The organism is Paenibacillus anaericanus, assembly GCF_003994475.1.
Taxonomy (GTDB): domain Bacteria; phylum Bacillota; class Bacilli; order Paenibacillales; family Paenibacillaceae; genus Fontibacillus; species Fontibacillus anaericanus.
This window is the reverse complement of record NZ_RZNY01000015.1, coordinates 1-57,671: the sequence shown is the minus strand read 5'-3', so window position 1 is coordinate 57,671 and position 57,671 is coordinate 1. Positions and strand designations below refer to the sequence as shown.

The window sequence follows — 57,671 nt, the reverse complement described above, 5'->3', positions numbered from 1 at the left end:
CTATTGAGAGGGATCCATTGTCCACATTATGACGAGGATAATCGTTCAGAGGATTTTATGCGTATGGTTCAAGGGAGCGGGTTACCTGGAATCGCAGTTGAGAATAATTGTGCAATGATATTTAAGGATAATGAATATAAAGTAATTTCTACAAAAGACACGGCAAAGGCTTATACAATTATTGATTCTGATCAAGGAGTTATCGTATCAGAACTGACACAACATTCAAAGTTCAAGCCACTTAGTGATTTGTATTAACGGAACTGCATCTATCTTGTTCATTATCACATAGAGTGACAAGTTGTTCCTCGGGCCATACCGAGGCATTTCAAACTCAGGAGGATATGAATATGAAAGAAACAAAGGTCTATAAGGAACTGAATAATTGTTCTATTAGTGCAGATATATATGATCAGGGTAGCGGTACTCCCGTAATCATATATATTCATGCAGGAGCTTTGATTTTTGGATCAAGAACGTGGTTGCCTGCTGAACAAATTGATTTTTATACTAACGCAGGATTTAGTGTGATCAGCATAGATTATCGATTGGCTCCCGAAACGAAGTTGGATGTAATCATCGAAGATATAAGAGATGCAATAGATTGGGTTAGGACCAAAGCCAAGCAATGGTATGATTTTGACACGAATAACATGGCTCTAGTGGGTAGCTCTGTCGGTGGGTTCCTTAGCATGTTAATGGGAACTATGGACATCAAACCTCAAGCTATCGTTTCTTTGTATGGATACGGAGATATCCTAGGGGAATGGCTTGCTCAACCTAGTGAGTATTACTGTAAGAAACCAATTTTGAATAGAAATAATGCGTCTGAATATGTAGGAAATACAGATACCTCGGAGGGTGCGTGGGAGAGATTTAATTTCTATCTCTATTGTCGGCAACATGGTGTCTGGGTCAATGAGGTAACTGGCCTGGATCGAGTTAATGATCGAGAAGAGTTAATGATATACAATCCTATCGATCGCCTCACTAGCGAATATCCACCTACCTTATTACTCCATGGAGATCAAGATACGGATGTTCCCTATGAACAATCATTAATCATGTATGAGAAACTCAAAGAACATGGGGTTACAACAAAGTTAATAACTATAGAAGGCGCTGATCATGTTTTTGATCAGAATTTTGAAGATCCTTCCGTTCAAAATGCGTTTGCTAAAATTATTGATTTCCTTAGAATTCATTTAAGTAAGTGAAGAAGAAACTTAGATAATTTGGAGGTGAGAAGCGGGATAATCTGCACAATAAATTGTGGCCTTATTTTCTGTTGAGATTAGGAAATGTAGGGAGTGATAAAAGGTGGTAAACCAAAATGCACTCGAATTAAAGTCATTAAGTAAAAGTTTCGGGAACTTTAAAGCTGTCGACAACTTGTCTATGAGCGTGAAACAAGGTGAAATATTCAGTTTGCTAGGGCCTAATGGAGCAGGAAAGACAACAGCAATTAATATGATCACCGGAGTATTGGAAATGGATGATGGTACTATCGAAATGAACGGTGTTTCTTATCAAAAGGGAGGTTCCACTAGAGGTGGCATGATTGGTGTATGTACGCAAGAATTACAGCTCTGGCCTTTTATGACTTGTGAGGAACAACTACATTTCATGGGAAATCTCTACAAACTGGATACAAAGGTAATAAAGAAACGCTCCTTATCTTTGTTAGAAATGGTCGGCTTATCGGACAAAAGAAAGGTATGGGCTAAAAAGTTGTCAGGGGGCATGCAGAGACGTTTGCATTTGATTATGTCCGTTATTCATGATCCCGATATTGTCATACTAGATGAACCTGAAGCAGGACTCGATCCACAGAGTAGAATACTTGTCAGGGACTTTATTAAGTTCATGTCCAAATCCAAAACGATACTATTAACCACACATAATATGGATGAGGCAGAGAGATTGTCCTCTAGGGTAGCTATTATGGACAAAGGTAAAGTACTGGTTTGTGATACGCCAACGATGCTCCGCCAGCGAATTGCACCTGAGGAAACCATGGAAATATTGTATGAGCAACCTGTAGTGGTAACCGAGCAGTGGAAGTCCGTCCCATATAAGGTCCAGGTCAATGATAAAACCATACGTGTCACGGGTAATCGATTAGCGGCTGAGGCACCAAATATTCTTAGTAAGATGAGTTCTCTATGCGGTGATCCGGTTACAGTTAGCTTAAGGCAGAGTACGCTTGAGGATGTCTTCATAAAGCTGACTGGAAGGAGCCTGCGAGAATGAGATTGTTAGCTGTGTTTAAGAAAAGCTTAATTGAGCAAATTCGTGATTATAAAGCACTTGTTTTAACGCTGCTTTCCCCTGTCATTTTTATCGTCATCTTTGGATTAGCTTTTGGCCAAGGATTCTATACCTATACTTTAGGAATATCAAATGATGATGTAGGAGTTATGGGTGAGAAATTAATCTATGAATTTCAGAATAGCAAATATCCTAACGGTAATTTGATGTTCTCTGTTGTCATGGTTGATTATGATACAGAACAGGTTTTAAATGGAATAAAGAAGCAAAAATATGATGCTCATCTCTACATCCCATCTGACTTTAGCGAATCGTTACATAACAGCGGACAAGGTGGAGAAACTTCCTCAGTTCGAGTACCCATAACAGGAAATCCCTCTTACATATCGTATAACTTAATTAGTAGCTTTGTGGAGAACCACATTCATAACTTTGTATGGACAAAGGGTATGGTGGACAACCCAATTGAGATTGTGTATGAAGAAACAGAATCAACGAAAATTAAATCGGAATTCGAGAATATGGCACCAGGCTTAATGGTATTCTCCGTTTTCTTTCTACTTATTCTAAGCTCGATGGTTGTGACCAAGGAAGTGGAGAACCGGACGATTCAAAGAATTGTTTTGTCAAAAATTAAGCCATTTGAAATATATGCAGGAGTCAGCCTATCTCAACTGCTTCTAGCGGTCGTAATGCTACCCATGGTATTTGCAACTAGCCTAATGCTAGGGTTCACAACAACGGGTTCATTTGGTCTGGCATATCTTGTTGGGTTAATCGCTACCTTCTCTGCGATCGGGATAGGTATGATTATTTCGGCTTTTTGTAAAACATCTTTGGAAGCATTCATTATTGGAAATGTTGTTGTAACTCCAATGATGTTCTTGGCAGGTATTTTCTTCAAGGTTCCACCTGTTAAACTCTTTACTATTATGGGCAAAGAGATCGAATTACTGACGCTAATGCCGACACTTGATGCTGTAAATGCCATGAACAAGATACTGATTAATGATGCGGATTTCTTCGGTATCCTTCCTGAGCTCATCGTGCTGACTTTATTATCAGCAGGTTACTTTATGTTGGGAGTATACTTGTTTAGTAGGCGGTATATGAGAAAAGCATGAGTAAGAATAGAGGTGAACCGTTGGGGAGTAAATACAAACCAATAATGAAGTTGCTTACATGGATGATCTTCATAGGTTATAGTACATGTTTAATATACTGGATGTTCAGGGGATTTGGTCGATCTAGTCATGCTGAACTTAGATTTAATTATATCCCTTTTACAACCATCTGGAGTTATATCATGAATCTAAATCAACAGAATATAACGACCACAATTGTTAACTTAGTTGGAAACATCGGAGTGTTTGTTCCTTTTGGAGTTCTAATGCCATCAATATTTAAGCACTTGAGAAAATACCTGCTATTCTCGATCTATTTTATAAGTTCAATCCTGATCTTAGAGTTCATGCAGACCTTTCTTAAAGTAGGATCAGGGGATATAGATGATGTTATTCTAAACTTTGTAGGTGGAAGTATAGGTTATTTGTTATGGCTCAAAACCAAAATCAATGCTTAGAAACAGGGGGAGTCAAAGTGCATAATCAAATAAAATTAGAAGTGGCAACGGAAGTTGATGCGGAGCAGATTAGAGATTTGATGGTGAATGTTGAAGAAGATGAGGCATCAAAATGGTACACAGACGGTGAAAGGCCGTATATACCAGGTTTCGATTCGATAGCGATGCAACAATATCATGCTAGGAGTGGACACTATTACAAGATCCTTTTACAAAATACACTTGTTGGAGTAGTTCTTATCTCAACTACGGGAAGAGAACATGCGAGAATCGACCGTTTGTATATTGATCCACAGTTTCAAGGTAAACAAATTGGCTCGATCGTTCTACAACATATTGAAAATTTATTCCCACAGATTAGAACTTGGACGTTAGATACCAGTCAGAAGAGCCCTAGAAATCATTATTTTTATGAGAAGAATGGTTATAAGTTAATATCTGAAGATCAAGATGAACGATATTATCGTAAAGAAGTTGTTGATCAACAATTGGAAACGCGGGACTTTGCTACCCGAAAGGGGTTTAATAAACAAAATTTTCGAGAGTGCAGTATGCAAGATTCCGATTTCTATGATGTGAATTTAGCAAATTCAAGTTATTCGAATTCAAATATGAGTTGTCAAAAGTTCCGAAACATCAATTTATCAGGATCGCATATTACTAATGCAAATATGAGTCATTCGATATTTGGAGACTCCAATATGAGAAAAGTTGAAATTTGCCATGTCTCACTTGCAGGCGCTTATATCCATGATTCCAATCTGCATAATCTTTCTGTGAATAATTGTAATATAGAAGGCATGAAGATCGATGGCGTACTCGTTAGTGACTTAATTAAAGCGTACAAGAGCAGATAAGAATCATTAACACAAGCATAGTTTATTATTATATTATAAGAAGAGCTACCCTTAGTGCATGTTGCTGGGGCATACATAATTTATTACATAGGATTGGGGAGAGCAAATGAATAAGTCCATGTTAGTAGTCATTTGCTTTTCACTAATCATTACAGTTTCTCGTTACATAGTGCAGACGAAAATCTGTTGCAAAGTATAGGGCAGTATGCTAGGATAAAACCAAGGTTCGGAAACGTTACCGAAAAGGATTCCGACAATTGAATTGGAAGCGCAATCACTGCCTTCAATCAAGGGGATCCTTGAAATGTATTTCGAAACTGTAGTAGCAAATAAATAACTAGAAAAGCGGGGGATAAAGATGAAAGTTAAAAAGGTTTTGGGACTTGCTCTTGCGTTGACTTTGGTTGGTGGACTAGTAGCGGGATGTGGCACTAAAGAAAATAATAGCGCAAACAATGGAAATAAGGGTGAAGAAAAAACTAATACTACAACAACATCTAAAGCCGAAGAAATTTATTTCTTGAACTTCAAGCCTGAAATTGCTCCAGTATATGAGAAGATTGCTAAGGATTATGAAGCTGAAACAGGTGTTAAAGTTAAAGTGGTGACTGCTGCCGCTGGGACGTACGAGACTCAATTGAAAGCGGAAGTTGCTAAGAAAGATGCTCCTACGATTTTCCAAATTAACGGACCTGTTGGTTATGAAGCTTGGAAAGATTATGCATTGGATTTGAAGGATTCGAAGTTGTACAGCTACTTATCTGATAAAAGCTTGGCAGTAACAAGTGGAGATGGCGTTTACGGTATCCCTTATGTAGTTGAAGGTTACGGTATCATCTACAATGAAGCAATTATGAAGAAATACTTCGCTTTGGCTGACAAAGCAGTTTCAATCTCTGCAACATCTGAAATTAACAACTATGATACGTTAAAAGCAGTTGTTGAAGATATGACGGCTAAGAAAGACCAACTGGGAATTAAAGGCGTATTTTCTTCTACTTCTCTAGGTGCTGGTGAACAATGGAGATGGCAAACTCACTTGGCTAACTTGCCGTTGTTCTATGAATTTAAAGACAACACAAGTTTTGACAATACCGTTCTGGCTGGCTTAGATACTAAGGAAGTTGAATTTAAATATGCAAGTAACTTCAAGAACATTTTTGACTTATACATCAACAATTCCGTAACAAAAGGTGCATTGTTGGGTAGTAAATCTGTAACGGATTCTATGGCTGAGTTTGCACTAGGTCAATCGGCTATGGTTCAAAACGGTAACTGGGCTTGGGGACAAATTAATGAGGTGGATGGTAACGTAGTAACTGCTGATGATATTAAATACCTCCCAATCTACACAGGTATGCCTGGTGAAGAGAAACAAGGTTTGGCAATTGGTACAGAAAACTATTTCGTAGTAAACAGTAAAGTATCTGCTGAGAAACAACAAGCATCTATTGCTTTCTTAGAGTGGTTGTATTCCAGTGAAAAAGGTAAAAACTATGTAACTAACGAATTAGGATTTATCTCACCATTTAATACATTTACGGAAGCTGAAAGACCAGCTGATCCATTGGCTAAAGAAGTAATGGCATGGATGTCCAAGGACGTTACATCCGTAGCGTGGACCTTTGCGGCATTCCCAAGTGAAGATTTCAAGAACACTTTTGGTGATGCATTGTTAGAATATGCTCAAGGGAACAAACCTTGGGAAGAAGTTGTAACTATCTTTAAAGATTCATGGAAGTCTGAAAAGGCAAAATAATAGTTAGAATAATCAGGTAACATTAGGATATGCCACTTAGCACCTACGGGCGCTAAGTGGCATAATACATCAATGGATAAAGTATAGATAATAAGACTCAGAACTTTTTATTACTGATAGGAGAAGAGAATATGCAAAAATCGATGAAGAAATATTTTGCTCTCTTTGCATTGCCAACTATACTAGCCTTTACGGTGGCATTTTTAATTCCATTTATTCTAGGTGTATATTTGTCTTTTACAGAATTCACAACAGTGAATGATGCAAAATGGGTAGGCATAAGTAATTATATTAAAGCATTCTCTAATCAGGACTTTCTAAACGCTCTTTGGTTTACGATATCATTCACTATAGTAGCCGTTATTACAATCAATCTCTTTGCATTCATTATTGCGATGTTATTAACTAGAGGAAAAAAAGGAACTAATCTATTTAGAACTGTATTCTTTATGCCTAACTTAATCGGTGGTATTGTATTAGGTTATATATGGCAATTGATTATAAATGGTATCTTATTTAAATTTGATGTAACTTTAACATTTGCTGCTAAATACGGATTCTGGGGATTAGTCGTTCTAATGAACTGGCAATTAATCGGTTATATGATGATTATCTATGTTGCTGGTATTCAGAATATCCCTAAAGACGTAATCGAAGTAGCAAAAATTGATGGGGCTTCTCGATTCCAAGTGTTACGTAATGTAACCTTACCGCTAATTATGCCAGCTATTACAATTTGTTTATTCTTATCTTTATCGAATTCATTCAAATTGTTTGATCAAAACTTGGCTTTGACAGCCGGTGCGCCATCTAAACAAACAGCTATGTTAGCTTTGGATATATTCAACACCTTCTACGGTAAAACGGGTTATGAAGGTGTAGGTCAGGCTAAGGCCGTCATATTCTTTGTTTTAGTGGCACTAATCGCATTAATACAACTTGTTATCACTAGAAGAAAGGAAGTTGAGAATTGATGAATAAGGCAAAAACAAGAGTAAGTGATTATATTCTATACATCATTTTGTCAGTTTTGACTGTTCTATTTTTGTCGCCAATCTTTATCGTTCTCATGAACTCCTTTAAAGGTAAGTTCTTCATTAGTGATGCTCCTTTTGCACTTCCTAATAGTGATACTTTTGCTGGCTTAAGTAACTATACCAGTGGTATCACTAAGATTGGTTTCGTATCTGCGTTCGGTATGTCACTGTTTATTACAGTGTGTTCCGTTGCCGCTATTGTTTTATTTACATCAATGACAGCATGGTATATTACAAGAGTTAAGACAAAGTTTAATAGCCTATTGTTCTATGTATTTGTATTCTCGATGATCGTTCCATTCCAAATGGTTATGTTCACAATGACAAAGGTTGCCAACGTCTTAAGTATTGATAATCCAATAGGAATTATATTAATATATCTGGGATTTGGTTCCGGCTTGTCGGTATTCTTATTTAGTGGGTTCGTCAAATCAATACCGCTTGAGATTGAAGAGGCCGTTATGATTGATGGATGTAATCCTGCTCAGTCGTTCTTTAAAGTAGTACTGCCAATTCTTAAGCCCATCGCGATAACAGTAGCTATTCTAAATGTTATGTGGGTATGGAATGACTACTTACTACCACTCCTAGTTATTGGTACGGAATACAGAACTATTCCAATTGCAATTCAGTACCTAAAGGGTGGATATGGATCAATCGATATGGGAGCCATGATGGCAATGTTAGTCTTAGCTATTATACCTATTGTAGTATTCTATCTAACCTGTCAAAAGTATATTATTGAGGGTGTTGTTGCAGGGGCTGTTAAGGGATAAGCTTTATCTCTTGGGTGTAGCTTACAATATGTACATCGGTACTTATTATTCTTTGGATTAGAGTAGGGTTCTTTCTTGGGGATATCGACACCAAGAAGATCCTACTTTTGTTGCACTTGTATGTAATTTACATTTTGATATAGAATAAGTTTATCTCATCACAGCTGTTGGAATTATAGGAGAACCTATTGATTTATTGGTTTCACGCAACTTTAATTGATATATTGATGGATGAATGAAACTACACTGTAAGGGAAGAACAAACACTATGGAACGAATGACAATTATTGATATTGCCAAAATGTGTGGAGTTGGGGTAACAACAGTATCTAGAGCTATGAATAATCATCCGGATATTAGTGAAGAAACCAAAGCGATGATTATGAAGGTGATTAAAGAAAATCATTATGTTCCAAATAACAGCGCGAGGAATTTGAAGCGTTCTGCTTCGAAAACAATTGCCGTTTTGATTAAGGGAATTACCAATCCTTTTTTCAATCATATGATTAAGGTATTTGAACAAGAAATTCAGAGGAAGAAATATTCTTTCTTTTTGCAACGGGTAGATGAAAATCAAGATGAAATCGAAGTGGCTATTGAACTAGAGAAAGAAAAGCGGTTGAAGGGTATTGTGTTTTTGGGAGGATATTTTTCACACTCCCAAGAAAAGCTAAATCAATTAACTGTACCTTTTGTACTTAGTACAATTGGGATGACCGAAGAGTTTGATCTGAATAATTATTCTTCAGTATCAGTGGATGACTTTAAAGAAAGCTATAGAATGGTAGACTATTTATGTAATCAGGGCCATACAAAAATTGCAATCATTACAGCAGCTATGGATGATGTGAGTATTGGTAAGTTAAGATACGAAGGATATAAACAAGCTCTTAAAGATAATGGGATAGATTATAATGCACAATTGGTATGGTGTATGAAAGAAAATATCGAAAGTTATACCATGGAAAATGGATATACAGTTACCAAAGAAATGTTAGAAACCAAAGAAGAGTTTACAGCCATTTATGCTATTTCTGATAATCTAGCAGTTGGTGCATGTCGAGCCATAATAGAAGCTGGTAAGAGAGTTCCAGAGGATTACTCAGTTGCGGGTTTTGATGGACTGGATATATCATTTTATTATAATCCTTCACTTACGACCATGAAACAACCAGTAGTAGAAATGGCGGAAGAGACTATTAAAATTCTTTTTGATCTAATCAATAAAAAAATAACACATTCGCACAAAATCTTCCCGGCAGAGCTGATCGTTAGAGAATCTACAAGGTCCTTACTATAAGGTGTTTTTATTTAAAATAACAGTAAACCATGGTATTGTTTAAAGACACCATGACGAAGCAGATAAGCTTTGTCGTGGTGTTTTTTTGTTGAGGTCCTTTTCAACGATGAACAGAGGCTTTTGGATTATATCAGAATACGAAAAAGGAGACTAACCATGGATGATTTGATAAACTTGAAGTTACCTAAGCATACAGAGGAGATTCTTGAACATGCAACTAAGCAAGGCTTTACGGCATCATGTGATAGTTTGACGGGGAGTTTGCTCAGAGTATTGGTAATGAATAAACCAAATGCAAGTATTCTTGAACTTGGCACAGGCGCAGGCTACTCAACATCTTGGATATTAGAAGGTATGGATCAAGGGAGTAGATTAGTCTCAGTTGAATTCGACGCAGAGAGTGCAGCGGTGGCTAGAGATGTATTAGGACATGATAAGCGAATTGAATTCATTGTTGAAGATGGAGGTAAGTACATCGAGGATCACCTCAATGATAAATTCGATATCATTTTTGCGGACACGTGGCCCGGGAAGTTTTATTTAGTTGAAGAGACCTTGAACATGATCAATCCCCATGGAATTTACATCATAGATGATCTAAACCCTCAATCCAATTGGCCTGAAGGTCATGGTGACAAAGTACAGGAACTAATCGAGTATTTAGAAAAGAAGACAGAATTTCATATGGCCAAGTTGGATTGGTCAACAGGGATCATCATAATGACAAGAAGATGATAATTGGGGAGGAAGTATAGAAATGGAAAGAAACTATGTAACACTCCCGTCGTTCTGGGGAATAGAAGTTAAACATCGACATATTTCCAATAACTCGAAATCGTTAGTTGTCCTATTCCCCGGCAAGAACTACCCATGTGAACTCCCCCTATTGTACTATTCGAGTCAAAGTGCCATTGAGAATAATCACGATGTATTATTACTTGAATATGGCTACCAAAGTGCAAGGACAGATCTAGAGTATGAAGATATACCTATCCTTATTGATGAGTGTAAGAAAGCAATTCAACAAGTAAAAGAACCGTATTCTACATTAGTCTTTGTAAGCAAAAGTCTAGGTACAGTTATTTCTGGAAAAGTGGCAGATGAGTTAATTGATGGGGGACCAATAAAGCAACTGTTCTTAACGCCCTTAAATGAAACCGTGCCTTATATTCAGAATTCCAATTGTCTTGTAATTTACGGAACGAATGATCCACAATTCAGTCAAGAGAGCAGAGAATCTATAGAAGGCTTTAATGATGTTCAGGTTCACTCTTTTCTAAATGGTACACATTCTTTAGAGGTGGGTTCCGTTAATGAGTCATTAAACGTATTGAAGGAAATTGTCGAGCTGTATGGCGATTTCTTCAAGGATATTGGTTAGTATGGGAGGATTTCATGGGATATATAAGTGATCTAAGAAAAGTAGTTGGTTCACGCCCATTAATAATGGCTGGAGCATGTGTACTTATTTTCAATGAATACGGACATCTATTATTACAGAAACGAACGGATAGTTTGGATTGGGGAACCATTGGAGGAGCGCTGGAACTTGGGGAATCTTTGGAGGAGGCGGCAAGCCGAGAGCTATACGAAGAGGCAGGTTTAAGGGCGAATAACTTTAAATTTATAACGCTTCTTTCAGGGCAGGACATGTACTATAAATACCCGCATGGGGATGAAATATATAATGTAATGGCCATTTTTGAAGCTTTAGATGTTGAAGGAATACCCACAGTTAATGATGATGAAGGGCTTGAACTCAGGTTTTTCTCACTCGATGAACCTATACCAGGTCTAAATCCGTTTAATGAACTAGTGTTAAGAAAATCTGGATATTTAACAAAATGGTAATGAGGGAGATATAAGATTCTATAAGCTGAAATAAAGGTTTTCCATAAACCATGAAACCATTCATAAGGAGGCAAATAAAATGAATCAAGAAGTGACCGATTTTATTGAAGCTATAAAGGAACCTTGGCAGGTTGAACTATCTTCTCGTCTTCGCGAGGTTGTACATCAAGCCATCCCGGATCCTCAAGAAAGAATTCAGTATAAGAAGCCTCATTTTTTGAAAAACGGAAAATATGCTGCAGTTATCTCCACATCGAAAGATGTAGTCAGCTTTACCATCTTTAATGCCTCCGAGTTAGAGCTTTCTGAAGGCAAATTCGATGGTCCTCCGGAACGAAAAACACTGAAGCTGCGTAAAGGGGATTCGTTTGACACAGCCCAGTTGGTATCATGGGTCAGCCAAGCATCCAGCGCACTATAAAATTATTAATTTCATATACCTCCGCAACCTCATGGGGATAAGGTGACTTCCCTGTGACTTGGTTGTGGATTTTTTTTGTGCGAAATGAACTTTTATAATCGCTGCGATCTCTTATCTATGAAAAGGGGAGAGAACATGAAAGTAAGCCGTCTTGTCAAACAAGCCCAAAAAGGCAACAAGGAAGCTTTATTACAGCTAATCATAGCTGATCAGGACGCTTATTATCGTCTTGCCCATACATACATGGGAAATGAGCATGACGCGATGGATGCAATGGAAGACATGATTGTTACACTTTATGAAAAGATTGATCAATTGCAAAAAGGCGAAGCATTCTACAGCTGGAGCAAAACCATTCTAGTGAATCGGTGTAAAACATTACTCCGCAAAAAGGATCGATTTCTTCCACTGGAGAACGAGCGAGAATCCTCACTTGCTACATTAACTGACGATAATCCATATCGCTACTCAGAGTCTGAGATGAACATGGATGTACTACTATCTCATCTGAATGCACAGCAGCGGGAAGCGATCGAACTTCGTTATGTTCATGATCTTGCGTACCAGACGATTGCTGACATGACCGGTGCACCGCTTGGCACAATCAAATCTAGAATCTCACAAGGATTACAAAAACTCAAAGTCTTAATCGGAGGTGATGGTTATGCAAACGATCGAGGAGAAATTACAGGAACACAAACAAAGCTTGAATGTGGTACAGGCTCCGTCAGATCTTGAGGGCAGACTTCGCAAAGCACTTGAAGATGTTCCCGCTAAGAAAAAGAATATAAATAGAGCTATGACGTGGGTTGCATCAACAGCTGCAGTACTCCTTCTAATTATCGGAACGTATCAATATCCTGCCTTTGCTTATTACGGAAGTAAGCTGCTTGATAAAACCGATTTGTATTCTCTCAGTTTTTCTGAAGTGGCAGATCAAGGATATGGACAAACGGTAAACAAGAGCAAAACACTTGATGACGGTACGGTTATTACCATTAACGGGGTTATAGCGGACGATAACGCTTTGTTGATGTATTACACCATTGATCGACCTGAAGGCTCCGTATTTACTGACAGTGGTTCATTTCGTTATCAAACGGACAAAATTCAAGGTTTCCTGACTGATTCTTATTCGAAAGGTGGAGGTGGTAACAACAGCAAAGACGAGACCCATATCGAAAGAATAGATAAATTCGATCCAGTTAGTCCATTCTCCAGAACTTTAACCGTTACATTCATTGAGTGGCTGGATAACGGGGAGCGGGCATCATATCCCATCTCTTTCAATTTTGAGGCTAATAAAGCGATGAATAGTATTATTAAAGAGGAAATTTCTAAATCCGTTCCTGTCGATGAGGGGACTGTCCATTATGACTCCATTACTGCTTCGCCAACTTCAACCATCGTGAAGGGGCATTATGAAATGGATGAAGAGGGATACCCAAGATTTTCAGGTAATACAAAGCTTTATGTGAATGGAACAGAAATGAAATCATGGAGAATGCAGTCGGATAATACTAAAAAGGGAATTCTGGGATTTGAACTTGAATTTGATGTGCTTCCGACAGACAAGATAAAGACCATTGAGCTTGTACTCGAAGATTTTCCCGGATATCAGAAAGTAGAAGAACCCATCTCCCTAGCCTCACCATCAGATCAATCCATCAAAATTGGCAATGAGAAGGTATGGATTCGGAGCGTAACAAAAACCGATACAGGCTATGATATCGTTATAGCCAGAAAACAATTCACATTTTTGGAAACGGGAAATTTATCCGTTCAAGCTGGTGATATCGTAGTTCCCGTATCATCAATTTCCTCATCACGGCCGTGGGATCTGAAAAATGGTAACATCCTCTGGGAGCAGACGTATTCTTTTAATACAATGGAGGAACCGGAACACCTGTTGCTGGACGGATTTGACTATATTAAAACCTATGACAAGACAATATCTATTCCTATAGATCAAAAAAAATAAAATCATACGATTGTTACAACGCTCAATATATTTAAACCAGATTTTATGTAAATCGAGCAAGCCACTTAAAAATCGCCGCTCACTTCCAACAACGGAAGAAGAGCGGCGATTTTTAATCATGCTATTTTCAAACTCTATTCTAATCCTGTAAGACGACCTTCCCTTGATGAAGACTCTGTTTCACATTGATTACACGCTGATTCTCTGATCCTCGCCATTGTAGCTTCAAATTCCGCTGCTCTAAGATGAATTTACCGTCGATAAGTACATCACAATAGGCAAGTAACTCTGACTTAGAGGTGTCGGCTAGAATCTCTTCGAACGTGTATCCTGACCAGATCCATATATCCTTGCCGACACATTCTTGCTGTATCCGTCTAACGAGCCCCAACAAACCATCAACATGTTCAAAAGGCTCTCCGCCTAGGAGGGATAAACCGGAAATTTTGATGCCTTCGACATTCAAATCAGAAATAACCTGATCTTCAAATTGTGGTGTATAAGGGGTACCGTAATCAAAATTCCAGGTAGCTGCATTGAAGCACCCTTTACAGTGATGACGGCATCCGGAGGTGAATAGGGAATTTCGTAACCCTTTCCCATTAAGTACATCGTATTTTTTATAATCGGCTATATTCATAACATCACATATGCTTTACACGAGAGAGAACTTCTTTTTGTTTCCCCGCATTAAATGGCCGCTGACTTGGCTCCGACAGATACCCACAGCAACGTCTGATTACCGATGAAGTCTTTGGATTGCTATTATCACAGTTAGGGCACTTAAATCCAGTGTTTGTAGCTTCAAATTCACCCTCAAATCCACATTCTAAGCATTTATCAGTTGGCGTATTGGTTCCAAAGTAAGGTAATCTTTCATATGCATAATCCCATACAGCTTCCAGTGCCTCAGGATTTTTCACTAAAGAATCAAATTCGCAGTAGGTAATAAACCCGCCGTTCGCATGCTGAGGATAATCCTTTTCCAGCTCAATCTTCTCAAATGGAGTCACTTTCTTGTTGACATCGAGGTGGAAAGAGTTCGTGTAATACCCCTTATCCGTAATACCTGCAATGACCCCGAATTGTTCTTCATCCAGCTTACAGAAGCGGTAGCACAAGGATTCCGCAGGAGTAGAGTAGAGACTAAAACCATATCCCGTTTCATTTTTCCATGCCGTAGCCTTAGCACTTAAATACTTCACAATATCTAACCCTTTTTGGCGAAGTTTCTCATCATCAAAAATATGCTGTCCATACAAGGAAAGTATTGTTTCATGTATGCCGATGTATCCAAGTGAAATGCTGGCTCTACCATTCTCTAACAGGTGATCAATGCTATCTTCTGGCTGAAGCCTGCTACCTGCAGCACCTTCCATATACAGAATAGGAGCAACTTTGGCTTTGACTCCTTTCAGACGGTTCACACGGAACATAAGACCCTCTTTGCAGGTTTCTAACAATTCATCTAGCAAACGGTAGAATGTCTTCTCGGATCCTTTAGCTCGAATCGCAATACGAGGCAGATTGGCAGTTACGACGCCCATATTGAATCTACCATCGTGTAGTGCTTGTCCATCTTCCTCGTATGCACCCAAGAAGGATCTACAGCCCATCGGGAATTTGAACGACCCTGTAATTTCTTTGACCTTAGGTACGGATATAATATCCGGATACATACGTAAAGTGCTACATTTTAGTGCCAATTGTTTAATATCATAGTTAGGATCCTCAGGCTTCAAATTCACGCCCTCTTCCATCCCAAAAATCAATTTAGGGAATACAGGTGTTTTGCCATCTTTGCCTAGACCTCTAATCCGGTTCTTGAGGATAGCGATTTGAATCTGCCGCTCTTCCCATGATAGACCTCTACCAAAGCCGAATGTACTAAACGGAGTTTGACCGTTAGCACTGACCAAAGTGTTAATTTCATACTCCAAGGATTGGAAAGCATCAAAAGTCTCTTTTTCTGTGAGATGTTTAGCGTATTCAAAACAGTTAGGGTATGTTTCTTTTAACTGTTGATTTTCATAGAAAATATCCAATGCATCAATGTCCGTACGATTCATCGAATAGAGCCATTGTAATCCCGTTTTGAAATGCTTGATGAAGGACTGTGCTACATACGGAGCTAGAATGATATCAATCTCATTAATCGTATTCCCACCATATATATGGCTAGCTACTTGGGCAATAATTTGTGCCGTAATCGCAGTAGCTGTCGTAATCGATTTAGGAGTTTCAATTTGCGCGTTACCTAGCTTAAAGCCATTCTCCAGCATTCCTTTTAGATCAATCAGCATACAATTATAGATAGGGAAGTAAGGGCTATAATCCTGATCGTGAAAATGCAGGCTTCCATTGTTGTGCGCTTCAACAACCCGTTTCGGAATCATATACGTTTGGGCAAAGTCTTTTGCCATAATCCCAGCTAGCAAATCTCTTTGCGTTGGAATGGTTGCTCCATCTTTATTAGAGTTTTCTTTTAAAACTTCTTCATTTGTTAGGTCGAGAAGACCCTGGACCTTTTTATCCAAACTGCTGCGTTCCCGTCTTTTGAGCGTTCTAATTTCACGGTAACCAATGTACTCCTCGGCAGCGTCTTTACGTTTACTGTTCATCAGTGCGGACTGTACTTCGTCTTGAATATGTTCAATGTCTATTTTATGTAACTTAGAGATTTTAACCGTAACTTTATCAGCTACCTTTTGAGCTACATCCATATCTATTTTTTTGTCTGTACAATTCATAGCAGCACATATGGCATCAATAATTTTTTGCTGATTAAAGGGAACTTCAGACCCATCTCGTTTGATAACTAACGTAACAATCACCCTTTACAATAATATTGTTCAGTGAGTATATCATATTAAAATAGATTTTTTGGTGATGTCACACACAATTCATCTATAGTGACAAAATTCTCATGAAGTAATATTTTACCATGGTAAAATAAAGGGGATATTTGCAAGCCGTGGGGAGTTGTGGAGATGGAAATGATGGATACAGAAAGATTAGTTATTCGTAGATTTGTACCAGAAGATGGGGAGGATTTATACCAATATCTCTCGCTGCCTGAAGTTGTATTATACGAGCCTTACCCTGTCTTTTCGAAGGAAGACTGTTTTAGAGAAGCGTTAAGGCGTTATGAAGAAAAGGATAACAATGCATTTTGGGCTGTGTGTCTAAAACATAACAATAAAATGATAGGACATCTCTATTTCAAACAAGTGGAATTAGAACATTTTATGACTTGGACATTAGGATATGTATTTAACCCAAATTATTATAGTCAAGGTTACGCAACGGAATCAGCAAGAAGAATTCTGCAGTACGGGTTTGAGGAGTTACATTGCCATCGGATTATTGCTGGCGCAGATATAAGAAACACAGCTTCATGGAGACTGTTGGAACGCCTAGGTATGCGAAGAGAAGCTCATATGCTACAGAATGCTACTTTCAAAAGAACCGAGGATGGCGAGCCGATCTGGGTGGATTCTTATCACTATGCCATACTTGCAAGCGAGTGGATGTAATTTCCAAAATAATGCAACTCTTTAGGATGCCTCATCGTTAATTTAGTAGAAGTTTAATTTACGAATGGGGGCGTTTTTTTGAAGAAGTTTATCTTTGCATGTCTCATTGGTATTCTTGTCGTTGCTGGATGCACTAATGACATAAAGCGATCAGAACCAGCGCTTGGTGGACCGGAAGACGTTTTGAAACAATATGTTAACGCCATAACCGATCGAGATTACGCAACCTTGGTGGAGCTATATGGAGGCGACTATGATTGGTTACAGATGTTCGCTCCGGAATCCGATCGACAGGATAAGGAGAAGATTTTTGAGAGTTATATTCAAAGTGTAATGCCAGAGAAAATTTCTTTCAATGAAATTAAAGATAAGAAAGAAATCAGCGAAGACGAATTTGTCTTTGTGATTACTTTTAAGGATGAGGATGGAACGCTTTTTGAAGTGAGGACGGAGGATTCAAGTAAAACCGAATTCACTTATACGGTAAAGAGAGTGGATGGAGTATTTAAAGTAATGGAACCACCTCCATATCAGTCGTAGATATTTGAGAGTAAACATTAAACAATACACGGCTCAGTCTTGTTTAGAAGAGCTATCTAAGTCGGAGTCGTAGTGTTGTGTGTTTAAGGAGACGACAAATTATGAATGATCTGTTATTTGGGGAAACTTTTCTTCGCATCTCGCTTCATAGAATGTGTGATCTGTATTTCTTGAAATTGAGCGAAGCATTCAAACCTTTAAATAAAGAGCAACTTTGGGTAGAACAATATCCTGGAAGCAATTCAGTAGGTGGAATTGTGATGCACGTAACGGAACATATTCATAGAAATTGTCTCAGATTAACAGAGCAAGAGCATCTATTAGGACAAGATTTCCATAATTTTTTCCCGAATTCTAACTTTACCCCAGAGCAATTACTTGATCAGCTGGAACAGCAATTGAAGTCATGGAAGCAACTGATCATTCGATATATTAATAATCCGAACGATTTCAATATGGAAGATGTTCACCATATCTATCATTTGGTAGAACATACAAGTTATCATTTAGCACAAGTCATTGACCGTATTCAAGGAATAACAGGTATTAAGTTTGAGTTTTGTAAGCAAGGACTGAATGAGAAATTTCTGCGGGACCAGATCGAGGCATCTTTAATTAAATGAGTGGTGAGCCAGATATGGAGGTGATTATTTGGACAGCTTGGTTGAAGTTTACGGTTTAGATCATCCTGAAGATAAAGAGATCCAGTTTGTCGTGATGTTTTCCAAATATCGGGGTCGTTGGGGTGTAGGTAGGCAAAAGGGGAAGACAACATGGGAAGTGCAGGGCGGACACCGCGAATTAAATGAAGAGTTGAATGAAGCTGCAGCACGAGAACTATATGAAGAATCAGGTGCACGTACATTTAGAATAACCCCGGTTACGAAGTACTCCATGACAGTGGATGGGGAGAAGAGTTACGGCTTGTTATATTACTGTGAAATATTTGAACTTGGTGAGTTACCCGAAGAATTTGAGATAGAAGAAATAAGATGGGTTGATTCTTTTCCAGAGAATATGACCTATGGCAATTTACATAGACTACTTTTTAAAACAATCCAGCAATGGAACATAGAAGGAACAACTTGGGATAACTTCACGATGCGTGAGAAGAAAAAGGAAGATATCAAGCGATTTGACCAATTAGCTCCACATTGGAAGAACACTCCGGAATCAATTTCAGTAGCGAGTAGAATAATTGATTCCCTTGGAATTAGTCCTCATCACAAAATATTAGATGTAGCGTCTGGTACCGGCATACTACTTTCTGTGCTTGCAACTAAGGAGATTAGCCCCAAAAGGTATGTGGCCATTGATTTATCAAGTAGAATGCTTGAGCAATTAACTGATGAGTTTCCACAAGCTGAGACTTATTGTATGGATTTCGAAAATAAAATAAAATTTGATTTCTGTTTTGACTATATCATCATCTATGATAGTATTCCGCATTTTGATAATCTGGATAGGATCTTTGCGAATGCCCGCCATAACCTGCGGCCTGGAGGGAAGTTCATTATAGCTCATTCAAGGACAAGAGCAGGACTGCAAGCTCATCATCAGAGAATTGGATTCAAGAGCCCGCGTGAACCCATCCCGAGTCGTGAACGATTGATAGAATTATCCTTCAAATATGATTTTAGTAATATAGAGGAGTCAGATGACGAGTTCTTTTATTACCTTGGTGTGAAAACTATAAATGTGTCACAATAGCTCAGGCGGTACTATCTGGAAGGTATCCATATGGATATGATTTGTTAAATGCCGATGGCATATGAATTACGGCTCTGTTAGGGGAGAACTCGTCCCACAAACAGAGCCGTTTGTGTTATTTGAATGGAACATACATTCTTATTTTGCGCCATGCGATATGATATACTGGGACATAGATAATTTGTTCGGCTTTTTCTATTTAGATATTCCTTTAGGAGGCATTTACATGTCACTTCAATTCATTATCGGCCGCTCTGGTAGTGGTAAGAGCAATATGATCCTGGACGCCATTACTTCCAAGTTACGCGAGGAACCTGTGGGTTCGCCATTAATTCTACTAGCTCCAGAACAGGGGACATTTCAAATTGAGCGGGCAATTCTTCAGACTCCGGGCATTCGTGGAACCCTTCGGACGCAGGTGCTTGGCTTCCGCCGTTTAGCCTTGCGCGTGATGCAAGAGACAGGTGGTTCTGCTCTGGTCCCGATCAACGAGGAAGGCAAGAAAATGCTGCTCTACAAAATTATGCGGCGCCGTAAGGACGAGTTGAGGCTGTATGGACATGCCGGAGATCAACTTGGGCTGATCGATGAGATCAACTCTCTATATACAGAGATGAAGAAGTATAATACAAAATTCTCTACACTAGAGGATCATTTACGTTTTCTAGAGTCCTCAGCCTCTGAGTCTCCGCTGTTAAAGATCAAACTCCATGATTTAAATATCTTATACCGCGAGTTCGATCAAGAACTCTCTAAGTTATATATTGATGCAGAGGACCATGTCATCAAGCTGACGGAAGGCGCACAAGATTCATCGTACCTCAAAGGAGCACATATTTGGATCGATGGGTTTCATACGTTTACGCCTCAAGAATATAGTGCTATTGGCGAACTGCTGAGAACGGTGTCGTCTTTGACCGTAGCCCTCACTTTAGATCGTCCTTATGATGATGGGATTCCTCCTCATGAGCTGAATCTGTTCCAACCTACGGCAATGACCTACATGAAGCTTCGGGCTTTGGCGGAATCCATTGGGGTTGAAGTTGAGCCAACAAAATTGCTCGATGTTCGTCCTTATCCGAGATTCAAGCACAGTGAGACGTTGTCCTACTTGGAGTCTGCCTATGAGCGTCGAATCAGTTGGCCTGGTGAAACGCCCCCACCTGATCTCACACAGTCCCTATCACTTCACGTAGCTGGAGGCCGGCGGGCCGAAATTGTAGGAGCGGCTCGTGAAATGGTGCGTTTGGTACGTGAGGAAGGTGCGCGTTGGCGGGACATGGCACTGTTTGTACGAAACCTGGGAGACTACGAGCATATGATTGGGCCGGTATTTGAGGAATATAGCATTCCTCATTTCTTAGATCAGAAGACAAGTGTGCTTCATCATCCATTAATTGAATTTATTAGAGCGGCGTTGGACGTCGTTTTGAAATATTGGAAGTATGAGGATGTATTCCGGTGTGTTAAGAGCGAGTTTTTACTACCTATGGATGGAAGTTTGACACGCGAAGACATGGATGCATTAGAGAACTACGTTCTGGCGAGTGGAATTCATGGCCATCGCTGGACCGATGGTCATCCATGGAAATCGGCTCCGAGCCTCTCGCTTGATGATGATGAGAAAACAGAGAATTTAGCAGAGAACAAGACGCTTCTTTCACTGGAGAAGTGTAGAGCGACAGTAACGGGTCCGTTATTTGCCTTTGAGAAACGTCTGAAAAAGGCCAAGACCGCTGCTGAAATGTGCACAGCTGTATACCAGCTGTTGGAAGACATTGATGCACCAAAGCGTCTTGATCTTATGGCTCACCATAGTCTACGTGATGGACATCCCCAAGAGGCCATGGAGCATCGGCAGTTATGGACCGCCATCCTTGAACTACTAGATCAAATCGTTGAAATGATGGGTGACGAAGAGTTAGGTAGTTTATTATTCGCCGGTGTACTGGAGACAGGGCTGAAGGACTTGAAGTTAGCCTTAGTTCCGCCTTCGCTTGACCAAGTGCTGATTGGAAGTACAGATCGGACGCAAACAAGTCATGTACGACATGTTTTTCTGCTTGGTATTAATGAAGGAATTATGCCAGCGAATCTTCAAGAGAAGGGTGTGCTCAGTGATCAAGAGCGTATACGGCTAGGGGAAATAGGAATGAACTTGGCGCCGGGGATTACACGTAGGCTTCTTGATGAAAGGTTCCTAATATATGGAGCTCTTTCTTCGGCGAGCACTTCGCTCTGGCTAAGTTATCCAAGTGCTGATGAGAATGGTGGGGCACTACTTCCTTCTGAAGTGATCCGTCATGTAAAGAGAATCTTTCCTTTTTTGGAGGAAAAGTTTATCAGTGATGGACCCGCAATTTCGGATGCTGAGGAACTCCAGTTAGAATATGTGTCCCGGCCAGCACCTGCGCTGGCTATGTTGATTAGACAGCTTAGATTGTGGAAGTCTGGTAAGGAAATATCTCCGATTTGGTGGAGCGTGTTAGCTTGGTTCAAGGAACAACCAGAATGGTCGGGTAAAGTAGCACGTTTATTGGAATCGCTAGATTATCGCAACCAAGTAACTAGCTTGAAACCTAATACTAGTCGGAAATTGTATGGTAAGGTGCTGCGTACCAGTGTATCGCGTATGGAGAAATTCTCAGCCTGCCCGTTCTCTCACTTTGCTTCTCATGGACTGAAATTGAAGGAGAGAAGGATGTACCGTTTGAAGGCGCCAGATATTGGCCAACTATTTCATTCGGCTCTTAGTTCGATGGCGATCACCTTCAAAGAACAGAACCGGAGTTGGGGGAGCCTTACTCCTGAAGAATGTATTAGGGAAGCAGATGTAGCGGTTGAGGAGCTTATACCTAAACTACAGGGAGAGATTCTACTCAGTTCGAAGCGCTACGGGTATATCTCCCGTAAGCTCAAAAATATCGTTGGCCGAGCTTCAGTTATCCTCGGTGAACAGTCTAGACGGGGGAATTTCGAGCCTGTAGGTCTGGAACTGGACTTTGGTCCAGGGCAGCCACTACCTCCGCTCAAATTTGAGTTGTCAAACGGTAATGTGATGGAGATTGTCGGCCGGATTGATCGGGTGGATATGGCTGAAGGCGAGCGGGGTATTCTACTTCGCGTCATTGATTATAAATCGAGCCAGACTGATCTGAAGTTACATGAAGTGTACTACGGCTTATCGTTGCAAATGCTGACTTATTTAGATGTACTGCTGACATCTGCGGAGGTCTGGTTAGGTCGCCCTGCACTACCAGCAGGTACGTTGTATTTCCATGTTCACAATCCACTCATACAGAGCAGTAACGATTTGAGCCGCGAAGATGCTGAAATAGAAATGCTTAAACGGTTTAAGATGAAGGGCTTACTACTGGCCGATCGGGATGTTATTGCCCAAATGGACGGGCAGTTAGAACGAGGACATTCCGATATTTTACCTGTTGCGCTCAAAGCAGACGGGGGATTTTATAGTAGTGCATCTGTAGCTACTCAGGAACAGTGGCGTACACTGATTGGATCTGTGCGGCATGCTATTACTGATATAGGAACGCGTATTACCGATGGAGACGTGGCAATTGCCCCGTACCGACTTGGTACTCAGACAGCTTGTACTCATTGTGATTTTAAGCCAGTCTGTCGTTTTGAGGAATCGTTAGAGGGAAGTGCGTTTAACGTACTGAATAAACCTGGTAAGGACAAAGTATGGGAATTACTTGAAGAAAGCGGAAGTAAGGAGGTGGAGCAATGATAACAATACCCAAACCAGAAGGTAGCTACTGGAGCGATGATCAATGGAAGGCGATCTCCGTCTCAGGAGGAGATATGTTAGTGGCAGCTGCGGCAGGCTCCGGTAAAACCGCGGTACTGGTCGAGCGGATTATCCGTAAGTTATCTCATCGTGACGAGCCGATCAGTGTTGATCGGCTGCTTGTAGCTACATTTACGAAAGCAGCGGCTGCTGAGATGCGGCAGCGGATTACGGAAGCGCTGGAGAAGGAGCTGATCAAAGACCCAGGGAACGAGCATTTGAATCGTCAACTGGCTATGCTTGGACGGGCTTCCATCACGACGCTTCATTCCTTCTGTATGGAAGTTATTCAACGTTATTACACCTTGATTCCACTGGACCCAGGTTTTCGGATTGCCTCGGAGAGTGAGACGGCATTGCTTCGTCAAGAAGTGCTGGAAGAGTTGTTTGAACAGAAATATGCCTCGGAGTCTGCAGCAAGCCCATTCTTGAAGCTGGCGGATTGGTTTGGTGGAGAGCGGAGTGATGATGCTGTCTTTGCTCTTGTGCAAAAGTTATACGATTTCTCACGTAGTCATCCTTGGCCAGAACATTGGCTGAAGCAGGCGGCTGCAGTATTTGAGGCGCCGGATACGGCTGCGATCGAGCAAAGCTCTTGGGTACAAAGTATCCTCACTGATACAGCCCTGACTTTAGGAGGAGCTGCTGATCTGTTGCGTCAGGCGCAGCGTATTGCAGTATCTCCCGGTGGGCCACTTCCGTATGCAGCTACGCTAGAGGAAGATCTTTGCGTAATAGAGAACTTGCAAGAGGCAGTACAGAATGGTCTTTGGTCAGGGCTATACGATGTGTTTCAAACGGTAGCATTCGGTAAGTTAAAGCCATGCAAGAAGGATCAGACGGATCCTTTGTTGCAGGAGCGAGTCAAATCACTACGTGAAGAAGTTAAGAAAAGCGTAACGGACCTACGAGTTCAATTATATAGTCGTCATCCAGAGGTATTTCTGGATGAGATGAACGAAGCTGCACCGTTGATGTCGGAACTTGCTGAACTTATCACTCAGTTCGGCGACAAATATCGGCAAGAAAAGGTTGCGAAGGGATGGCTTGATTTCTCAGATTTGGAGCATTACACATTACAAATTTTGCGTCACCCTGATTCAACGCCGAATGAGGTTTGGCCTTCGGATGCAGCAAAAGAATACCAGATGCAATTTGATGAAGTTTTGCTTGATGAATATCAGGATACGAATACGGTGCAAGAAGATATCGTACGCTTGATAACTCGTACTAGTCCAGGTAACAAATTTATGGTCGGTGACGTTAAGCAGAGTATTTATCGTTTCCGGTTAGCGGAACCTGGGTTGTTCCTGGATAAATACCGGAAGTATGATAATGATTTCTCCGGCGAAGGTCTTCGGATTGATCTTGCCCGTAACTTCCGTAGTCGGCATGAAGTGGTAGATGCTGTGAATTTGTTGTTTAGGCAGATTATGAACGAAGGGGTTGCAGAAATCTCCTATGATGCTAGGGCGGAGTTGATATATGGGGAAGGGTTTCCTGATATACCTGAGGATGATTACAGACCTGAATTGCTATTAATTGATCGTAGTATCGACACTTCCAGCGGAGCAGACGGTGGTGCTTCGGAAGGAGGAGGCGATGAAACTGAGGTTGATGAGGACGTCGCTGAACTTGAGGCTGTCCGGTTGGAGGCACGAGCTATAGCTGTCCGTATTCGTGAGATGCTAGCAGACGGAGATAAATCACTTCGGATATATGATAAGAAGTTACAAGATATGCGACCGGTTGGTTATCGCGATATGGTTATTTTATTGCGGTCCACGTTATCATGGGCGCCAATAATAATCGAGGAATTACGGATGGCGGGGATTCCAGCTTATGGTGAATTGAGTCAAGGCTATTTTCAGGCATCTGAAGTGGAGACTATGCTATCGCTCCTGCAAATTATCGATAACCCATTACAAGATATTCCTCTGGCTGCAGTACTACGTTCTCCTTTATTTACATTTACAGAAGAGGAACTTGCTGAGATTCGTTTGGCTGCTCCGAACGGTAACTATTATCATGCTGTTTTGGCAGCATCTAAGGGTAGTCAGGAGATAGAAGATGAGAGCAATTTGCAGAGAGATGAGTCCTTAATATCCAAGCTGAATTCATTTCTGAATCAACTTGAAGTTTGGCGGAACATGGCTAGAGAAGGTGAACTGAGCAGCTTGATCTGGAACATTTATCGTGAGACGGGATATTTGGACTGGGTTGGTGGACTGCCCGGCGGTTCACAGCGTCAAGGAAATCTAACAGCTCTTCATGATCGGGCTAGACAGTATGAAATATCGTCATCATCTCGGGGGCTATTCCGGTTTCTACGTTATGTGACGAAGTTGCGAGAAAATGGTGGAGATCTCGGTGCCGCCGCGACCTCGGGTGAACAAGGGGACGCTGTGCGGATCATGACGATTCATAAGAGTAAAGGACTAGAGTTTCCGGTCGTCTTTGTAGCAGGGCTTTCCAAAATGTTCAACCGTCAGGATTTGAATGCGTCTTTTCTGGTCCATAAGGAAATGGGCTTTGGTCCGAAATTCGTGGATGGAGATACCCGTGTTAGTTATCCAACATTGCCGAATCTAGCGATACGGCGGCGTGCGGGAATGGAGCTTCTTGCGGAGGAAATGCGAGTATTGTATGTCGCAATGACCCGTCCCAAGGACAAGCTCGTGCTTGTATCCTCGGTGAAGAATTTGACCAAATCAGTCGAAACCTGGGGAGGGGCGCTCGAAGCTCAGGAGGAGAAACTTCCGGACTTTATGCTAGCCCGTGCTCGTAGCTACCTAGATTGGATAGGCCCTTCTCTGATTCGCCATCCTGCAGCCGCTGATCTACGGCAGTTTGCGGGACTTCCTGCAACGTCTCCGGCGGTTCTAGCCGATAGCACTTCTGATTGGATGATTGGGTTCGTATCTGCTAGGGAGATCGTGTCGACGGGTGTAACAGAAGCGGCTGCGGTCAATGAAGGGACAGTTCCAATTTCGGAGGTCTCTGAACTGAAGACAATTCTCTCAGGTGACCCACTCGCCGTCCTGCCGGCAAGGGATGGACAATTACAGAAGGTTGTCGATGCTAGACTCAATTGGTCGTATCCATATGAGTCTGCAAGTCGGATTAGTGCGAAAACATCGGTGACGGAAATGAAAGTACTGCTGAGCATGCAAGAGGAGCCTTCATCTGACGTCTTCGCGCGGGACGAACTAAAGAGGGAACTGGAATCACAAGAGGATAAAATCGACTTTAGGCTACACTTGCGTCGTCCGAGGTTTATGGAACAGCGTCAGATGACCCCCACAGAACGGGGGACTGCTTATCATACTGTGATGCAGCATCTTCCCTTTGAGCGTGAGGAGGCCGCAGAGCAGACCGTAAATGATACGTTGAAACGGCTTGTGGAGCTCCAAATTATGACGCAAGAGCAGGTCGCGGAGATGGATGTAACGAGGATTGCTGACTTTATGCGAAGTCCCTTAGGCGATCTGCTGCGCAGAGCGGAATGGATAAAGCGGGAAATGCCGTTTAGTTATGGCTTACCAGCACTCGACGCTTATCCTCGCCTGGCGCCTCCTACAAGTGGTAATAGTAGCGATGAGTTGGTTGAAGAAGGAAGTAGGTTCAGCCGTGAACTTGCTGGTGAAATGGTCCTCATTCAAGGGATTGTCGATTGCCTCTTCTCTGTAGATGGTCGGTTGTACTTGCTAGATTATAAAAGTGATCGGGTCCTGGAGCACCGAGGTGGGATCTCAGAGTTGAGCGAATCTTATCGTTTCCAATTGGAATTGTACGGGGATGCTGTGGAGCAGATTACGGGTCTTTCCGTAGATGAGAAATGGTTGTATTTCTTTGATAGCGGTGACGCTGTCAAACTGTAATAGATACAGTTTAAATTGATATAGAGTACTGGCGTGAAGATAGAGGGGGAGAGGGACAATGCGTATTTTGCATACAGGAGACTGGCATTTGGGCCGAACATTGGAAGGACGGAGTCGTCTACTGGAACAAGAGAAGTTCTTGGATGAGCTTGTCGCCATGGCGGAAGATCAACAGGCCGACGTAATTATGATGGCGGGGGACGTATACGACAGCGTCAATCCCCCTGCTGCTGCTGAGGGAATGTTCTATGATGCTGCGGCTCGCTTGAGTGAAAATGGACGCCAGTTGGTGGTAATCGCGGGTAATCACGATCAACCAGAACGTGTCTCGGCGGTTTCACCGTTAGTATCGCGGCAAGGGATTTCTTTAGTTGGACTTCCCTCTTCAGAAGCGGTTAGGATCCACATACCAAGGACTGATGAGATTGCCATCATTGCAGCATTGCCTTATCCATCGGAAGCACGGCTTTCCGAGCTACTGGCTGGTGAAGGGGATGAGACAGAACTACGCTTGGCATACAGTGCCAAGGTAGGTATGTTAATGCGGCAACTGGCTAGCTCTTTCCAGGCGGATACGGTTAATTTGGCAATGAGCCACATTTATGTACTTGGCGGGGTCGAAAGTGATTCTGAACGGCCAATCCAAGTAGGTGGTGCTTATACGGTCGATCCTTCAGCGATGGATATTGGTGCCCAATACACGGCACTTGGTCATTTACATCGTCCTCAGGCGGTGAAAGGAAACGGCATGATTCGTTATAGTGGCTCTCCTCTTGCCTACAGTTTTTCAGAAGCGGGGCAGGCGAAATCCGTGATGATGTTAGATATAGCTCCCGGGGGTGTCCCCAAGGCAGAGGAGTTATTTATAAGCAGCGGCCGGCCTTTGGTCAAATGGGTGTGCCGTGGCGGATTGGAAGAGGCTCGCCGCTGGCTTGATGAGGGCAGAGATAGTAACGCCTTTATTGATCTTGAGATCAGCCTTAGCGAAGCGATGTCGCTCGGAGAGATTCAATCTCTGCGTAAGGCTCATGAAGGTATCATACACATTCGCCCTCTTTACCCTGCTCTTGAAGCAGAAACCATGTTATCTTCACGTGCTCAGATGCCTGTTCCTGAACTGTTCCGTAAATTCTACCAGCGACAGACCGGAGGAGCAGAACCAGAAGAAGAATTAGTTGAGCTGTTTATGTCGCTAATCTCGGGTGATGACGAAACCAAAGTAGGGGAGGGTGAAGAATAAGTGAAACCCATATTGTTGAAATTGTCGGGGCTACAGAGCTACCGGGAAACGCAGGAAATTGATTTTGGCGCATTGTGCGAGATGGGACTGTTTGGAATATTCGGTCCTACAGGCAGTGGGAAATCGACAATTTTGGACGCAATCACCCTCGCCATGTATGGCAAAGTAGGTCGCGCTTCGGGCGGCACGCAAGGCATCATGAACCAATCGGAGGATTCCTTATTTGTCTCGTTTACATTCGAGTTGAACTCAGCTCAAGGCACAGAGCGTTATCGTGTGGAGAGACGCTTCAAACGACAAAATGAACTATCCATTAGTAATACGATCAGTCGCTTTATTGAAGTGCTTCCTGAGGGGGAGAAAGTGTGGGCTGACAAGCTGGCCGATGTGACCCGCTGTGTTGAAGAGAAGATCGGACTTAAAATGGACGACTTCACCCGGGCTGTTGTGCTACCCCAAGGAAAATTCGCCGAATTTCTATCGCTGAAAGGTGCGGATCGGCGAGCTATGCTACAGCGATTGTTTCATTTAGAGAAGTACGGAGATTTATTAGGTCAGAAGCTGGCTCGCAGAGTCAAGGAGACTGACAATACACTTCGTGAGATTAGTGCGGAGCAACAGGGGCTGGGTAATGCTTCGGAAGAGATGCTACAAGAAGCGGTGGCTGCGATGAAAGCAGTGACGTTGCTGGCTACGGAGCGGAGGCATGAACTAAGCAAGGCGGAGCAGCGATTCGAGCAACTCTCGAAGGTGCGCGAGCTTAGTCAGGAGCATAATCGTCGGTTGACGGAGCTTGAGGTCTTGCAGGGACGGGAGTGTGCTATAGCTGAGCTGGAAGCGAAGCTAGCTAAAGCTACCGCCTCCGAGCAAATTAGGCCGACTATGACGGCTTGGAAAGAAGCTCAGCGGCTCAAAGCGGAGCGTGAGGCGCTTGCTTCAAGCGCCCATAAGGTGGCACTAGAGGCGGAAGCCTTAGCCAAGCAGGCTGTCGCTAGAGCGGAGATAGCATCAGCTGAGCTTAGCCGTGAAGAACCATTACTCTTGCAACGCTTAGATCAATTGGAGCAAGCGAGGTTATTACAGAGAGAATGTGACGCCCTCCTCTCAGAGCTTCGGGATCTACGGCTTAAGTCGCAGGAAGGAAAGACTCGGCAACAGCTCCTGAGTGAGGAGTCACATAAGGAGGAGCAACTTCTGGCCAAGGCACAGCTCCGTAAACAGGAGCTTGAAGAGTTGCTCAAGACATGCGAAGTTAAGGCCTCTGAACGACGGGAAGTGCAGGAGGCAGGAGAACGTGAACAAATTCTGTCCATGATGACTGGGCAATTGACCAGTATAGAGGCAGAAGAGACAGGACAACGCCTTAAGGTTGAAGCAGCTACCCTCAGGTTGAGGGAAATAGCTTCTAAAGAGCAAGAGGCGGAACTCGAGTGCAGGGACAAGGTTGCCGCTTTACTGCAAACGGCTGAGAACTTGTATACCCTAGATCATCGCGCCGCCGCTTATGTAGAGGTTTTAAGTCTCCATGAAGTTGCTATGCGACAATCGCTCAAAGAGCAAGAGAATCATGTATGGTCGGTCACTTTGGCAGGCGGGTTGCAAGAAGGACAATCCTGTCCGGTATGTGGATCAGCTCATCATCCGAATCCGGCTCTTAATGGGGACGAAGAAGATGCGGGTAGCGAAGCAAAACTTGCTGAGCTAGTAAACTTACTGAGCTCTCTTCGAGAACTTCGCTATGGACTGTCTCGAGATATCGATAATTGTCGGAGTTTACTAGAATTGTTAGGTGCACCTGAAGCAGACGGATTAAGCTCACTTGGTAAAGGGAGAGGCGAAGCGGCAGCTACCCTTGATAGTCAGCAGGAACGATATGACGGGGATGTCGTTCATTCGTTAGTTGAAGTTGCAACTGCTACAGAGAATCTGTCCAAGCAGTACGAAACGGAGCATTCCACGCTAGATAGGTTGCAACGTGATAGTAAAGTGGCTCAAGTAGCGCGGACCACTCTACAGCCTATTCGGGCTACGGCGGAAGCGGAGATGTCAGCAGCTACGGAAATGCTTACACAGTTAGCAGTACGGATAGAGACGCTTCGTAATGAACTCAAAGGTAAGCAGCAGGAGTGGGGACGAGAGCTACCTAACGGTACTACGGAATCGGCAACTGAACGCTTGAAACAAATCCAGGAGAAGGATGCGAAGAGCGAAGACATCAAACAACGGCTTACGCTCAGTACTCCATTCATAGAAGAGAAGAGTGCTAAGTTGTTGGCACTGGGACGAGACATTGTGGAACTAGATAAGGTTCTACTCCAATTGGAAACCCAGCAGCAAGGCAAACAGGAACTATTACTGGAGAAGCAGAACCGGTTGAAGACATGGACGGGTGGAGTCGATGTTGAGGAATTATGGAAGGAAGCCCAGCAACGTTTAAATGCTTTGCGGCTGGAAGCTCAGGAGAGTGCGCTACAACAAAGCCAGACACTAACCCAGAGCCATGAGTCGGCCAAAGCTGATGTTCTAGCCCAGCAGGCTGCGGCAGCTGCTCAAGAGCAGGAACAAACATGGCTACAGCGATGGATCGAAGAACTTGAACGATCTCCATTTAGTAGTGAAGATGAAGTTAAGGAAGCATGGATCGACAGTGAAGTGATGCTAAACTTTACCGAGCAAATTAGATTGCACCGAGACAGCGAGCGTGAGCTGCAAATCGCACTTAAAGAATTGGTTGCAAAATTAGAAGGTAAAACAGTTACTGACGAGGAGTGGGGGCAGTGTTCGGCCGCTTTGGCCATAGCTAAAGAACAAGATGAGATAGCCCTACAAAGTAAGGCTCGAACAGAGCGGGATTTAGAAGATTTGCAGAACAGGCATATTCGTTGGAAGGAGCTCCAGCAAACTCGGAGCAAATTGGAGCATGAAGCTGGATTGCTGAGTAAGCTACAAACTTCACTTCGCGGTAATGCCTTTGTCGAATATGTTGCTGAAGAACAACTGATGAATGTCAGTCAGTCAGCTTCCCAGCGGTTACGTTTCTTGACGAAGCAGCGTTATTCGCTGGAGACGGATTCTGGCGGCGGGTTCGTCATCTGTGACGATGCGAATGGAGGAGTTAAGCGACCTGTGGCTACTCTTTCAGGAGGGGAAACTTTCCTTACGTCATTAGCGTTAGCATTGGCACTCTCTGCGCAAATTCAGTTACGCGGCCAATACCCGTTACAGTTCTTCTTCCTAGACGAGGGCTTTGGAACACTGGATCCGGAGTTATTGGATACTGTTGTAACTTCGCTGGAGCATTTGCACAATGATCATCTCGCTGTAGGAATTATAAGTCATGTCGCTGAACTGCGTTCCCGCTTACCTCGTAAGCTGATTGTAGTTCCCGCAGAGAGTGGAGGAGAAGGCTCCAAGGTTATTGTGGAGAATTTATAAGTTTAGCTAGTAATTCAGCTTTTATAATCAGATTAGAGCTGTGTCGCTTGAATTCGCTTCTCTTAAAAATCTTCACTGCGACCGAGGAACGTATGCGACGCAGCAGAATGTTGGTATTATCAGTTCATACCCGACTGGTTCGGGGATGGACTTTTTTTTATCCTCTCCTACTTTTGAATTTATATTGGTTTCGCCGATATCTTACATGATTTTTCCAGATTGTGTTACTGTATTATTGACAAAAGGAGTGATAATATGGAAACCATTTTTATCATTGAGGATGATGCTAAGCTTGCAGGTCTACTGAGTGCTTACCTCTCCAAATATGAATATCATACAGTTATCGTTGATGATTTCAACAACGTGCTTGAGGCCTTTAAGGAAAGCGCTGCGGATCTCGTGTTGCTGGATGTCAATCTGCCCAAATATGACGGCTTTTACTGGTGCCGCCAGATTCGCCAATCTTCGCTATGTCCGATTCTATTCATCTCTGCCAGAGACAGCGGGATGGATCAGGTGATGGCGCTGGAGAACGGCGGGGATGATTATATCACGAAACCTTTCCACTATGAGGTCGTATTGGCCAAAATTCGTAGCCATTTGCGCAGGGCATATGGTTCATACTCACAAACCCAGGAGGAGCGTAAGCTGCATTCGGGTGCTCTAACCCTATTTCCTGAACGCTATATGATCCAATATGCTGGAGAATCAATGGAGCTGACACAGAAAGAGGCTATCCTGATGGAAGCGCTAATGTTAAAGGAGGAGCGTGTTGTCACCCGGGAGAAACTGCTGGATCTCATGTGGGAAGATCAGCATTTCATCGATGATAATACACTGAACGTCTATATTACGCGTGTCCGCAAAAAGCTCAAGGATCTTGGCGTAGGAGATGTTGTAGAAACGGTAAGGGGTGCTGGCTATCGTCTGAGTGTCTCCAGTGCAGCACCATGAGATTGTTCTGGAAGGACCAACTTCCGCTACTGCTCTTCTATCTGATTCAAATCATCCTTGTTCCTGTGCTGTATTGGATCTCAGGTGAGAACAGGCCTCCTGCGATCATGCTGTACGGTGTACTCCTGAGCGGCGTTATTCTTCTCTTGTACCTCGGCTATCGTTATGTTCAGCATCGCAGATTATATGCGCTATTAAGTTTTCCCAATAACATGCTTGTGGATCATTTGACACCATTGGGAGATGTTCCGCTTCCCGAGGCCGTTAATGAATTACTGCGGAACATGGATCGCCAGTATCAGGATAAGTTGAATGTGAATGTCCGACAGATGGACCAGCATATTGTGTTCATCAACCGCTGGGTGCATCAGATGAAGACGCCACTCTCTGTTATTCAGCTTACCCTGGAGGATTTAGAGGATGAAACCGCTAGCAGCATTCAGGAAGAGCTGGAGAAGCTGCGCAAAGGACTGGAAATGGTCATCTATACATCTCGTCTCGACCGTTTCGAAGATGATCTCCACGTAGAATCATTAATTCTCCGCAAGATAGTCAGCGAAGTGGTATCCGAGAATCGTAGATTATTTATTCGCCGGGGCGTATACGTGAATATTCAAGTTGATGCCGGATTCCGGGTGTATAGCGATGCCAAATGGCTGATTTTCATGTTGACCCAAATTTTGACCAATGCTGTAAATTACACGGCTGGATCCGGCAAAGCGGTGACGATCTCTGCACAGCGCCTCGGCAACGATACTATTCTCGAGATTTCAGATCAGGGCATCGGCATTTCTAAGGAAGATCTTAAAAGGGTATTCAACCCTTATTTTACCGGCGAACGCGGGCGCCAATATCATGAGTCCACCGGTATGGGACTTTATCTGGTTAAAGAAATTTGCACCAAACTAGGACATGCCGTCCTTTTGGAATCTCAGCCCGAAGCTGGAACCACGGTACGGATTATTTTTAACGGCAATACCCAAAGGCAGTAAACCGAACATAACCTTAAGTGACTTGTAAGATAACCTTAAGGTAAATACATAGCAGTGAAATGCCTCACCCTGTACATTGGAAACAGGACGAAGACATCTTGAAACAATGGAGGTGACTCATATTTCCTAAGGAAAGGAATGGAATCTATTGAACGTATTAGAAGTCAAAGCACTGAATAAAGTATATCCCGGCAAAGTGCATACCCAGGCCCTTACGGATATCCATCTCAGTGTTGAGAGCGGTGAATTTGTAGGTATCATGGGACCTTCAGGCAGTGGCAAAACCACATTGCTTAATATGGTATCTACTATCGACCAACCCTCATCTGGAGAGGTGAGCATCAATGGTAGTAATCCTTATAAGATGAAAAAGAAAGAACTGGCCCATTTCCGCCGCAGACAACTTGGCTTCGTCTTTCAGGATTTTAATCTCATGGAGACATTAACCGTAGCTGAGAATATTGTGCTCCCGCTTACGCTGGACAACCGTAAGCTGAGTGAGATGGAATCTCTGCTACAGAAGGTTGCAGGGCAACTTAACATTACAGATATCCTGAAAAAACGCACCTATGAAATATCCGGTGGACAACGGCAGCGGACCGCTATTGCCCGGGCGATCATTACTTCGCCTGCGATGATTCTGGCAGATGAGCCAACCGGATCCCTGGACTCTAATTCCTCACGGATCGTCATGGAATCTCTGGAGAATATTAACCACACGCAAGGCACCACACTGATGCTCGTTACCCATGATCCACTGGCAGCGAGTTACTGCAACCGGATCATCTTCATCAAGGACGGCAAGTTAGCCGCTGAAATTCACCGTGGCGATAATCGCCAGGCCTTTTTCCAGAGGATTATCGACACACTTTCGTTTTGGGGAGGGAATAGTTATGAACTTTCCTCAATTCGCGTTTAATAATGTGCGGCGTAACGCACGGGCTTATATTGCTTATTTTCTGAGCAGCGCTTTTATGGTCATGGTGTTTTTCGCTTATTCCGTATTCATTTATCACCCTGAGATTGCAAATAACGATATGGGACCCATGGCGGCCATGAGTATGCGAGTTGCAGCCTACATTGTGTATGTGTTCGCCTTTTTCTTCGTGCTGTATTCCATCGGTTCGTTTTTAAAATCACGCAATCTGGAGTTTGGGATTTTATCCATCCTGGGTGCCCGGCCGAGCCAGATTAACAAGCTGATCTTCCTAGAAAATATGCTGATCGGCATTGTTGCCATCGCAACAGGAATCGCTGGCGGCATGCTGCTCTCCAAGTTGTTCCTGCTCTTCAGCACCAAAACGATCGGAATTGAGGATTTGCCCTTCTACTGGCCAACCAAAGCGATGCTGGTCACTTCCCTTTCTTTCATCTCCTTATTTCTGGTCATCTCCATCTTTACTTTGCTGTTTATCCGCAAAAACAACGTACTAGAGCTACTACAAGGAAATGTTAAACCGAAACAACAGCCTAAAGCCTCCCTCTTTCATTCACTGCTTGGTGCAGTACTACTGGCTATCGGGTTTTATGCCCTGCGGATGGAATTAAGCCCCTTTGCTATTATTCTGGCAGCCGTTACGGGAATTACCGGAACCTATTTTTTCTACTCACAGCTGTCCGTTTTTTTCATTCGTCTGCTTCAACGCAGTCGGAGATCTACATGGCGCGGCACGCGGTTGCTCTGGATATCGGAAATGAGCTACAAATTGCGTGACAACTCACGGATGTTATTCCTGATTACCGTAGTGACTGCTTTGGCCAGTATGGGGGCAGGTGTTGTATTGGCCATTAACCAGAACGGAAAAGAGTTGTATACTGGGGAACCCTTTGCCATTACACAAACGTATTTCCGGACCTCATCGACAGAACCTGACCGAAGTATAATTCACCAAGAGCTAAAGGCAGCAGGTGTAGAGTATACGGAGACGAGAACCGATACGTTATATGCCTCAGTCCTTAATGAGGCAGGCAGCAAGAACGTGCTTCTGATCGGAATTTCTCAATATAATGAGCTTGCGCCTTTGATTGATCTCCCAGCCGTAACAAAACTTGGTTCAAATGAAGCGGTTCTCTTAGCTTCACCAGAAGTTGAAAGGGATGATTATATCCATAACCGTATGGTTACTCTGGATGAACAGCCCTCCGTATCCCTTTATATCAAGGAGAGTGTAACTACAGATTCTATAGAGTTCATGACTTCAATAATTCCTTTGCTGATTGTGCCAGAATCGTGGATGGAGACAGTAAGAGTAGCCAAATTGGCTGAAGAGGGTAAGGAGTTCAAACCTAATATCGATTATTACTATAAGGTACCAGCATGGGATACAGGTTCACTGCCTTCCATCAGCAGTCAGGAAACTAGAGTAGGTACCAAGCTGAGCAAATGGAATGTCGATATGGAGGGGAAAAGCGAGGAAGTGTTCCATCTAACTTCACGCGGCGCTACTTATATATCCCTCAAACAAAGTACAGCCATGCTCAGCTTCGTCAGTATCTTTGTCGCCTTAATCTTTTCGGTTGCATCGGCGAGTTTTCTCTACTTCAAGCTGCATAGTGAGTTGGCTGCGGACATTCGTATGTACCGTGCATTATCTAAGATAGGGTTAAGCACACGTGAAATGGCAGCATCAGCGACCAAACAAATTGCGGTACTCTTCTATATTCCAATTGTTGTAGCCGCCGTTCAGAGTCTTGTTGTCATCACCCCCATCCTTTCGGAGATGGGAATCATGCATGTGCTCAAACCGGTACTGATCACATTTGCTACGTATCTGATTCTACAAAGCGTCTTTTTCATCATTGTGAAATCACGATATATACGCAGTCTTAAGAAAATGATGGTTTGAAGGACACTTATTCAATCATTACCGTAAATTTTTATTTTGCTTAAACGTTTATATAAAGATTTATTGAAGAAATCATACAAAAAATTGAGTGGAGGTTTTATTTTTGAAGCGCAATTTATTACAGAAGGTATTCATCGTTAGTTTGAGTTTTATGTTAATGCTTATATCAGTAGGTTTTAGCACAGACCCAAAAAGCTCCGCAGATCCAGACAACCAGGTAAATACGAATCGAACTTTAAAAGTATTGTACTGGAGTGAAGAGGGATTCAATAAGACTTATGGGGATTTGTTTAGTAAGAAGTATCCTAATACAGACATTCAAGTAGTAACACTCACTGATGCATTAGATTACAACAGACTTATCGAAAAGCATTCACCGGACCTTGTTATGCTAGCTCCGTACAATTACAAACAAATGGCTAAGGAAAATAAGTTGGTAGATTTAGACCCATTAATTAAGCGTGATAATTACGACACGACAACGTTATACCCTAGCTTGCTTGATGAATTGAAGAAACAAGGCGGTGGCAAACTTTATGGGTTAAGCCCAACGGTGGGGTCGTATGCCATTTTATATAATGTTGATTTATTTAAAAAATACAAGGTTCAATTACCAAAGGATGGAATGACTTGGGAAGAAATATTGAAACTTGCTAGTAAATTCCCTACTAAGGGAGATAAGAATTCACGAATTTGGGGCCTAAGTTACATGAATACTATATCCAGCAATTTGGTCATGGATATTGCTAGAACAGAAGGGTTAACGTACATTGATCCAAATACCTTAAAGGCTACTGCGAATACAACTGCGTGGAAAAAAGCATATCAGCTGTCGATCGAGGCAAATAAGTCTGGGGTACTTGACCAAGGTATCAGTCTATCTGCCAAAAGTTCTTTGGAAAGCAGCACTTTCATTATGGGACGGTCAGCTATGAACGTAACCTCCATTTCTACTTTGCAGTACTTAAAAGCAGCAAATAGTGGTGTGAAGAATTATAAACCTTTTACGCTTGGTATGGCTGCTGGTCCTACGGATCCTAAGGATCGAAAGTCAACAGGAAATGTTTTTATTTCTGAGATATTCGCAATTCCAGCAAACGCATCTAATGTGGATGCCGCTTGGGATTTCATCAAATATCTTCATGGAGATGACTATGCTAAAGAATACTATAAATCCAACAACAATAATATCGGTGCTCCTCTGTCTCGCATGATTAAGGAGTACTCTGGTTACAGTTTGGATGCTTTCTATAAACTAAGACCCAATTTGGATTCAACTATAACAAGTTACGCTCTCTTCAGAAAGTCACAAAGTTTAGAATTAAACTTTAGAACAAGTGTATTTAAAGAACTTACACTGGTAGCAGACAAGAAAAAAACATTAGACAAAGCAGCTGCTGCCATTCAATCACAAACTCAAACTGCTGCTGATAAACTGAAAAAGGCTCAGTAATGGGTATAGTTTATTGTTTAGGTACCCGCTCGTAGGGGGAGAAAAGGTTTGAATATGCATTTTTTAAATATTTATTTTTAGGGTGATATTAATCACAGATACAGCTTCAACCCACTGTTATACTACAGTTAGCCGACATCATTTTTGCAAGCACCCCGTCGGACGTATTGGTGACAGAGAGTCATTATTTTCTTGCCAATACGTCCGTGCGACCAGCAAACTCCTTTTAGGAGGGAGCAGGGTGCTTCTTTTTTTTGTCTTTTTTCGGTATGATAAATTAAGTACTAGTACTTTTCTAGGAGGGCACCCGAGGATGGATAATTGTTTGTTTTGTAAAATAGTAGAAGGTTCAATACCAAGTAACAAAGTGTTCGAGGACGATTCATTTCTCGTGTTCCATGATATCGAGCCTGCGGCACCGACGCATGTTCTGATTATTCCGAAGAAGCATATCGCTTCGATGAATGATGTACAGTCCGAGGATTTTGCAATGATCGGAGAACTGCACCGAGTTGCTCAAGATGTTGCGATTAAACTAGGTGTTGCTAGTACAGGTTACCGGTTGATTAACAACTGTGGACCTGATAGCGGACAAGCTGTTGCGCACATTCATTACCACCTATTAGGGGGTACAAAATTAGGAGCGTTGGTGCAAAATTCACAGTCTCACGCCTAAGGGGAAAGTCGATAGAGAAATTGGAAGATAAAAAACCTGAGTGTCAGGTTGACACCATATTTATTTTTCCCCTATAATGAAGTGTGATGAACCGTGTTATAAGCTCTTGGACGGTCTGGTCGGAGGGAGGGAAAACTGGTGTCTGAAACTAAAGTTCGCAAAAATGAGACAATTGATGCTGCACTTCGTCGCTTTAAGCGTTCCATTGCAAAAGATGGTGTATTAGCTGAGGTGAAGAAACGCAAGCACTATGAAAAGCCAAGCGTTAAGCGCAAGCTAAAGTCCGAGGCTGCTCGTAAGAGAAAGTTTTAGGGGGATTTAAGTTACCATGAATCTTAGCGAGCGATTGAACGAAGATATGAAACAAGCGATGCGGAATCAAGATAAGTTCAAACTTTCCACCATTCGAATGGTTCGTGCCACGATGAAGAATCTTGAAATAGATTTGAAAAGAACTTTGAACGATAATGAAGTGCTTGATATCCTAGGTCGTGAGATCAAACAGCGCAAAGATGCCCTCCAAGATTTTGAGCAGGCAGGTCGTGATGATCTAGCCGAGAAAGTTAAAGCGGAAGCGGAGATCTTAGCCGAGTACCTTCCCGAACAGTTAAACGAAGAAGAAATTAAAGTCATTGTACAGCAGACCATCCAGGAAACCGGTGCCTCTTCGAAAGCTGATATCGGGAAAGTGATGAGTGCGTTGATGCCCAAGGTCAAAGGTCGGGCGGATGGCAAACTTGTAAACCAGGCGGTTCAACAGCTACTGCAATAGCCTACCCAATGAACACCTTCTACTCAGTAGAAGGTGTTTTTTCCTGTTTACCTTTCTCATAAATCAGTTACTCCTCGCATAATATTTGTACAGTAGAGGAAGGAGGACTGCACCTTATGAGCCGGATTGCTCGCAAATTCCGTAAATGGACGGTCGAAGCACTCGACTTGCCCAGAGATCTCGTATTTGATTTGCCCAGGCTCACCTTGATCGGAGGTAAGCAATTGTACATAGAGAACCACCGTGGTGTAATTCACTTTTCTCCTCAGGAGCTTCATCTTCAACTAAGTCATGGGACGATGGAGGTTGAGGGAAAAGGGCTTGTAATCAAGGCCATCATGCCAGATGAAGTTTTCGTTGAAGGTACTATATTGGGTATCAAATATCGAGGAACGGAGGATGAACAATGAAATCACCAGCCTTATCCCGTTTGCGGGGTTTTGTAACCGTTGTTGTTCGTGGGAAGCAAGGAAAACATGTTGAAGCTTTAATTAATGAATTGGCACGTCAAAACATCGAAGTATGGGAATTGAGACCCCTACCTAATGGGGATCTGGAGCTAAATATTAAGATAGCGGACTTTTTGTCTTTACGTCCGTTGTTAAAGGGGACAGGCTGCCGGGTCAGGGTTAAACGACGTTATGGTATGCCTTTTGTGTTCGCGCGACTTTGGAGGAGAAAATGGTTTCTTCTTGGTTTTGCAATGTTTATCTCCTTAATTTTTTGTTTAACTTCGTTAGTATGGACGGTTGAAGTTAAGGGGAACGTAAAAATTGTGACTGAGGATGTATTGAATGTTGCAAGGGAAGAGGGCATTTATCCATTTCAATGGGTTTTTCGGTTAAAGGAACAGGACAAGTTATCCGCTGAGTTGACACGTAAACTGCCAGGTACTTCATGGGTTGGCGTCTCCCGCACGGGAACAGTGATTACGATACAAGTTGTGGAGGCAAATGTCCCGAAAGAGAAAGAACTTGTTAACCCACGTCATTTGGTTAGTAATTCGGATGCTGTGGTGACTCATATTTATGCGGAGAAGGGCATGCCACAAGTAAGAAAGAATGATCGTGTCAAGAAAGGCCAGGTGCTTATCTCGGGCTTACAGGCAGGACAGTCAGTCGTGTCTAAAGGTGAGGTAAAGGGAGTTGTTTGGCACGAGTATAATATAGAAGTTCCACTTGTACACAAGCAAAAGGTGTATACTGGAGAGACGAGGAAGCGAGGCTTCTTATATTTTGGGAAAACAGCTATTCAGTTATCAGGTTACGGAAAGATAGAGTATGAACAAACACAGACTCTAACCGAGCTGGATCCTTTAACCTGGAGAAATCTGAAGTTGCCTCTCGGTTGGATGACAGAGAAGGTTTTTGAAACGACGGAAATTGAATTGAAGCGCACAGCGGATAAGGCGAAAGACGAAGGAATTATGCGGGCGCAAAGAGATCTTTTGGCCAAATACGGCACGGATACGGTTATTCTAGAACAAAAAATTTTGCATGAGAAGTCAGACAATGGTAAAGTTTATATGAAAGTGCTTTTTGAAGTAGAGCAGAATATAGCAGAAGAACTTCCAATAGTGCAAAGTCAAGGAGAATGAGGTCATTTGTCAGAACAATTAAGCAGCAAAATAAGTCTTCAGAATGCAACTGAGGCTCTATCCTTATTTGGCCCTCAAGATATTTTTCTTAAGTTAATTGAAGATAGTTTGAATGTTAGTATCGTCCTACGGGAATCGGAGCTATCTATTCGTGGTGATAGTCGTGAAGTAGAGATGAGTCAGCAATTGCTTGAAGTGTTACTAAAATTAGTTCGAAACGGGTATATATTGACCGAAAGAGACCTGTTATATGCTATCGATTTGGCGAAGGATCTTCGTGCAGATCAATTACTTGATTTATATAAGGGTGAAATTGCAGTTACCTTTCGTGGCAAACCGATTCGTGTAAAAACGATTGGGCAGAGTCATTATGTCACCACGATTAAGAAACAAGATGTCGTATTTGGTATCGGACCAGCAGGTACAGGTAAAACTTATCTCGCCGTCGTGTTGGCTATTGTGGCTTTAAAGGAAGGATCTGTGAAACGAATCATCCTCACAAGACCTGCGGTAGAAGCCGGGGAGAGCCTTGGATTCCTTCCAGGAGATTTACAGGAGAAGGTAGATCCCTATTTACGTCCGTTGTATGATGCTTTATACGATGTGATGGGCCCAGAGCAGACTGCCAAAGCATTAGAACGTGGATTAATTGAAATTGCCCCACTCGCTTATATGCGCGGCAGGACATTAGATGAAGCTTTCATTATTTTAGATGAGGCTCAGAACACTACGGCAGAACAAATGAAAATGTTCCTTACTCGTCTCGGAATCGGATCAAAAATGGTCATTACTGGTGACGTAACACAGATCGATCTTCCTAAAGGGAAAAAATCAGGGCTTATTGAAGCAAGAACTATTCTACAGGATATCGCTGAGATCGGATTTGTTGCTTTTACGGAAAGTGATGTCGTTAGGCATTCACTTGTTCAGAAAATTATAGTAGCTTATGACCGCGCCGCTGAAAATCAGGGTTAATCATCCAGCTCACGTACCTTCTAGAATTACTTCTAATACAAGCTAACTCCTGCATCGGTCGTTAAGGACTGATGTGGGGGAGGTTACGCAAGAGTTTATATTTTTCAGGAGGGCATGTCTTATGACCCCGAAAGAACAGCAAGTAGGCAATTCGATTAGGACTAGAACAGCAGGATGGAAGCATAGCCCAGCAGTTCGCTATGCTCTGTTTCTGCTGCTTATTGTTATGTTGTATGTCAGCTTGGCGCCGAAGTTGTTACCCGAAAAATACGATATCGCCATTGGAATGCCAACAGATAAAGAAATTTTGGCACCTATGGAAATACCGAATACCAAGGCTACTTTGAAGGCACAAGAGCAAGCGGCAGAGAAGGTAGGACAAGTCTATACCATTCTTCCGCTCCGCAACGAAGTATTAGTGGGGCAAATGATGGATCGGATCTTCCGATTGAATCAGGATGATCTAATTTCCACCGAAGAGAAAATAAAGATCTATCGTGATGATCTGCAACAGATGCCAAAGGATTTTATACAAACCTTTATCGCAAATAATCGTAACTCAGGTACTTACTCTGCTACATTATTCCAAGAAGTGACTGGACGAATTGAAGAGCAACAGTATCATATTACTGAGGAAACATTTATTAAGATTCCTAGGCTCCAGTCGGATGACATCAATGAGATGAAGACTGTAGCTATGAATATTGTAACTCGTTTAACCGCGGATCAAATAGGGGATGCACAGACGGCACGTGCCAAAGTAGCTGAAATGGTAAGCACCAGTTCGCTAACCACACGTGTTTCCCGTGAGGTAGTACAGGAACTAGCACGTCTCGCAATTACAGCAAACAAATTCTATGATGAGGAAGCAACCAAAGCGGCGAAGGTGGATGCCCGTGAGAATACACCGACCGTGTATATTAATCAGGGCGATGTACTCGTTCCGAAGGGTGAGAAAATTACCCAGGAAATGTACACTCTGCTTGAGAAGAATGGGCTACTAAAGAATGAAGTGAATTATTGGCCCCAATTCGGTTTGCTTTTATTATCTTCACTACTCGTTATAGGGCTTATTATGTATTTCCGACAATCAGAGGTTGCAAGCCGGTTTAAATATAATAATGCGCAGTTTGTGATGCTAATGCTGATCATTCTTATTACTATCTTGTCCATGCATATCGTTAGTATTGTTCAGAGTGATCAACGTCCTTATATTGGATACCTTGCTCCAATTGCAACTGGAGCGATGCTAATCACTTTATTACTCGACTTATCACTAGCTTATATTTGTTCCATTCTGTTTAGTATATTAGCTAGCATCATTTTGAATGTCCACCAAGGGCAAATTTTTGATTTTCAATTCGGCTTTTTTGCGGTGATTACATCTTTCGCCTCCATTTTTGCTATCCACCGTGCAAGTCAACGTTCTACGTTGTTGAAGGCAGGCATCATGATATGTCTGTTTGGCTCTTTTGCAGTATTCTCAACCATTCTGATTAATAATAATGGTTGGAGTCAATCTAATACGCTCTATGCTTTAGGTGCTGCGTTTGCAGGAGGTTTGCTTACAACCATACTAGTTATTGGCTTGATGCCATTCTTTGAAGTTACATTTGGTATCCTTTCCGCTTTGAAGCTAGTAGAGTTGTCCAATCCTAACCATCCTTTATTACGCAAGTTACTTACAGAAACGCCTGGAACGTACCATCACAGCGTGATGGTTGGTAATCTGTCGGAAGCCGCAGCAGAAGCGATCGGTGCTAATGGTTTACTTTGCCGCGTAGGATCTTATTATCATGATATTGGGAAGACCAAGCGGCCGGGTTATTTTATCGAGAACCAGAACAACATCGAGAACCCGCATGACTTTATTGATCCTAAGCTGAGTAAATCGATTATTATCGCCCATGCCCGAGATGGGGTTGAGATGCTGAAGGATTATAAGCTACCCAAACCGATCCGGGATATTGCGGAACAACATCATGGCACAACATTTCTGCATTATTTCCATCATAAAGCGTTGCGGCTAGCTGAAGAGCAAGGAGTGGAGCCGGACTTTACGGAAGCTGATTTTAGATATCCCGGGCCAAAAGCTCAATCTAAGGAGGCTGCTGTCGTTGGTATTGCTGACAGTGTCGAGGCAGCTGTACGTTCCCTGCGTAAACCTACGGTGGAGCAGGTTGAATCTATGATTGAGAAAATTATTAAGAGTCGTCTAGACGATCATCAGTTTAATGAGTGCGATTTGACGCTCAGAGAACTGGATTTAGTGTCCCGAACATTAAAGGAAACGGTAATGGGGATCTTCCATTCTCGTATTGAATATCCAGAGGAAATTAAGAAAACTAAAGTAAATGATGAGAAGGATAGGGGGCACGATAATAATGGGCCTACAACTGGCTTGGAGCAATGAACAAGAGTTGCTCGAAATCGGTGAGGATTTAATTGAACTGCTGGATGCCTTATTGCAAAGTGCAGGTGTGGCTGAAGGTGTAACCGAAGGAGAGGTTGCTCTGACGTTTGTTGATGATGAAGCCATTCATCAGCTCAACCGTGAATATAGAGGAATTGATCGGCCGACGGATGTTCTTTCTTTTGCCATGAATGAATCACTTGATGAAGAACTAGACATTGTGTATGAGCTAGAACAAGGGGATGAGATGGACAGTCCTCTAAATATGCTCGGAGATATAATTATTTCAGTGGATCGTGCACAAATGCAAAGTGAGGAATATGGGCATTCTCTAAAAAGGGAGATCGGTTTTTTGTTTCTCCATGGATTTCTACATTTGCTTGGCTATGATCATCAAGATGATGCTAGTGAAGCTGAGATGATGGGTAAACAAGAAGCTATTCTGACCCAAGTTGGGCTTCTACGCTAATGAAAGTCCGGAACCAGAAGTTGACTGCTTCGTTCCGAAATGCGTTGGAAGGGATTGTCATTGCGTTTAAGACACAGCGTAATATACGGATTCATGTCACTATGTCTATTATGGTTGTTTTGGCGGCGTTCTATTTTAAGCTTCCACCACGTGATTTTGCTCTGATTCTGCTTGTGATCGGCCTCGTGATTACAGCTGAATTACTGAATACAGCGATTGAAGCTATCGTCGACTTGGTGATGCCGGAATGGCATGCCTTGGCGAAGATAGCTAAAGACACCGCAGCAGGGGCTGTGCTGGTCGCCGCCGGAGTCGCCGTGGTGATCGGCCTCTTGCTGTTCTATAAGCCTGTCATGATCTGGTTTGGATGGTATTAAAGGAACCCGTGCATATTTATCACTAAAGGAGATGAGTAAAGTGGATAAGGCCCAATTGTTACAAGAAGCAATAGCAGCACGTAATTCGGCTTATATTCCCTATTCTGGCTTCGGTGTTGGAGCAGCACTTTTGGATAGTGAGGGACATGTACATCGTGGTTGTAATGTCGAGAATGCTGCATACGGTCCAACAAACTGCGCGGAGCGGACAGCACTCTTTCGTGCCATCGCAGATGGGCTCAGCCCAGGCAGTTTTCGCGCTCTTGCAGTGGTTGGAGATACAGAGGACCCGATTGCGCCTTGTGGCGTATGTCGTCAGGTGATTTTAGAGTTATGTGCACCGGATATGCCGGTTTTTCTCGGTAATTTGAAGGGTGATATACGCGAGACGACGGTAGGGGAATTACTCCCTTTTGCTTTCGGTCCCTCGCATTTATTGGAATAAAGGTGAAATAGGAAAGGATCAACTAACTATGGCAAAATCAAAAAAATTCAAATCCGGCTTTGTTGCGATTGTCGGCCGTCCGAATGTGGGCAAATCAACGCTCATGAACCAAATTATAGGTCAAAAAATCGCAATCATGTCTGATAAACCGCAGACAACGCGGAATAAAATTCATGGCGTGTATACTTCAGAAGAGATGCAAATTGTCTTCTTGGATACACCGGGGATTCATAAACGCCAATCCAAACTTGGCGATTTCATGAATTCTACAGCTCTTAATACACTTGGAGAAGTTGAAGCGGTACTATTCCTTGTAGACGCAGCTGAAGGGCTGGGTGGTGGCGACCGCTTTATCGCTGAGCGATTGAAGGAAGTTCGTACACCGGTCATTCTAGTACTCAACAAAATAGATCGTATTGTTCCGGAACAATTATTACCTATGATTGATGAATATCGCAAACTTCATGACTTTGCGGAAATTATCCCAATTTCAGCGAAGATGGGTAACAATGTGGATACCTTACTAGAACAAATAAGCAAATATTTGCCTCAAGGACCACAATATTATCCAGATGACCAAATTACGGATCATCCTGAGCAATTCGTATGTGCTGAGCTCATTCGTGAGAAGATCCTTAATTTGACTCGCGAAGAGGTACCCCACTCCATAGCTGTGTCAATTGAAGATATGCGCGTAGAGAGTAACGGATTCGTTCGTATGTCTGCGGTTATCTTTGTAGAACGCGATTCTCAGAAGGGAATTATCATTGGTAAACAGGGAGCTCTGCTCAAAGAGGTCGGGAAGCTAGCTAGACATGATATCGAGAATTTGCTCGGTTCGAAGATATTCCTTGAGCTTTGGGTTAAGGTGAAGAAAGACTGGCGTAATCAGGATCGAGTTCTGAAGGATCTAGGATTTCACCGGGACGCTTAATTAATTATACTGGGAGTTATTGCAACGCATAGATCACGTCTCAGCGCACATCCTATACTCGAAGTTGCAGGCATCATTTCGAAGAAAGGGTGAATGCTAAATGCGAGACTTTTCTTGGAAGTATTTTGCAATGACGGGAGATGTCGATGCCTATTTATTATTTAAGGAAGCCAGCGGAGAATCTGAAATGGAGGTTTCGGTGGCTGAAGAAATGATCGTCCAGGAAGAGGTCGATTAAGGCCAGGTTGGGGGAAGAATCATGCTATATAGGGTGAAAGGAATTGTCATCCGCAGCATGGACTACGGCGAGGGAAACAAAATTATTACATTATGTACAGAGACTCATGGGAAAATAGGCGTTATGGCTCGTGGTGCGAAAAAGTTAAAAAGCCGACATGGTGCCATAACCCAGCCTTTTACTTATGGTGAATTTGTTTTCTACCGTCAAAATGGCGGTTTAGGATCGTTAAATCAAGGTGAGATTATTGAATCTCACTTTTCTTTACGTAGTGATTTGCTTCTCGCGGCGTATGCTTCATATGCTTGTGAATTGTTGGATCGGAGTCTCCATGATGAAGAAGTGGGAACTTTTTGGTTTACCCAGTTGAAAGCTTGTCTGGAAGGACTCACAGCGGGCAAAGATCAACAGATCGTCATTCACTTATTCGAGATTAAAATTTTACAAGCTTCTGGTTACGGTCCATCATTTGAAGCTTGTGTATCCTGTGGTTCATTAGAGGAAAGTACAAGAGTCAGTCCCTTGTTGGGGGGCAGACTATGTCAAAGATGCCGTCATCATGATCATGGGGCTATAACAATTTCTCCGGGAACTCTGCGGTTATTGTCTCTCTTTGAAAAGATGGATATGCGTAGATTAGGCAATATTGAAGTTAAAGAAACAACAAAGGAAGAATTAAAGAAGGTTATGCGCGCCTTTATGGATACTCAGCTATCACTTAATCTTAAATCTCGTCATTTTCTTGACCAGATGGAAAAATATGAAATTTGACGAACTTCATAAAATCATTTATTATTTATGAGAATATCTCTATATAAGAGAAACATGCGTTGAAGTGGAAAAGTAATGAGGTTCTTATCTGTGAAGCGAGCCGGGGATAGTGGGAGCCTGGACAGAGAGACACATGAAACGGCATCCTCGGAGCATGTAACGAACGTGAAAAGCGGATTTATTGATTCCTTGATCAAATCAGAGGATCGTAAATCAAGTAGGGTGGAACCGCGGGACTACACAGCTCTCGTCCCTACGTCTGACAGCAGGCGTAGAGATGAGGGCTTTTTTGCGTTCTCTTTACTCAAACGGCGGCTGTACACTATGAGTGTAAAAGGAGATGGGTTCATGAATTTTCAAGGAATGATATTGACGCTGCAGCAGTTTTGGGCGGAACAGAAATGTATTGTAGTACAACCTTATGATGTTGAGAAAGGTGCGGGTACACTTAACCCGATGACGTTTCTACGTTCAATCGGACCAGAGCCATGGAACGTGGCTTATGTCGAGCCTTCACGCCGTCCAGCAGACGGACGTTATGGGGAGAACCCGAACCGTTTGTACCAACATCACCAGTTCCAGGTTATTATGAAGCCGTCCCCAGACAATATTCAAGAGATTTATCTCGAAAGTCTGAAACGGCTTGGTATAGATCCACTCCAACATGATATTCGGTTTGTCGAAGACAACTGGGAACATCCTGGACTCGGGGCTTGGGGTCTTGGCTGGGAAGTATGGTTAGATGGTATGGAGGTAACTCAATTTACGTATTTCCAACAGGTAGGTGGGATTGAAGCGAATCCAGTCGCTGTAGAGATCACTTACGGTATGGAACGCCTCGCATCCTATATTCAAGATAAAGAGAATGTGTACGATTTAGAGTGGGTAGAAGGTACATCTTATGGGGATATCTTTCACCAACCAGAATTTGAGCATTCCAAGTATACGTTTGAGGTATCTGATGTAAAAATGTTGTTTACCTTATTTAATATGTACGAGCAAGAAGCAGGTAAAGCGATGGAACAACATCTTGTTTTCCCAGCATACGATTATGTGCTGAAATGTTCCCATGCCTTCAATTTACTTGATGCTAGAGGTGCGATCAGTGTAACAGAGCGGACAGGTTATATTACTCGAGTGCGTAATTTGTCACGGCAAGTGGCAGCAACATATTTGGAGGAGCGAGAGAAGCTAGGATTCCCGATGCTTCAAAAGGGAGGTGCTGACCGTGGCTAAGGATCTATTGTTTGAAATTGGTTTAGAAGAAATGCCAGCACGATTCATTCGCGCGGCGGTAGAACAATTGCAAGACCGTATGGCTAAGTGGTTAGACGATTCGGTCATTAAATATGGTTCAATCGAGAGCTATGCTACTCCGCGTCGTCTTGCTGTGCTTGTTCGCGATGTAGCCGAGAAACAAGAGGATGTTCATGAAGAAGTTAAAGGTCCATCTCGCAAAATCGCTCTTGATGAACAGGGTCAATGGAGCAAAGCTGCGCTTGGATTCGCTCGTAGTCAAGGCGCTAGTCCAGAACAGTTCACTTTTAAGGAACTAGGCGGTACAGAGTACGTTTATGTTAGCAAGAATAGTATTGGTCTGGAGACAGCGACAATCGTGTCTGAAGGACTGCTTAGCATTCTGAATGCCATGAATTTCCCTAAAAACATGCGCTGGGCGAGTTATGACTTTAAATTTGTACGCCCGATCCGTTGGATGGTGGCATTGTTCGGTAGCGAGATCATCGATATCGAAATCGCCGGTGTGAAATCGGGTAATGTAACGAGAGGTCACCGCTTCTTGGGTAGTGAGATTGTAATCGATGAGCCAGCGGCATATGTAGAAGCGTTGCGTGCTGGTCATGTTATAGCAGATATTAATGAGCGTAAGCAATTGATTACGGAGCAAATAGACGCTTTGGCTAAGGAGAAAGGCTGGAACATTGCTGTCAAGGAAGATCTTCTTGAAGAAGTCTTGTTCCTAGTGGAGACGCCAACTGTATTGTATGGAACATTTGAAGAATCATTCCTACAAATTCCACAGGAAGTACTTATCACTTCTATGCGTGAGCATCAGCGTTATTTCCCAGTATTAAACGCACAAGCTGCGCTACTTCCGTATTTCGTCACGGTTCGTAACGGAAATGCTACTTCACTAGATGTTATTGCTAAGGGAAATGAGAAAGTACTACGCGCTCGTCTTTCCGATGCGAAATTTTTCTATGAAGAAGATCAAAAACATCTCATCAAGGATTTCTTATCCAAATTGGAAAGCATTGTGTTCCATGAGGAGCTGGGATCTGTCGGAGATAAAGTGCGTCGTATTCGCCGGAACAGTGACAAGTTAGCAGAGTTGCTAGGGTCTGATTCAGGTACAGCCGAAGCGGTTAGCCGCACGGCGGAAATTTGTAAATTTGATTTGGTAACACAAATGGTTTATGAATTCCCTGAACTTCAAGGTGTGATGGGCGAAGATTATGCACGCAAGGCTGGAGAATCTGAAGCTGTAGCTAGAGGTGTGTTTGAGCATTATCAACCTCGCTTTGCTGGTGAAACTGTACCGAGTTCTGAAGTAGGTTCTATCGTCAGCATTGCAGATAAAATTGATACCATAACGGGATGCTTCTCCATCGGTATCGTTCCAACAGGCTCGCAGGACCCTTACGGTTTGCGCCGCCAGGCAGCAGGTATTGTTCAAATTATGCTGGAACATAAGCTACCAGTGAAGCTTTATGACATTTTCAAAATCGCATTAGATACACATCAAGAGCTCCGTGGTTTGAAGCGTTCAGAATCTGAAATTTTGAAGGATCTGTTCGACTTCTTTGGTCTTCGGGTGAGAAAGACGTTGTCCGAACGTCTTCGTTACGATGTAGTTGATGCCGTAATGGCAGCTGGCTATGACGATGTAGTTTCCGTAGTAGCACGAGGAGTGGCTTTGATGGATGCGGTGGATCAACCGGATTACAAATCGACCGTGGAATCCTTCGGACGGGTAAGTAATTTGGCAGCAAAGGCATCTGTTGAAAAAGTGCGTTCCGATTTGTTTAACGAACCAGCAGAGCAGGCCCTTTACGACGCATGGAAATCGATTACGGTTGAATATCATCAGGTTTTAGAACAGGGGAATGCGACGGAAGCATTGGAATTAATCAGTAGCTTAAAGGGAACAATTACAGTATTCTTCGAGGCAGTCATGGTAATGGCAGAAGACGAAGTTATTCGCATGAACCGTCTTGCGCTTTTAGCTGCAATTGATAATGACCTAAAAACCTTTGCTGATTTCGGGAAAATTGTCTGGGCGTAAATTTTGTTTGCCAAAGAAGGGGCGGGAGAATGATGAATATATCCATAGTTGTGGACGGAGACTCCTGCCCCGTTAAGGCAGAAATAATTGAATTGGCTTCTCGCTTTGGGGTCCATGTATTGATGGTTTCTTCACATGATCATGTGCTTCAACAATCTGAAGGTGTTTCGGTCATTCAGGTGGACAGGGGTCAAGACAGTGCCGATTTGTATATTGCGAATCATATCGCCAAAGGAGACATCGTAGTAACGCAAGATTATGGCCTTGCAGCTCTTGTCATTGCTAAGTCTTGTCAAGCTTTGTCTCCCCGTGGCGAGCAATATCATACAGGTAATATAGATTATTTGCTCGAACGTCGTCATTTTCAAGCAAAAGCGAGGCGGGGCGGGCGTTATTCTAAAGGGCCGAAGCCTTTTACTGACGAGGACAGAACTCAGTTCAAAGATATGTTATTAAAACTTTTGCAGGAAATGCAGGAGAATGTACAATTTTAGCGAATTACTATTTACGTGTTAATAGAGATGAAGGTGTTTTGAATGAGTACCGGGCGAACGAATATTCCGGAGGAAGTCATTGAGGCGGTTCTACAGCAACATGATATCGTCGATACGGTCGGCAGGCATGTTCATCTAACTAAGCAGGGTAAGTATATGAAAGGGCTATGTCCCTTCCATTCGGAGAAGACACCGTCTTTCACGGTGACCCCCGAACGGCAAATCTTCCACTGCTATGGCTGCGGCAAGGGCGGCAATGCCATCAAATTTAAGATGGAAATCGAAGGATTATCCTTTCCCGAAGCTGTCAGAATTATGGCGGAAGAAGCCCATATCCCTTATGAAGATGGAGCTCGTCGATTTGGAGACACACCTCAGAGCCGGGAGATGGAACAACTTTTGCAGGCGCATGAATGGTCCTCGAAGTTGTATCACTTTCTTCTGAAGAATACGGAACATGGCAAACCAGCAATGGATTATTTGAAGTCTAGAGGATTCAGTGACAAAGCGATTGACACGTTTCAGATTGGTTTTGCACCAGCTCGCTGGGATACTCTTGTCCAGTTCTTAGAGAAAAGATCCTTTGATCTTGAGTCTATGGAGAAGGGTGGGCTTTTGTCACCTAAGCAGGATGGTTCAGGATTTGTAGATCGATTCCGCGATAGGGTTATTTTTCCTTTACACAACCGGAACGGTAAAGTGATTGCCTTTGCTGGAAGAATTCTTGGCGAGGGTGGGCCCAAATATCTCAACTCTCCCGAGAGTAAGCTTTTTAGTAAAAGTCGGACGCTCTATAATCTTCATCAAGCGAAGACGGAGATCCGCAAATCACGGCAAATTGTATTGTTTGAAGGTTATGGGGATGTAATTAGTGCCTGGGAGTCAGGTGTTCATAATGGTGTTGCTACGATGGGGACTGCCCTAACGGAGGGACACGCCAGCATGATGCGGGGACTCGCAGACGAAATTATTGTTTGTTATGACGGAGATCAAGCAGGACAAGCCGCGGCATTAAAAAGTATTCCTATACTAGAAAACGTAGGTTTTGTGATCAAAGTCGCTTTGCTTAGCGAAGGAATGGACCCGGATGAGTTTATTCAGAAGTACGGGGGCGAGCGATTTAAGCACCAAGTATTGGATGGCGCAGTATCATCAGTCAAATTTAGGCTTATATATCTGAAGAAAAACCATATACTGCTAGAAGAGGGCGGAAAGGTAGCTTACATCAAAGATGCTATGGGTGTAATCGCACCACTGCCATCACCTACGGAACGCGAAATTTACTTGAAAGAATTATCAGCTGATCTCCAAGTTTCATTTGATAGTTTGAAACAGGAATGTAATGAATTTCGAATGGCCATGCAAAAAAAGGAACCACTTGGGGATAATAACGACAAAAGGTGGAATAATGGTAGGCATAAAAAGGGGCAGACATCCATGCCGGCTCTGTTGCCTGCTTACCATGTTGCGGAACGAAGATTGCTCTCCTTCATGCTTCAAGATGAAGAAGTATCACGATATGTGTGGGAGCGCCTTGGGGACGAATTTAACATCGAGGATCATGCAGCTATTGCTGCTTATCTATACGCGTATTACGCGCAAGGAAAACCGCCGGACGCGAGCAGATTTATTTCGTCGCTTCAGGATGAACGGCTTGAACAAACATTAATTTCTATTGCTATGATGGATACTCCTGGGGAATGGACTTCTCTGGAACTGGACGATTGTATCCGTGAAATTCGAAAGGTACCACTACAAAATCAAATTAAAAGTAAGAAGGAAGAAATGGTTTCGGCTGAACGGGCCGGAGACTTCTTACTGGCGGCACAGATTGCAAGTGAGATTATTGCCCTAGAGAGACAGTAAAACGATGGATGTTGAGTAATTTTCTAGGGAGGAGGGAGTCGAATATGGCGAATGATCAGCATACTGAACTAGAAACAGAACTGACGCTGGATCAGGTGAAAGACCAGTTGATTGAAAAAGGTAAGAAAAGATCTTCCTTAACCTATAAAGAGATCATGGAGAAACTTTCGCACTTTGATCAAGACCCTGAACAAATGGACGAGTTTTTTGAACATTTGGGTGATTTAGGGATAGACGTTTCAAATGATAGTGACGAAGAACTTACAGTGCATGGTAGTGAAGAAGAGGGTAGTGGTCGTAGTAATCGCGATGAGTTTAACTTTGAAGATGATTTGACGCTTCCTCCAGGTATTAAGATTAATGATCCGGTACGAATGTACCTTAAAGAAATTGGCCGAGTTCCACTTCTATCTGGGGATGATGAAGTTCAACTTGCTGTACGGATTCAGAACGGGGACGAGGAAGCCAAACGTCGCCTCGCTGAAGCAAACCTTCGGCTCGTAGTCAGCATTGCCAAAAGGTATGTAGGACGCGGCATGCTGTTTCTTGACTTGATCCAGGAAGGTAATATGGGCCTGATCAAAGCGGTTGAGAAATTTGATCACAATAAAGGATTCAAATTTAGTACTTACGCCACTTGGTGGATTCGCCAGGCAATTACGCGTGCGATTGCCGACCAAGCAAGAACCATTCGGATTCCCGTACACATGGTGGAAACGATTAATAAGCTGATTCGTGTTTCTCGTCAACTTCTGCAGGAACTCGGACGTGAACCAACTCCAGAGGAAATTGCGGCTGAGATGGAACTTACTGTGGAGAAAGTTCGCGAAATTATGAAGATTGCCCAAGAGCCGGTTTCATTAGAAACACCGATTGGTGAAGAAGATGATTCGCATTTAGGGGACTTTATTGAAGATCAAGAAGCATTGGCTCCGGCTGATGCGGCTGCTTATGAGCTCTTGAAGGAGCAACTAGAGGACGTGCTGGATACGCTCACGGAACGTGAGGAGAATGTACTTCGCCTGCGTTTTGGACTTGATGATGGCCGAACAAGAACACTTGAAGAGGTAGGTAAGGTGTTCGGCGTTACGCGGGAAAGAATTCGTCAAATCGAAGCCAAGGCACTCCGCAAGCTGCGTCATCCGAGTCGTAGTAAACGGCTGAAGGATTTTCTCGAATAAGCGTAGAAATCGACCTTCTGCATCCATGCAGCAAGGTCTTTTTTTTGGCAGACGGTCAATCCTTTTGTTAGCATAGAATGAATATAATCTAATTTCTTTCTTTTGGGTCCATTTCCTATTTTTTTCTTTACTGGTTTATATTTTAACTTTTTTCGTTGATCATTGCAAATGATTGTCAACAACTAAAATATGGGGGTGTAAGCTCTTCGTGAAAATATCATCAAGATTACAACAAATTGCAGATCGATTGCCGGAGGGATGTCGATTAGCTGATATCGGTTCCGATCACGCATTATTGCCAGTTTCAGCTGTACGAAGTGGTCGTGTCTCCTTCGCTGTGGCTGGTGAGGTATCCGATGGTCCATTTGATGCAGCTAGAAGGCAAGTTGCTGAGGCTGGTGAGGGACACAGAATTTCTGTTCGCAAAGGAAATGGATTGGAAGTTATTACAGCTGGAGAGGTCGATACGATCACAATAGCTGGTATGGGTGGGGCTTTGATCGTGTCGATTCTAACAACGGGAGAGGACAAACTGGTTGGTGTGAAACGTTTGGTGCTCCAACCTAATGTGGCCGAAGAATTAGTTCGCCGTTATTTACTGGAGCGCGGCTGGTTTCTTTCCGAAGAAGTTATCTTAGAAGAAGATGGTAAAATATATGAGATCCTCACAGCAGATGCTCATCCCGACGCAGAGCAATTAAACGAGGAGTTGTATCGTGAGCGTACATTGCCTGGTGGAGATATTAAGCTTTCTAGAGAGTTATTGTTGGAGCTGGGGCCACGATTGACCGCGGTACCGAATGATGTTTTCTTTCGTAAATGGGAGTCTGAACTGCGTAAATTGGATAGAATCCGTAAATCAATAGCTACATCCTCTTTGGAGTCTTCGAGGGAGAAGGAAGAAGAAGTGGGTAGGATATATGCACAGTTGGAGGAGGTTCTGACATGTTTGCAAAAGGACAAACAGTAATTCAATATATGGAGCAGCTTGCTCCAAAGCATGTAGCTATGGAAGGTGATAAGATCGGATTGCAGCTTGGAAGTTTGCAGAAGGAGATCACCGGAGTACTGGTTGCTCTTGACGTAAATGAAGATGTCGTAGAAGAGGCTATTTCTCTTGGGGCCAATCTGATTGTGGCACATCATGCCATTATTTATCGCCCACTGAGTAATTTACAAAGCGATACTCCAATGGGCAAAGTATATGAGAAATTAATCAAGAACGATATCGCAGTATATATCAGTCATACGAATCTTGATGTTACCGAAGGTGGAATGAACGACTGGATGGCTGAAGTGCTGGGGATTCAGAACGTTATTCCCTTAGAGGATATTCATACAGACAATCTGTATAAGCTAGTCGTCTTTGTGCCCAAAGATCATCATCAGCGCGTGTTAGATGCGATTCTAAATGCTGGTGCAGGCTGGATTGGGAATTATAGTCATTGCAGTTTCAATATCGAAGGCTACGGTACTTTTTTGCCGCAGGAAGGAACGCAACCTTTTATCGGTAAAGAGGGGAAGCTAGAAAAGGTCGAAGAAATTCGTATTGAAACTATCGTACCCCAAAGTTCTCGTAATAAGGTCATTCAAGCTATGCTGAAAAGCCACCCTTACGAGGAGGTTGCATACGATCTATATGGAATGGATCTGAAGGGGCGTACACTGGGACTCGGACGAGTTGGTAAACTCCAGGAACCAGTTAGTCTAGACGCATTCGTACAGCGGGTTAAAGAGAAATTTGATGTTCCTGCAGTCCGTGTTGTTGGTGATTTGAATCGGCAGATCAAGAAAGCTGCTGTTGTAGGCGGTTCCGGTGGACGGTATTGGAAACACGCGTTATTTCGCGGTGCCGATGTACTCGTAACTGGCGACGTTGATTATCATACGGCACAAGATGCTTTGATGGCTGGCATAACGATCATTGATCCCGGTCACAATGCGGAGAAAATGATGAAGCCAAGAGTGGCCGCTTGGCTGACGGACAAACTGCAGGGTGATAAATACGAGACGAAGGTACATGCCTCCTCAATTGATACCGAGCCATTTGCATTTCTGTAAATGTGTAGATATTGACATAAAACGCTAATACTACCGCAAATTCATGCTTGTGATTCCATAGCAATGCCTGTATACTAACAATTGTTGCCCGAAAGTTTGACAGACAATCGCCGGTGGCTTATGCCACGGGAGGAAAGTCCGGGCTCCGTAGGGCAGGGTGCTGGATAATGTCCAGTCGGCGCGAGCTGAAGGATAGTGCCACAGAAATGGACCGCCGATGGCTTCCGCAAGGGAGCACAGGTAAGGATGGAACCGAGGTGTAAGAGACCCCGAGGAACGCTGGTGACTTCGTTCCTGGTAAACCCCACTTGGAGCAAGACCTAATGGGACGCAGTTTCTTCTTATGGAAGAGACAACCTTTGCCCGAGGCGCGTCTGGGTTGGTCGCTGGAGCCGTCCAGTAATGTACGGCCTAGATAGATGATTGTCACTCATGGCGGGAGGGTAGTTCCCGTTCAAACCGCGAAGAGTACAGAACCCGGCTTACGGCAAACTTTCATCACTGCAACACATTTAAGAGGCTTTTGCCTCGGCTACATAGACTAAACAATAAAGCCTCCACATTGGAATGAATTCTGCGTAAGCAGTTCATCTCGATGTGGAGGCTTTTGTTTCATTTTAGAATAGATTGAATAGTTGTCTTTATTAAATTGTAACCATTCTACCAGTGTTTGGTGTGGCGTGAATGTATTGGTGTGTGAATAACAGGAACTTATCCAGTTAATATCACTATTTACCACCAGTCGGAAATTTATCTGGAATTTCTCCATCTGATTTGGCGTTTTGTAGCCATAGTGGTGGAAAACGGTTAACTTAACTAGAGTATTAGAACTAGAATAAAAAGTGGACACCTCGATAAGAGAATT

Annotated in this window: 51 protein-coding genes and 1 other RNA gene (1 of these 52 running past the window's edge); 50 read left to right on the top strand and 2 right to left on the bottom strand. The window is 42.9% G+C overall.

Going from position 1 to position 57,671, the window contains the following annotated elements; genetic code table 11:
* The 16 genes from EJP82_RS17465 to EJP82_RS17390 form a co-directional block, all read left to right on the top strand.
* Nucleotides 1-258, top strand: partial view of a Type 1 glutamine amidotransferase-like domain-containing protein gene (locus EJP82_RS17465; RefSeq protein ID WP_127193360.1) — the end only. It extends 474 nt beyond the left edge of the window; 258 of the gene's 732 nt are visible here — the last part of the coding sequence; its start codon lies beyond the left edge, outside the window; the stop codon is at nucleotides 256-258.
* A gap of 92 nt (nucleotides 259-350) precedes the next feature.
* Nucleotides 351-1,217, top strand: a complete 867-nt coding sequence (locus EJP82_RS17460; RefSeq protein ID WP_127193359.1) for an alpha/beta hydrolase — start codon at nucleotides 351-353, stop codon at nucleotides 1,215-1,217.
* Nucleotides 1,218-1,320: 103 nt separating this feature from the next.
* Nucleotides 1,321-2,253: an ABC transporter ATP-binding protein gene (locus EJP82_RS17455; protein WP_127193358.1), complete on the top strand. Its 933-nt coding sequence runs from the start codon at nucleotides 1,321-1,323 to the stop codon at nucleotides 2,251-2,253.
* Nucleotides 2,250-3,395, top strand: coding sequence for an ABC-2 transporter permease (locus EJP82_RS17450; protein WP_127193357.1), 1,146 nt, complete (start codon nucleotides 2,250-2,252; stop codon nucleotides 3,393-3,395). The genes EJP82_RS17455 and EJP82_RS17450 overlap by 4 nt, the downstream gene beginning before the upstream one ends.
* Entirely contained in the window at nucleotides 3,392-3,853 is a 462-nt protein-coding gene (locus EJP82_RS17445) for a VanZ family protein (RefSeq protein WP_127193356.1), read from the top strand. The genes EJP82_RS17450 and EJP82_RS17445 overlap by 4 nt, the downstream gene beginning before the upstream one ends.
* A 17-nt stretch (nucleotides 3,854-3,870) precedes the next feature.
* Nucleotides 3,871-4,710 carry a GNAT family N-acetyltransferase gene (locus EJP82_RS17440; RefSeq protein ID WP_127193355.1) on the top strand — a complete coding sequence of 280 codons (840 nt, stop codon included), beginning with the start codon at nucleotides 3,871-3,873 and terminating at the stop codon, nucleotides 4,708-4,710.
* A 358-nt stretch (nucleotides 4,711-5,068) separates the two neighbouring features.
* Nucleotides 5,069-6,469: an ABC transporter substrate-binding protein gene (locus tag EJP82_RS17435; protein ID WP_127193354.1), complete on the top strand. Its 1,401-nt coding sequence runs from the start codon at nucleotides 5,069-5,071 to the stop codon at nucleotides 6,467-6,469.
* 131 nt (nucleotides 6,470-6,600) lie between these two features.
* Nucleotides 6,601-7,443, top strand: a complete 843-nt coding sequence (locus EJP82_RS17430) for a carbohydrate ABC transporter permease (protein WP_127193353.1) — start codon at nucleotides 6,601-6,603, stop codon at nucleotides 7,441-7,443.
* Nucleotides 7,443-8,282, top strand: a complete 840-nt coding sequence (locus EJP82_RS17425; protein WP_127193352.1) for a carbohydrate ABC transporter permease — start codon at nucleotides 7,443-7,445, stop codon at nucleotides 8,280-8,282. Before EJP82_RS17430 ends, EJP82_RS17425 begins: the two co-directional genes overlap by 1 nt.
* A gap of 268 nt (nucleotides 8,283-8,550) precedes the next feature.
* Nucleotides 8,551-9,582, top strand: coding sequence for a LacI family DNA-binding transcriptional regulator (locus EJP82_RS17420; RefSeq protein ID WP_127193351.1), 1,032 nt, complete (start codon nucleotides 8,551-8,553; stop codon nucleotides 9,580-9,582).
* A 156-nt stretch (nucleotides 9,583-9,738) separates the two neighbouring features.
* The gene (locus tag EJP82_RS17415; RefSeq protein WP_127193350.1) at nucleotides 9,739-10,317 is read left to right on the top strand and encodes an O-methyltransferase; all 579 of its coding nucleotides are present in this window, start codon (nucleotides 9,739-9,741) and stop codon (nucleotides 10,315-10,317) included.
* Nucleotides 10,318-10,339: 22 nt separating this feature from the next.
* Nucleotides 10,340-10,963: an alpha/beta hydrolase gene (locus EJP82_RS17410; protein WP_127193349.1), complete on the top strand. Its 624-nt coding sequence runs from the start codon at nucleotides 10,340-10,342 to the stop codon at nucleotides 10,961-10,963.
* Between the two features lie 14 nt (nucleotides 10,964-10,977).
* Nucleotides 10,978-11,433: an NUDIX hydrolase gene (locus EJP82_RS17405; protein WP_127193348.1), complete on the top strand. Its 456-nt coding sequence runs from the start codon at nucleotides 10,978-10,980 to the stop codon at nucleotides 11,431-11,433.
* 79 nt (nucleotides 11,434-11,512) lie between these two features.
* Nucleotides 11,513-11,854, top strand: coding sequence for a DUF1801 domain-containing protein (locus tag EJP82_RS17400; protein ID WP_127193347.1), 342 nt, complete (start codon nucleotides 11,513-11,515; stop codon nucleotides 11,852-11,854).
* A gap of 135 nt (nucleotides 11,855-11,989) precedes the next feature.
* On the top strand, nucleotides 11,990-12,592 hold the full coding sequence (locus EJP82_RS17395) for an RNA polymerase sigma factor (RefSeq protein ID WP_127193346.1): 603 nt from the start codon (nucleotides 11,990-11,992) through the stop codon (nucleotides 12,590-12,592).
* Entirely contained in the window at nucleotides 12,519-13,835 is a 1,317-nt protein-coding gene (locus tag EJP82_RS17390; protein ID WP_127193345.1) for a DUF4179 domain-containing protein, read from the top strand. The genes EJP82_RS17395 and EJP82_RS17390 overlap by 74 nt, the downstream gene beginning before the upstream one ends.
* Nucleotides 13,836-13,974: 139 nt before the next feature.
* Here the strand turns inward: EJP82_RS17390 and nrdG are convergent, their stop codons facing one another.
* Together nrdG and nrdD are read right to left on the bottom strand one after the other, a co-directional pair.
* Nucleotides 13,975-14,475 (bottom strand): anaerobic ribonucleoside-triphosphate reductase activating protein, encoded by a 501-nt coding sequence (nrdG, locus tag EJP82_RS17385; protein WP_127193344.1) that lies wholly within the window; start codon nucleotides 14,473-14,475, stop codon nucleotides 13,975-13,977.
* Nucleotides 14,476-14,479: 4 nt separating this feature from the next.
* Complete coding sequence (gene nrdD, locus EJP82_RS17380) at nucleotides 14,480-16,669, bottom strand: anaerobic ribonucleoside-triphosphate reductase (protein WP_211350170.1); 2,190 nt, start codon at nucleotides 16,667-16,669, stop codon at nucleotides 14,480-14,482.
* A 156-nt stretch (nucleotides 16,670-16,825) separates the two neighbouring features.
* On the opposite strand from nrdD, the gene EJP82_RS17375 reads away from it, so the two are divergent.
* The 34 genes from EJP82_RS17375 to rnpB all read left to right on the top strand — a co-directional run bounded on the left by EJP82_RS17375 (nucleotide 16,826) and on the right by rnpB (nucleotide 57,306).
* Nucleotides 16,826-17,371, top strand: coding sequence for a GNAT family N-acetyltransferase (locus EJP82_RS17375; protein ID WP_246054226.1), 546 nt, complete (start codon nucleotides 16,826-16,828; stop codon nucleotides 17,369-17,371).
* A gap of 78 nt (nucleotides 17,372-17,449) precedes the next feature.
* The gene (locus tag EJP82_RS17370) at nucleotides 17,450-17,911 is read left to right on the top strand and encodes a hypothetical protein (protein WP_127193343.1); all 462 of its coding nucleotides are present in this window, start codon (nucleotides 17,450-17,452) and stop codon (nucleotides 17,909-17,911) included.
* A gap of 101 nt (nucleotides 17,912-18,012) precedes the next feature.
* Nucleotides 18,013-18,534: a hypothetical protein gene (locus tag EJP82_RS17365; protein WP_127193342.1), complete on the top strand. Its 522-nt coding sequence runs from the start codon at nucleotides 18,013-18,015 to the stop codon at nucleotides 18,532-18,534.
* Nucleotides 18,535-18,562: 28 nt separating this feature from the next.
* The gene (locus EJP82_RS17360) at nucleotides 18,563-19,621 is read left to right on the top strand and encodes a methyltransferase domain-containing protein (protein WP_127193341.1); all 1,059 of its coding nucleotides are present in this window, start codon (nucleotides 18,563-18,565) and stop codon (nucleotides 19,619-19,621) included.
* Between the two features lie 226 nt (nucleotides 19,622-19,847).
* Nucleotides 19,848-23,372, top strand: coding sequence for a helicase-exonuclease AddAB subunit AddB (gene addB, locus EJP82_RS17355; RefSeq protein WP_127193340.1), 3,525 nt, complete (start codon nucleotides 19,848-19,850; stop codon nucleotides 23,370-23,372).
* Entirely contained in the window at nucleotides 23,369-27,313 is a 3,945-nt protein-coding gene (gene addA, locus EJP82_RS17350) for a helicase-exonuclease AddAB subunit AddA (protein WP_127193339.1), read from the top strand. The genes addB and addA overlap by 4 nt, the downstream gene beginning before the upstream one ends.
* Nucleotides 27,314-27,371: 58 nt before the next feature.
* Nucleotides 27,372-28,553, top strand: a complete 1,182-nt coding sequence (locus tag EJP82_RS17345; RefSeq protein WP_127193338.1) for an exonuclease SbcCD subunit D — start codon at nucleotides 27,372-27,374, stop codon at nucleotides 28,551-28,553.
* Nucleotides 28,554-31,988 carry an AAA family ATPase gene (locus EJP82_RS17340; RefSeq protein WP_127193337.1) on the top strand — a complete coding sequence of 1,145 codons (3,435 nt, stop codon included), beginning with the start codon at nucleotides 28,554-28,556 and terminating at the stop codon, nucleotides 31,986-31,988. It abuts the gene before it with no gap.
* A 255-nt stretch (nucleotides 31,989-32,243) separates the two neighbouring features.
* The gene (locus EJP82_RS17335; protein ID WP_127193336.1) at nucleotides 32,244-32,942 is read left to right on the top strand and encodes a response regulator transcription factor; all 699 of its coding nucleotides are present in this window, start codon (nucleotides 32,244-32,246) and stop codon (nucleotides 32,940-32,942) included.
* Nucleotides 32,939-33,934, top strand: coding sequence for a sensor histidine kinase (locus EJP82_RS17330; RefSeq protein ID WP_127193335.1), 996 nt, complete (start codon nucleotides 32,939-32,941; stop codon nucleotides 33,932-33,934). The genes EJP82_RS17335 and EJP82_RS17330 overlap by 4 nt, the downstream gene beginning before the upstream one ends.
* 148 nt (nucleotides 33,935-34,082) lie before the next feature.
* Nucleotides 34,083-34,853: an ABC transporter ATP-binding protein gene (locus tag EJP82_RS17325; protein WP_127193334.1), complete on the top strand. Its 771-nt coding sequence runs from the start codon at nucleotides 34,083-34,085 to the stop codon at nucleotides 34,851-34,853.
* Entirely contained in the window at nucleotides 34,828-36,780 is a 1,953-nt protein-coding gene (locus tag EJP82_RS17320; protein WP_127193333.1) for an ABC transporter permease, read from the top strand. Before EJP82_RS17325 ends, EJP82_RS17320 begins: the two co-directional genes overlap by 26 nt.
* 103 nt (nucleotides 36,781-36,883) lie before the next feature.
* Nucleotides 36,884-38,233 (top strand): ABC transporter substrate-binding protein, encoded by a 1,350-nt coding sequence (locus EJP82_RS17315; RefSeq protein WP_127193332.1) that lies wholly within the window; start codon nucleotides 36,884-36,886, stop codon nucleotides 38,231-38,233.
* Nucleotides 38,234-38,546: 313 nt separating this feature from the next.
* Nucleotides 38,547-38,909 (top strand): histidine triad nucleotide-binding protein, encoded by a 363-nt coding sequence (locus tag EJP82_RS17310; protein WP_127193331.1) that lies wholly within the window; start codon nucleotides 38,547-38,549, stop codon nucleotides 38,907-38,909.
* Nucleotides 38,910-39,047: 138 nt separating this feature from the next.
* Nucleotides 39,048-39,221, top strand: a complete 174-nt coding sequence (gene rpsU, locus EJP82_RS17305) for a 30S ribosomal protein S21 (protein WP_044876085.1) — start codon at nucleotides 39,048-39,050, stop codon at nucleotides 39,219-39,221.
* 16 nt (nucleotides 39,222-39,237) lie between these two features.
* A complete protein-coding gene (locus EJP82_RS17300; protein ID WP_127193330.1) occupies nucleotides 39,238-39,681 on the top strand; it encodes a GatB/YqeY domain-containing protein in 444 nt (147 codons plus the stop codon).
* A gap of 116 nt (nucleotides 39,682-39,797) precedes the next feature.
* The gene (gene yqfC, locus EJP82_RS17295; RefSeq protein WP_127193329.1) at nucleotides 39,798-40,091 is read left to right on the top strand and encodes a sporulation protein YqfC; all 294 of its coding nucleotides are present in this window, start codon (nucleotides 39,798-39,800) and stop codon (nucleotides 40,089-40,091) included.
* Nucleotides 40,088-41,278 (top strand): sporulation protein YqfD, encoded by a 1,191-nt coding sequence (yqfD, locus tag EJP82_RS17290; RefSeq protein ID WP_127193328.1) that lies wholly within the window; start codon nucleotides 40,088-40,090, stop codon nucleotides 41,276-41,278. Before yqfC ends, yqfD begins: the two co-directional genes overlap by 4 nt.
* Nucleotides 41,279-41,284: 6 nt before the next feature.
* Nucleotides 41,285-42,253: a PhoH family protein gene (locus EJP82_RS17285; protein ID WP_127193327.1), complete on the top strand. Its 969-nt coding sequence runs from the start codon at nucleotides 41,285-41,287 to the stop codon at nucleotides 42,251-42,253.
* 121 nt (nucleotides 42,254-42,374) lie between these two features.
* Nucleotides 42,375-44,666: an HD family phosphohydrolase gene (locus EJP82_RS17280; protein WP_127193326.1), complete on the top strand. Its 2,292-nt coding sequence runs from the start codon at nucleotides 42,375-42,377 to the stop codon at nucleotides 44,664-44,666.
* Complete coding sequence (gene ybeY, locus EJP82_RS17275; protein WP_127193325.1) at nucleotides 44,638-45,135, top strand: rRNA maturation RNase YbeY; 498 nt, start codon at nucleotides 44,638-44,640, stop codon at nucleotides 45,133-45,135. The genes EJP82_RS17280 and ybeY overlap by 29 nt, the downstream gene beginning before the upstream one ends.
* Nucleotides 45,135-45,512: a diacylglycerol kinase family protein gene (locus EJP82_RS17270; protein WP_127193324.1), complete on the top strand. Its 378-nt coding sequence runs from the start codon at nucleotides 45,135-45,137 to the stop codon at nucleotides 45,510-45,512. Before ybeY ends, EJP82_RS17270 begins: the two co-directional genes overlap by 1 nt.
* Before the next feature lie 31 nt (nucleotides 45,513-45,543).
* Nucleotides 45,544-45,957: a cytidine deaminase gene (locus EJP82_RS17265; protein WP_127193323.1), complete on the top strand. Its 414-nt coding sequence runs from the start codon at nucleotides 45,544-45,546 to the stop codon at nucleotides 45,955-45,957.
* Between the two features lie 28 nt (nucleotides 45,958-45,985).
* Nucleotides 45,986-46,891, top strand: coding sequence for a GTPase Era (gene era, locus EJP82_RS17260; protein WP_127193322.1), 906 nt, complete (start codon nucleotides 45,986-45,988; stop codon nucleotides 46,889-46,891).
* Between the two features lie 100 nt (nucleotides 46,892-46,991).
* On the top strand, nucleotides 46,992-47,129 hold the full coding sequence (locus tag EJP82_RS17255) for a YqzL family protein (protein WP_127193321.1): 138 nt from the start codon (nucleotides 46,992-46,994) through the stop codon (nucleotides 47,127-47,129).
* Nucleotides 47,130-47,150: 21 nt separating this feature from the next.
* A complete protein-coding gene (recO, locus tag EJP82_RS17250) occupies nucleotides 47,151-47,900 on the top strand; it encodes a DNA repair protein RecO (RefSeq protein ID WP_127193320.1) in 750 nt (249 codons plus the stop codon).
* Between the two features lie 348 nt (nucleotides 47,901-48,248).
* On the top strand, nucleotides 48,249-49,136 hold the full coding sequence (glyQ, locus tag EJP82_RS17245; RefSeq protein ID WP_127193487.1) for a glycine--tRNA ligase subunit alpha: 888 nt from the start codon (nucleotides 48,249-48,251) through the stop codon (nucleotides 49,134-49,136).
* Nucleotides 49,129-51,204 carry a glycine--tRNA ligase subunit beta gene (glyS, locus tag EJP82_RS17240; RefSeq protein WP_127193319.1) on the top strand — a complete coding sequence of 692 codons (2,076 nt, stop codon included), beginning with the start codon at nucleotides 49,129-49,131 and terminating at the stop codon, nucleotides 51,202-51,204. Before glyQ ends, glyS begins: the two co-directional genes overlap by 8 nt.
* Before the next feature lie 32 nt (nucleotides 51,205-51,236).
* On the top strand, nucleotides 51,237-51,698 hold the full coding sequence (locus EJP82_RS17235) for a YaiI/YqxD family protein (RefSeq protein ID WP_127193486.1): 462 nt from the start codon (nucleotides 51,237-51,239) through the stop codon (nucleotides 51,696-51,698).
* A 42-nt stretch (nucleotides 51,699-51,740) separates the two neighbouring features.
* The gene (gene dnaG / locus EJP82_RS17230; RefSeq protein WP_127193318.1) at nucleotides 51,741-53,564 is read left to right on the top strand and encodes a DNA primase; all 1,824 of its coding nucleotides are present in this window, start codon (nucleotides 51,741-51,743) and stop codon (nucleotides 53,562-53,564) included.
* Nucleotides 53,565-53,608: 44 nt separating this feature from the next.
* A complete protein-coding gene (gene rpoD, locus EJP82_RS17225) occupies nucleotides 53,609-54,745 on the top strand; it encodes an RNA polymerase sigma factor RpoD (RefSeq protein ID WP_127193317.1) in 1,137 nt (378 codons plus the stop codon).
* Nucleotides 54,746-54,953: 208 nt separating this feature from the next.
* Nucleotides 54,954-55,715, top strand: a complete 762-nt coding sequence (locus EJP82_RS17220; protein ID WP_127193316.1) for a tRNA (adenine(22)-N(1))-methyltransferase — start codon at nucleotides 54,954-54,956, stop codon at nucleotides 55,713-55,715.
* Nucleotides 55,691-56,806, top strand: coding sequence for a Nif3-like dinuclear metal center hexameric protein (locus tag EJP82_RS17215; protein ID WP_127193315.1), 1,116 nt, complete (start codon nucleotides 55,691-55,693; stop codon nucleotides 56,804-56,806). Before EJP82_RS17220 ends, EJP82_RS17215 begins: the two co-directional genes overlap by 25 nt.
* 91 nt (nucleotides 56,807-56,897) lie before the next feature.
* An RNA gene (rnpB, locus tag EJP82_RS17210) (RNase P RNA component class A) lies at nucleotides 56,898-57,306 on the top strand.
* Nucleotides 57,307-57,671 lie beyond the last annotated feature (365 nt).

Coding starts and splice junctions, on each gene's coding strand:
- EJP82_RS17345 (WP_127193338.1), top strand. CDS start 27,372: ATGCGTATTTTGCATACAGGAGACTGGCATTTGGGCCGAACATTGGAA.
- EJP82_RS17425 (WP_127193352.1), top strand. CDS start 7,443: ATGAATAAGGCAAAAACAAGAGTAAGTGATTATATTCTATACATCATT.
- EJP82_RS17265 (WP_127193323.1), top strand. CDS start 45,544: ATGAGTAAAGTGGATAAGGCCCAATTGTTACAAGAAGCAATAGCAGCA.
- addA (WP_127193339.1), top strand. CDS start 23,369: ATGATAACAATACCCAAACCAGAAGGTAGCTACTGGAGCGATGATCAA.
- era (WP_127193322.1), top strand. CDS start 45,986: ATGGCAAAATCAAAAAAATTCAAATCCGGCTTTGTTGCGATTGTCGGC.
- EJP82_RS17395 (WP_127193346.1), top strand. CDS start 11,990: ATGAAAGTAAGCCGTCTTGTCAAACAAGCCCAAAAAGGCAACAAGGAA.
- EJP82_RS17400 (WP_127193347.1), top strand. CDS start 11,513: ATGAATCAAGAAGTGACCGATTTTATTGAAGCTATAAAGGAACCTTGG.
- EJP82_RS17410 (WP_127193349.1), top strand. CDS start 10,340: ATGGAAAGAAACTATGTAACACTCCCGTCGTTCTGGGGAATAGAAGTT.
- EJP82_RS17420 (WP_127193351.1), top strand. CDS start 8,551: ATGGAACGAATGACAATTATTGATATTGCCAAAATGTGTGGAGTTGGG.
- EJP82_RS17460 (WP_127193359.1), top strand. CDS start 351: ATGAAAGAAACAAAGGTCTATAAGGAACTGAATAATTGTTCTATTAGT.
- nrdG (WP_127193344.1), bottom strand. CDS start 14,475: ATGAATATAGCCGATTATAAAAAATACGATGTACTTAATGGGAAAGGG.
- EJP82_RS17320 (WP_127193333.1), top strand. CDS start 34,828: ATGAACTTTCCTCAATTCGCGTTTAATAATGTGCGGCGTAACGCACGG.
- ybeY (WP_127193325.1), top strand. CDS start 44,638: ATGGGCCTACAACTGGCTTGGAGCAATGAACAAGAGTTGCTCGAAATC.
- EJP82_RS17280 (WP_127193326.1), top strand. CDS start 42,375: ATGACCCCGAAAGAACAGCAAGTAGGCAATTCGATTAGGACTAGAACA.
- EJP82_RS17390 (WP_127193345.1), top strand. CDS start 12,519: ATGCAAACGATCGAGGAGAAATTACAGGAACACAAACAAAGCTTGAAT.
- yqfC (WP_127193329.1), top strand. CDS start 39,798: ATGAGCCGGATTGCTCGCAAATTCCGTAAATGGACGGTCGAAGCACTC.
- addB (WP_127193340.1), top strand. CDS start 19,848: ATGTCACTTCAATTCATTATCGGCCGCTCTGGTAGTGGTAAGAGCAAT.
- EJP82_RS17255 (WP_127193321.1), top strand. CDS start 46,992: ATGCGAGACTTTTCTTGGAAGTATTTTGCAATGACGGGAGATGTCGAT.
- glyQ (WP_127193487.1), top strand. CDS start 48,249: ATGAATTTTCAAGGAATGATATTGACGCTGCAGCAGTTTTGGGCGGAA.
- yqfD (WP_127193328.1), top strand. CDS start 40,088: ATGAAATCACCAGCCTTATCCCGTTTGCGGGGTTTTGTAACCGTTGTT.
- EJP82_RS17300 (WP_127193330.1), top strand. CDS start 39,238: ATGAATCTTAGCGAGCGATTGAACGAAGATATGAAACAAGCGATGCGG.
- dnaG (WP_127193318.1), top strand. CDS start 51,741: ATGAGTACCGGGCGAACGAATATTCCGGAGGAAGTCATTGAGGCGGTT.
- EJP82_RS17270 (WP_127193324.1), top strand. CDS start 45,135: ATGAAAGTCCGGAACCAGAAGTTGACTGCTTCGTTCCGAAATGCGTTG.
- EJP82_RS17415 (WP_127193350.1), top strand. CDS start 9,739: ATGGATGATTTGATAAACTTGAAGTTACCTAAGCATACAGAGGAGATT.
- EJP82_RS17430 (WP_127193353.1), top strand. CDS start 6,601: ATGCAAAAATCGATGAAGAAATATTTTGCTCTCTTTGCATTGCCAACT.
- EJP82_RS17365 (WP_127193342.1), top strand. CDS start 18,013: ATGAATGATCTGTTATTTGGGGAAACTTTTCTTCGCATCTCGCTTCAT.
- EJP82_RS17450 (WP_127193357.1), top strand. CDS start 2,250: ATGAGATTGTTAGCTGTGTTTAAGAAAAGCTTAATTGAGCAAATTCGT.
- EJP82_RS17310 (WP_127193331.1), top strand. CDS start 38,547: ATGGATAATTGTTTGTTTTGTAAAATAGTAGAAGGTTCAATACCAAGT.
- EJP82_RS17335 (WP_127193336.1), top strand. CDS start 32,244: ATGGAAACCATTTTTATCATTGAGGATGATGCTAAGCTTGCAGGTCTA.
- EJP82_RS17405 (WP_127193348.1), top strand. CDS start 10,978: ATGGGATATATAAGTGATCTAAGAAAAGTAGTTGGTTCACGCCCATTA.
- EJP82_RS17435 (WP_127193354.1), top strand. CDS start 5,069: ATGAAAGTTAAAAAGGTTTTGGGACTTGCTCTTGCGTTGACTTTGGTT.
- rpoD (WP_127193317.1), top strand. CDS start 53,609: ATGGCGAATGATCAGCATACTGAACTAGAAACAGAACTGACGCTGGAT.
- EJP82_RS17215 (WP_127193315.1), top strand. CDS start 55,691: ATGTTTGCAAAAGGACAAACAGTAATTCAATATATGGAGCAGCTTGCT.
- EJP82_RS17445 (WP_127193356.1), top strand. CDS start 3,392: ATGAGTAAGAATAGAGGTGAACCGTTGGGGAGTAAATACAAACCAATA.
- EJP82_RS17235 (WP_127193486.1), top strand. CDS start 51,237: ATGAATATATCCATAGTTGTGGACGGAGACTCCTGCCCCGTTAAGGCA.
- recO (WP_127193320.1), top strand. CDS start 47,151: ATGCTATATAGGGTGAAAGGAATTGTCATCCGCAGCATGGACTACGGC.
- EJP82_RS17330 (WP_127193335.1), top strand. CDS start 32,939: ATGAGATTGTTCTGGAAGGACCAACTTCCGCTACTGCTCTTCTATCTG.
- EJP82_RS17375 (WP_246054226.1), top strand. CDS start 16,826: ATGGAAATGATGGATACAGAAAGATTAGTTATTCGTAGATTTGTACCA.